We start from the raw sequence: 57,671 nt of genomic DNA, 5'->3' as shown, positions 1-57,671 counted from the left end.
ATTGCTCGATTACCGGTTTTGGGCAAGATGGCCCACGTGCAGAAGAACCCGGTTATGATTTTATTATTCAGGGTATGTCTGGTTTAATGAGCATTACTGGCGAGCCTGATGATGTGGCAGGTGGTGGTGCGCAAAAGGTTGGTGTGGCTGTGGTAGATATTCAAACTGGATTGTATTCCACCATTGCCATTCAAGCGGCACTGATTGCACGCTCACACACAGGACGCGGTCAGTATATTGATATGTCACTCCTTGATGTGCAGGTCGCGGCACTGGCAAATCAGGGAATGAATTATTTAGCTTCGGGTAAAGCCCCACAACGCATGGGTAATCAACACCCAAGTATTGTGCCGTATCAAACTTTTAAGGCTAAAGATAAAGAATTTATTATTGCTTGTGGCAACGACAAACAGTTTAAAGATTTGTGTATTGCGATTGGTTATCCAGAGTTGCTCGAAAATGAAAAGTTTGTGCGCAACCAAGACCGCGTAAAATATCGAAATGAACTGATTCCTTTATTGTCGGAACACTTTTTGCGAAAAACTGCTAAAGAATGGGTTGATATGATTCATGCCTTAAAAGTACCCGTAGGTGTTATCAATTCTATTGAAGATGCTTTGGCTGAACCACAAATTTTACATCGCAACTTGGTGGTAAATATTCCTCATCGTTTAAATGAAAACTTCCAAACCATTGGCTCACCCATCAAACTGTCTGATACTCCCGTTGAATATCGTCATGCACCGCCAGAGCTAGGTGAACATACTACTCAAATCTTATCGAGATTTAAAACAGCAGAGGAGCTGGCTACGTTAAAAGAGAAAGGCATTATTGATGGGAAGATTGCTTAATCAAAATCTCATCTATTCAATTGCAGCTCTAGGGCTGCAATTATAAATTTTGGTTAATATTAAATAATTGATTAATCGAATTTTTCATGTTTATCGCAAGTGTTTCATCGAAACCATCGACTAAAAAGCGGCTAATTAAGCCTTCAATCACCGTATAGATCAGCTCAGATAAAGCTTCACCATTAGGCATATTGCAGTTTGCGGCGATGAGTTCTTTAATCCATTGTTTATGGGCTTTTGAAATTGAAATAATGTCTTGATCATCTTGGTTAGATTCTGCGACTGCTCTTACAAATAAACAGCCTTTAAAAAAATCTTGTCTAAACCAGTTGGTGTGCCAATCCAGAATTTTATTGATGGCTTCTAACCCTGTTGCATCTCCAACATAACCTAAAAGACTTTGCTTAAACCGTTCATCACGCGCAACGAGCACAGACTTAACTAATTGATTTTTATTTTTATAGTACGTGTACATGGTGGTTTTAGAGCACCCAGATTCATCGCGAATCAGGTCAACGCCCACACCAACAAAACTATTTTCATTAAATAACTTCTCGGCTGTATCTAATATTTTTAAGGCAGATTTAGACATAAAACTTTTCCAAAAAATAAAATAGTACAGATCTGTACTATTTGGGATTTTATCTATATGCTTTTTAAAAAGCAACTTCTGTCTCAGGAATAAAAATCATGTTCTCGATCTTTTATGGCAAAGAAAAACTGGCTCCATCGCCCAATAAAATTGATATTTTAAGAAGCCTTGTTGGGGGGACGCTCAGTATTTTTATACTGTTGTGGTTGAGTAAGCTCACACACAATATCTTTATCATGGCGCCGTTTGGTGCAACCTGTGTATTGCTCTATACCGTGTCGCAGTCACCTTTGGCACAGCCCAGAAATATTATATTTGGGCATCTTATTTCGGCTTTTGTAGGTTTGTTTTTTCTAAAATTTGTCGGTGTTTCCATTTTTACAATTGCTTTTTCAGTGGGCTGTGCCATTGCGCTCATGCAAGTGTTTAAATGCGTTCATCCACCTGCTGGAGCCAATCCTTTGGTTATTTTACTCACCGCAAGCAGCATACATTACGAGTGGAGTTTCTTAATTTTCCCTGTTTTGGTCGGTGCAGTGTCTTTAGTTTTGGTAGCGATGCTCATTAATAATATTAAAGCGAGTACGAAGTGGCCGATGTATGGTTTAGGAATTTTAAATAGTAAAAAGTAGGCGATGTATGAAATATTTTGAGCTTAAAATAATGAAAGTATTCACTACGCCAAGATAGTGAATACTTTTGAATGAAATTATGGTTTCTTTGAAATACGCCCTTCAATGGCAAATTTGAGTAACGAAGCACTGCGGTAAAAACCGTGTGCGAACTTTCCAAAAGGCATGGTAATAAAGAATGTCATGACCGTAGCTAAATGGAAAATCAGTAAAAGTGCCATGTAAGGGGTATTACGAAATGCCATAAGTACTAACCCTGAAGCACTGACTAAAATTAAAAGGAAAATAAAGCCTCGATCTACAGGTTTTTGCTCACGGTCACCATGCAACGGATGACGTTTAAGATTTAAATAGAGCAGGCCAGCCGGTCCGACAACTAAGCCGATTCCACCCAAAGTACCCAAAATCACAGGCAAGCTAAAGATAGGGTAAGGCGCATGTAGGTCAAGAAAATAGTGATATAAAGTCGCTACACCTGTAGCTGCAAAGCAAAGCATAAAGCCATAAAAAGTCAGGTGATGGAACACACGGCGGATTTGTGTGTACCGGTCATCTTGCTCATTGCAGCCTTTGCCATGTCCACCATCTAAATATTTAAGTGTTAATACATTTTGGGTAGCTTGGAGCAGGTCGGGTTTTTCAACTTTGCCGTGAATAACTTTAGAGGTCTGTCTCCAAAATTTACTAATCCCAATGCCGAGCAAAACAATCGCAACTGTAAAGGTCGCTCCAAACAGTAACGCTAAAAAGTTATGCGGGAAAATCGCATAGAAATTGCCTTGATAGCCTGCAAACAGGTCGGTGCCTTTGTACCAGACCACAGCTAACATGCATAAAAAGAAAATAGCTGATAACGCCGAAACAAAAGGGATCCCAACAGACTTATAAAGTCGGCCTAAAGGCTGAGGTGTCGCAAACTCTTGGTAAGTTTCTAAACGTACTTGCGCCATCGCTTTTGGAATGTTTACACCAAACTCGTGCGGCGGGGCATATTGGCAAGCGTGTAAACATGCACCACAGTTATGGCACAGGTTTGCGAGGTAATGAATATCGGCTTGATTAAACTCAAGACGCTTGGTCATCGCCGCAAAAACAGCACAAAATGACTCACAGTAGCGACAAGCATTACAAATCTGTAGCGCTCTTTGAACTTCCTGCTCATGGTCAGAGAGCTGAACAACTGGAATTAGGGCTTTGGTACTAGCATTCATGTTCAACTCCTTGTGAAAGTGCATAGTGGGCTGCATTTTTTCCGGCAATGCGTCCAAAGGTCGTGCCAATCGACATACCCACGCCCGCGGTATAACCCTGACCGAGTACATTACCTGCCATCATTTCACCTGCGACAAACAGGTTACGGCTTGGTTTATTGTTAAAACGTACCGCAGCATCGTCTTCGACTTTTAAGCCTAAATAGGTAAAGGTAATGCCGGGTTTAAGCGCATAGGCATAGAAGGGTGGTTGGTCGAGAGGAACGGCCCAATGAGTTTTGTTGGGAACAATATTTTGGGTAGTGCAGTCATCTAAAACGGTATGGTTAAAGGTGCCTTGCACACAGGCTTGATTAAATTCTTCTACGGTATGGCATAAGGTTTTTGCATCCAGCCCGATTTTTTCGGCCAGTTCTTGAATGCTATTTGCTTTTACACCCGCAAATACAGGTGGCATAAAGCGACCAATGGCTTTTGAATCGATAATCGAATAGGCAATTTGCTGTGGCTGTTTGGCAACAAGACGGCCCCAAATCGCATAACGTTTTGGCCAGAAGTCTTCGCCTTCATCGTAAAAACGTTCGGCTTTGTTATTGACTACAATCCCCAAAGAAACGCAGTCAATACGAGTACAAATACCACCGTCATATAAGGGTGCGCGTGCATCTACAGCGACGCAATGTGATTGTGATGGGTCACCAATAATATCGGCGCCTTGATCTATCATAAATTTGAGTAAGTTGCCCTGATTAAAGCGGGTTCCACGAATAATAAAATTATCGGCAGGCCATTCGCCGTTTTCATTTTGTCCCCATGCTTCTCTTAACCATTCAAGATTTGACTCAAAACCACCTGCGGCCAATACACAGCTTTTGGCTTTAAACACACGGCCATCTTCCGCAATTGCGGCTTCAAAGTGTCCTTGGTTTAACTTTAGATCTTTAATTTTTGTGTTGTATAAAATTTCGATGCCAAGCTCTTGAGCACTTCGGTAATACGCATTAATGAGGGCTTTACCGCCACCCATAAAAAAGGCATTGGTACGTGCAACATGTAAGGCACCTGAGAGCGGCGGCTGAAAATTCACCCCATGTTTACGCATCCAGTCACGGCAGGTCGCCGTGCTACGAATGACGAGACGAGCTAAATGTTCATTGGTTTTGCCCGCAGTGACTTTAAGTAGGTCTTGCCAATATTCTTCTTCGGGATAGGCATCGACCAATACATCTTGAGGAGCATCATGCATGCAGCGAAGGTTACGAGTGTGTTGTGAGTTACCACCACGCCACTCTTTGGGCGCTGCCTCTATTACCAGTACAGAAGCACCACTTTCTTTTGCTGTGAGCGCGGCACACAGTGCGGCATTCCCACCACCAATCACAATTACATCATGCATGGATTTCTCCCTTTCTCAGCTAGGGCTAATGTAGCTTCAAAAGGGAAGATGAAGTGAGAGGCTAGGCTTGAATGGGTGTTTAGTAAAAATAAACACTAATGGCTTAAGTGTTTATGAGTTCCGCACCGGGCCAGCGCTTTTCATTAATCAAGTTTGCTACACAGGCACGAATCACTACTTTCGTGGCTAAGGTGGCAGGTGAGAGCTCTTCTTCAGAGAGACTAATTAAATAATTAATACGTTCAATGGCAGGTTCTACAACGCGTAGCAAACATAAGTCTTGCCTTGAGTTTAATGATGCACCCGCAGGTTGAATGGTTGCCATTTCGAGTTGGCTAATACTTTCCATTAACAAATGTAACCCATCAATTTCATAGGCCACTTTAAGTTGATGAATTTTCTGTTCAAGCAACAAGCGCAGTCCATGTCGTTGGCTCGGTAAAATCAGGGGAAGTTCTTTAAGCTCTGAATGAGTAATGGTTTGAGTGTCGATACAGCTTTCAAGATGGTACTGACTCAGCACTTCTTTAGGCGAGATTAAAAACATCTGTTCTTTGACTAAAGGCTGTATGGCCCACTGTGGGTCGACATCGTCACTAAATATGATCGCGACATCGAGCTGCCTTGCATTAACTAATGCCTTGAGGTCACCCGATAAGCCTTCGATTAAACGGACCTTAATGTCCGGATAACGGTTTCTCATGAGTTTTAAAAAATGCGTGCCTATAACAGCCGCAACACTCGGTGAAAAACCGACGGTGACGTGACCACTTAAACGTGAGGAGTGCGCAGAGTCTACGGCATGGTCTAGGTGTCTAAGTGCCAGTTGAACCTGTTGAAAAAAAGCTAAACCCGCAGGGGTGGGAACCGTACCCAAAGCAGTACGTTGTAAAAGGCGAATAGAAAGCTCGCTTTCTAATTTTGAGATTTGCTGACTTAATGCAGACGTTCCAATATCGAGATTTTTTGCAGCTTTACCCAAGCTTCCTGACTCGATCACTGCAATAAAATATTTTAATTGTTTAAGTTCCACGGCAAATTCTACTTTGACCTTTGTTAATTATTCTACACTGGTTTATTGCTCTACATTTTGTTCTATTGCTTTGAGTAAACCATTCAAAGAGGAAAGGCAACATCCTCTCAAAATGCTGCCTTTTAGAGCTTTTATTGTTTAACCTGCTCAAGACCCTGTTCTTCAATAATTTGTGTCGCTTGAGGTGATTTCACAAATTGAATAAGTTCTTTTGCGACTTTTGCATGTTCCGAGTTTTTACCAATGCCCGCTGCAAACACGGTAACCTTTTGGTAAGGCGCAGGGATTGGACCAACTAACTCAACTTGACCATATTTGCCGGTAAAAGGTTTGATTTCACTAATTTGCTGGAAACCAATATCAAACTGGCCTTCGGCAATACGTTTTGCAACGCGGTCGCCTACCACTTTTTCTGCTTTACTCGAAATTACTTTGTATTCGACAGGTGGAAAGCTTGGGAAAACATCTTTTTCAAGATGCGTACCACTCGCACTTGCAGAATAGCCTATGTGCTTGGCATTTAATAAAACTTTTTCAAATTTTGCCGCAGAGCTAATGTCTGGCTTTGGTGCACCTTTAGGCACAGCCATGCCAATGCTTGAATTCACCAAAGCACTTTGTGAGTTTGGGTCAACATAACCTTTTTCTGCGAGTTTGCTTAGTTCAGGAGCAGCCAACACAACAATGTCAAAACGTTCACCACGATTGAGTCGATTTGGAATTGCAGTCGGTGATTCACCCATAGACGAACCAGATGAGAGGTGAACCGTGTGACCAGTTTGCTTTTCAAATATTGGAATGAGTTTTTCCATAGATGAATAGAAACCGCCTGAGCTAATTACTTCGAGCGTATCTGCATTGGCAAATGTAGATCCTAAGCCTGCACCAGCTAGGCAAATGGTTATGAAGATAGGGGACTTTTTCATGGTGCCTCACTTGAATTGCAAGAAAGCACAGTACGGAGATTTAAGGTCTGCCGTACTGTTTATTAAAATTTCAGGTTAAGGAATGAGTTGTTTTAAGCGCTAACCTTTGCAGGTTCAGCAATTGCGTCAGGATCTTTCTGTTTAGAACCACGACATAAATACAAGCTTGAGATGAGACTACATACCGCAGCGAGCATGAGCCAGAATGCTGGTGTGCTGGCATTACCTGTATTTTCGACAAGGAAGGTACAAGCCATTGGGGTCATACCACCAAAAATCGCGGCTGCAAGACTAAATGCTAAAGAGAAGCCAACGGTACGTACACGTTTTGGCATCACTTCGGCAAGCGTTGCGACCATAGTGCCGTTGTACATACCAAAGAAGAACGAGAAGTAAGCAAGGGTAATAAGTAGGTTTGAGAAGCTAATGTCGCTCACCAACCAGCTTAAAACCGGATAGCTGGTAAAGATCGCAAGAGTCGTAATACCCACTAATACTGGACGGCGACCAATTTTGTCTGAAAGCAAACCACCCATTGGCAACCAGAAGAAATTCGACAAACCTACAAACACGGTTGCTAAAAGGCTATCTGTTACCGACATTTCTAAAGTACGTTTCGCATACACCGTGGTGTAAACCGTAATAAAGTAGAAAGTTGTCGTAGTCATCGCACTCATCATCATGCCGGCAAGTACAATGCGCCAGTTGCTTACAAGTGTGCTGAAAATTTCTTTTGAAGATGGATGAGTTTTTTGCGCTTTAAAGTCTTCAGTTTCCTCTAAAGTACGACGGAACAAGAAGATTAAAGGAATAATTAAACAGCCAATTAAGAACGGAATACGCCAGCCCCATTCACCTACTTGAGCATGAGTTAAAATGGTGTTGAGCCAGTAACCAAGTAAGGCCGCAAATACAACCGCAATTTGTTGGCTACCAGACTGCCAGCTAGTAATAAAGCCACGGTTTTTATCGGTTGCAATTTCAGCTAGATAAATTGAAACACCGCCAGATTCAACGCCTGCCGAGAAGCCTTGTAATAGACGCCCAATGACCACCAAAATTGGCGCGATAATACCAATGGTTTCATAACCCGGCACAAAGGTAATTAAGATGGTGCCAATTGCCATAAGACTTAAAGTCACAATTAAACCTTTACGGCGACCGACTTTGTCGACATAGGCACCCAAGAAAATAGCGCCGAGAGGACGCATAAGAAAACCCGCAGCAAACACGGTAAATGTCATCATTAAAGAGACATATTCATTATCAGAATGGAAAAACTTTGCTGCGATATAGGTGGCATAGAAACCAAAAAGAAAAAAATCGTACTGTTCTAAAAAGTTGCCACTCGTTACATTTAATATTTTTTTAAAAGTAGCCCTACGGTTATTAACGACATCCATTGGAGACCTCCTTGGCCTAACAAAATGGAAACATTCACGATCTTCAAGGTTTGGACGTAAACTGATTCAATCAATAAACCTAAATAGGAAATGGGTTAGAGATGAGATTTAAAGGTGTCCTTCGTAGAAAATGTGATGCCTTGTTTCCAGTTCAAACTACACATCTATGTTTCGATAAACAGAAAACCACTTATCATTCGAAGGAAAATGTAATCTTAAAAAGCAGGAGGGAGTGAGAGGAGAAAATTAATTAGGTATTTAGAAAAATTAATGACCCTTTATAAAATAATTTCAGAACATGGCCAAATCTGGTTTTGAATCAATTCTTTCACACATGCCTTAATGGCTGACTTGGCAGCAAGTGCGGCAGGTGATAATTCTTCTTCGGCAAGGCTCACCAAATAGTTAATTCGTTCAACTTCCGGGTCGACGACCTTAAGCAATTGCAGCTTGTGTTTATACTCTTGTAAGCAAGCACTACCGGGCCTCACACTTGCAAGGTCAAGATGAATCAGACTGTCCATAAGCAAATGCAAGCCATCAATTTCATAGACGACATTGAGCTGTCCAATCTTGTGCTCAAGCAGTTTCCTTAAGCTATGGCGTTGACGTGGCAACACTAAAGGAATATCGCCAATTTGCTGCGACTGAATAATTCCACTTTTAATACATTCGCTAAGTCCGTATTTTTCGAGCACTTCTTTGCGTGCCATTAAATACATTTGCTCGCGTACCAAGGGTTGAATTGACCACTGTTTATCAATTTCATTGGTAAAAATAATGGCGATATCAAGCTGACGCGAATTAATCGACTGAATCAGGTTCCCCGACAGTGTTTCTACAATCTCTAAACGAATGTCTGGATAACGTTCAGACATTAGTTTCATTAAAGGGATGCCAATTAAAGCGGTAATGGTCGGTGGAAAGCCAAGGCTGACATGACCTGAAAGCCGTGCTGAATGTGCAGCATCTATGGCGAAGTTCACTTGACGCAAAATAAGTTGAGAGTGCTTTAAAAAGGCAAGGCCAGCAGGGGTTGGGGTCACACCAAAAGCATTACGCTGTAATAAGCGAATGCTTAACTCTTGCTCGAGCTTACTAATTTGCTGACTAATTGCCGAAGCACCCACATCGAGTTTTTGGGCAGCTTTTCCAATACTGCCTGATTCAACGACCGTCAAAAAATACTTTATTTGCTTGATTTCCATAATAAATGTATTCGCTCATCATCCTTGATTTATAGAGATATGAAGGATTGGGAAATCTATCATGCGTTTTAATATTAACAGCAATATATAAAAAAGTTTCTTAAAAATTAAGCGGCTCTACTGAAACTTAGTAAAAAGCAAAATCACCCCTAATACACATAAGATTGAACCAATCACCCTATTAATCTGTACTTGCTTGGCTAACATTTTTTGTCTTAGTAGCATGGATGAGAACAGTACAGCCACAAATGAAAACCATACAAAATGGGCAAATGACATAAAAAAGCCATAAGCCAAAAGAATGGCTTTAGGCGTAGTTAAACTCACGATTTGCGTATAGGTACTAATCACAAATAGCGTGGTTTTAGGGTTGAGGGCGTTGGTAAAAAAGCCGTATTTTATGGCTTGCAAAGTACCTATAGAATTTAAAGCAGCAGTGTCTAAAACTGGTTTTTGAGTAAAAGTTTTATAGCCAATATAGATCAGATAAAGCGCGCCAATATACTTAACAATATTCAAAATTTGTGGTGTATAAGTCATCACAAAGGCAACGGCGACTAGCGTATAGGTCACCTGCACCAACACGCCAAGCGATATTCCCAGTGAAGTGAACACACCTATTTTTCTGCCGTACAGATAACTATTTTTAGTCACAATCGCGAAGTCAGCGCCGGGGCTAACCACCGCCAAAATCGTGATGAGAATAACCGCAATAAACTCTGCCATTATCTTGCCCCCTCACTGAAAACGAGGCGATTAATCTGTACTTTTTGGAATGTATTTGAGAGGAGAACTGTTTTGCTTAAAGCAGTTATTTTTTCCACGTAATAAGCTGTATCTATACGCCTGTGAAAATAGATATAGATATTCAATATATTTTTCATCATCTAAAATAGGTTTTAATAAAGATGATTTTTATTTTGAACAGAAATCTAAAAATAAAAATCGATAAAAACGACTACACATTTATGAGTTTTTGGAATGATTGAAAGAATATCGCTGAATTCATTAAAATTTTTCTATTTCGTGGCGAAGTATGGCAGCGTGACTTTAGCTGCAAAGAAATTATTTGTGACGCAAAGTGCGGTCAGTAAACAGATTTATAACTTAGAAGAAGCCTTAAATACGGCTTTGTTCGACCGAAAAAATAAAACACTTGTGATGACTGAGCAGGGTGAGATTTTATTGAGTTGTTGCCATCAAGTTTTTGGTCAACTCGATGAATGTTTAATACAACTCAGCCAACCCAAAACCGAAAACAAGCAACTGGTTTTGTCCTGTGAACCGACTCTTTCTATGAAATGGCTCATACCGCGGCTATCAAAATTTAAAAAGCTCGGTCATGATTTTGAGGTTGTGCTACTCACAGCAGGCGGCGTGGTCGATTTTGAAAAAGATAATATTGATATTGCGATTCGTAGAAATGACTTCGATTGGGGAGAGCATATCTATAGCGAAAAAATTGCCGATGAATATATCGCTCTAGTTCAATCAACCAAGCCATCGGAAACCAACGACGTACTCATTTCGACCTCTAGACCAAATTTTTTCAAAAGTATTAACCGCATTGCTGAGTTAAAGCAGAGCTTAAAAGGCTACACCAAAGTTGAACTCGAGCATTTTTATTTATGTTTAGAAGGCTGTTTGGCAGGACTTGGCGCAACAGTCATCTCAATTTATATGATTGAAAAAGAGCTTGAGTGGAACTTACTGAAAAAAATTTCACCAGTCGTTCAAGATGGTTCAGCCTATTTTCTACTTTCTCATAGTACTTTTGAGGAGGATCCACGCAAAACCCTATTTTTAGAATGGCTAAAAGCAGAGATGAATGAGAGTCAACATAAATTGCTCTAGGCTTATCTGTTTTATTCAAAGAAAAATGATTTAATTAATTGAAAATAATCATAAATTATAAAATTTAAGGTACTACAACGCGAGTGCTGTATATTGAATTTCTGCTGTCTAAAATTCCCGAAGATGAAAAATATTTAACTTCCTACTTATTTATAAAACCCTAAACATGAATTTCACTCAGTTTTGAATGAGACTAAATCATTTTTATTCATGTTGTGATTGCGGTATAAATCTATCCATGCTCTGAAGCGCTCCAGTAATTCACTTTTGATAAGACCACAAGGCACAAAACTGACAAGGCTGGAAAGTTCAAAAAGAGCAAAAAGATTTTTTAGGTTTATCTCAGAAATTAGGGTACTGATCACAATGAGTAAAGAATTTACATTTACGATTAAGAGTATTTGTTTCGATGAGAACTATCGTCCAGCAGACAATACGCGTATTACAACCAACTTTGCTAACTTGGCGAGAGGGATGAGCCGCGAAGAAAATTTGCGCAACACATTACGGATGATCGACAATCGTTTCAATGCCTTAGCTCATTGGGACAACCCTAAGGGCGACCGCTATGGCGTTGAACTTGAAATCATTTCAGTTGAAATGAATATTGATGCCGAAAACCGTACTAGCGGGCTTCCTCTCATCGAAATATTGAAAACCAATATTGTTGATAAAAAGACCAATGAACGCATCGAAGGCATTGTAGGTAACAACTTCTCGTCTTATGTACGTGACTATGACTTTAGTGTGCTGTTGTTAGATCACAACAAAAACAAGTCTACGTTTAGCACGCCAGAAAAGTTTGGTGAATTGCACGGCAACTTGTTTAAGAGCTTTATTAACTCAGAGACTTATAAAGCTAACTTTAAAAAGGCACCAGTCATTTGCTTAAGCGTTTCAACAAGTAAGGTGTATCACCGTACTGAAAACGAACATCCTGTTTTAGGTGTTGAATACAAGCAAGAAGACTATTCATTAACTGATGAATATTTCCAAAAAATGGGCTTGAAAGTTCGCTATTTCATGCCGCCGCATAGCGTTGCGCCGTTAGCGTTCTACTTTACTGGCGATTTGTTGAGTGATTACACCAACCTTGAGTTGATTAGTACCATTAGTACGATGGAAACCTTCCAAAAGATTTACCGTCCTGAAATTTACAATGCAAATTCAGTGGCTGGAAAGTCTTATCAACCAAGCTTGAAGCACCAAGATTATTCACTTACTCGAATTGTGTATGACCGTGAAGAACGTAGCCGTTTGGCTATAGAGCAGGGGAAGTTTGTTGAAGAGCAATTTATCAAACCATACCAAGCGATTCTTGAGCAGTGGTCTGCGAATTACGCTCCTAATTAATCAACATATAGGTCATTTATTATGAAAAAGTTATTACCGACTTCAACTGCTGGCAGCTTACCAAAACCGTCTTGGCTTGCAGAACCTGAAAAACTTTGGTCGCCGTGGAAACTCGAAAACGAAGGCTTAGTCGAAGGTAAAAAAGACGCGTTACGTTTAGCACTTCACGAACAAAAACTTGCAGGCATTGATATTGTCAGCGATGGCGAACAAACCCGCCAACACTTTGTGACTACGTTTATTGAGCACTTAAATGGTGTAGATTTTGAGAAGCGCGAAACAGTTCGTATTCGTGACCGTTATGACGCAAGTGTACCGTCTGTGGTAGGTGCAGTGTCTCGTCAAAAGCCTGTGTTTGTTGAAGATGCAAAGTTTTTACGTCAGCAAACTGATCAGCCAATTAAATGGGCATTACCTGGCCCAATGACTATGATTGATACGCTTTATGATGGTCACTACAAGAGCCGTGAAAAGCTTGCTTGGGAATTTGCCAAAATCTTGAACCAAGAAGCGAAAGAGTTAGAAGCTGCTGGTGTAGATATCATTCAGTTTGACGAGCCTGCATTTAACGTCTTCTTTGACGAAGTAAATGACTGGGGTATTGCGACTTTAGAGCGTGCAATTGAAGGCCTAAAATGTGAAACTGCGGTGCACATTTGCTATGGTTACGGTATTAAAGCCAATACTGACTGGAAAAAGACACTCGGTTCAGAATGGCGCCAGTACGAAGAAGCTTTCCCGAAACTTCAAACTTCTAACATTGATATCATCTCGTTAGAATGTCACAACTCGCGTGTGCCAATCGACTTACTCGAACTTATTCGTGGTAAAAAAGTCATGGTCGGTGCGATTGATGTTGCAACAAACCAGATTGAGACACCGGAAGAAGTTGCCAACACACTTCGTAAAGCGCTTCAGTTTGTAGATTCAGACAAGCTTTACCCGTGCACAAACTGCGGTATGGCGCCTCTTTCTCGTGAAGTGGCACGCGGCAAGCTAAATGCCTTAAGTGCAGGTGCAGAAATCGTTCGCCGAGAACTTACGGGTTTTGATCTTACTGCTTAATATTTACCAATAAGTGGTATAAAGGGTTACTTTTTTGATGGTGGTTGATAATCAAACAAGTAACCCTCATTTTACTTACTACATGTCGCTCTAATCAGATCGCATGTCGATAGTACCTTCCTGATGGAGTTGGGCGGTATAGCAAACACACAGGAAAAGGTACGGTTCAATTTAGGAATAATGTCATGGTTCAAGCAACAGACTTTAGAAATGCAATGTCTTTACTCACAAGTGCGGTTAGTGTTGTGACCACGGCAGGCATGTCTGGCCGTTTTGGATTTACTGCCTCTGCTGTTTGTAGTGTGACTGACACACCGCCGACATTATTGGTCTGTATGAACCAAGCTGCGAGTTCACATGCACATTTCCTAGATAACAAAATCTTAACCGTAAATGTGTTAGGCGCGCACCACGAACATATTTCAAAAGCATTTTCATCTAAGCTCACACCAGAAGAACGCTTTAAACATGGCGAATGGATTGAGTTAGAAACAGGCGCACCTGTGTTGGAAGATGCTTTGGTGAGCTTCGATTGTGAGATTGAGCAAATTCAACAAGTCGGCACACACACGATTTTTATATGTCCGATTGTGGCGATTAAACAAAGCCAACATGACCAAAGTTTGGTTTACTTTAACCGTGCTTATCACCAAGTGGGGCAGACAGAGACTGTCTAATCCTACTTATCATTTCGCTGTTTCATAATAAAAGACTCATTAAGAAATCAATAAGCACGGATCGCTTCTGTTTAATTTTGAAAATACAATTAAATATAATATCTTAAATAATAATTTAGTTAATCTAATGAAAAACAATAAGAAATTTAATCACTTGTCATAAAAGCGACATTGACACATCCAAACTCTCAGATTATGCTTTGCGTGCTGGCCACATTGCCAGCCGGTTTTAGCAGACCGATCTTTGAGAACATTGAAAAAACACGTTTTTTTGATGTAGACCCACTCGTCTCCCTTTTTGTAGCGGTAGGACGGAAGGGGGACACCTTCGGGTGTGCTGGGTTCTCGAAGCCAGTCTGCTAACCCTCTTTCGTTCTGCCACCATAATTCCAAATGAATGCTTTGGCAGAACTCCAATAATCAGGAGTTGGCTATGCACATCCATCATTTCTTGGCCTTGAGCGCCAAAAGCTATAACGACACCACTTAATTCATCTTTAAACAGTTTGAAGGCATAACCGCTTTTCAGACTTTAAGTCATTACGGCTAAAAACTTATATCAACAATAAAACTTGAGATGTGCCAAGCACAGTCTTACGGCTTTGCTGTGCTTTTTTTTCTCCCAAAAGGGCACAGGCTTTTTATCTCATTTAGAAACAACAAGAATTTATCACGGTAAAACTATGCCAACTTTAGAAATATCTTCCAAAAAATTACAGGTTGTTCAAACCGCCATACAACTCTTTACCACGCATGGATTTCATAATGCAGGGGTAGACCTCATTATCAAAGAAGCCAAAATACCGAAAGCCACGTTTTACAACTACTTCCACTCCAAAGAACGCCTGATTGAAATGTGCATCGCCTTTCAAAAAAGCCTACTCAAAGAAGAAGTGCTCTCGATTATTTACTCAAGCCGTTACTACACCCAAAAAGATAAAATTAAAGAAATTATTGTCTTACATACCAATTTAAACAGTCTGTACCATTTGCTGCTTAAAGCAGTTTTTGAAATAAAACTACTGTACCCGCAGGCCTACCGTATGGCAGTTGAATACCGAAAATGGTTACATCGGGAACTTTTTGACCTGATTTTTAGCTGTGAGACTCGTGCTTTTAAATTTGATGCAGACATGGTTTTAAACTTAATTGATGGCTTGATGCTACAGGTTTTAAGCTCTAACAGTTTGGATGAACGGGAGGTGGTGTTGGAGAGGTTTTGGGGGAGGGGGAACATAAGTTTTTATTAAAGTTTTTGGGTGGTAAATAAGAAAATATACTTTTTTTCTTATTTAAATTCTCAATAGCTAATTTCTATGGACTCTATCACCTAGATAATATAAACCTAAAAAGGTCAGCAATAATAACTGGAACATAAAGAAGCAGATAATAAAAAGACAAAATACATATCCAAGCTCATACCAAAATTGAGAGGTACTAAATATATCTAAACTATAGAAATATTTAAAAGTAAGAACGAAAAAATAAAGAATTAAACTTATAAATGCTAAATATGAAAATAGACGAGACAAAAACATTCGTCGAGAGAGAGGAATTTCTACTTCTCTATCAGGATTAGTTTCAAGTATTTTTTCGGTAGGGGCTACACCAGACATTGGCCGATCCATAACTTCACTAGTCAATGTGGCTATAGCAGCAAGAGCTGCAATATAAAAACCAGGAATAGTTTGTAAAAAGCCGGTTAACAATACTGCAAAATCATTTTTGAAAATATTAGGTTCAATTTCCTTCAATGGATTATAGGCATATATATCTATTCCTAACAAAATAACGCTAGTTATTAAAGCCAATATAGCCGGGATGAAGAAATCAAATTTTTTCTTTGAAATGGCACCTTTAACTTCCCACTTAATGGCAAGGTAATTCAAAGGCTTAAATATATTTTCAAGCATTTAATCACCTCATACTATTTCATAATTTAGACTGTATTCTATCACATAGGTTATGGTTAATTTGGATATCCGCCGTCATAGGTTGTCGTAAAGAAGCAGGAATTCTTTCTTTCTTCACTAGTACAAACTCATCAAGATCGGGATTATATTGAGCAAGCCGTTCACTACCTTTACCGTCTTCAAATTTTATTTTAAACAAAACTCCTTGAAGGTTTGTATGTTGTTGAATTAGATTATGGAAAATACGTTTTACAAAACCTGCTTTCTGTTCTTTTGTTCGTATACTACTAGGAATAATAACCGCACTAGCACTTAAGCTAACTTTCACTTCATTTTGTCTAAAAATACCTTGATTATCCCAATTTTGTTGAAATTGTGGAGCTTGAGTAAACTCAACATTTTTTACTCTGCCATGAATAAATGCATCAATAATTTCATCACTTAAAATAGATTCATATTTAAAGTTGAGTTTAAAACCAAGTTCTTTTGGTAAATCTTTTTTAGGGCCTCGTTCATATCTTTCAGTTGGATGCTCACCAATAAAGTAACTCTTTGAATCTATATTTTCACGGCGTGCATGTTTAGCAAGATAGTTTAGGGTACTAACAAAAATACGCATAGTAACTCCACTTTCATGCTCAATACCCACATCTGCAAGAAAAGGCGCCGATCTATCAACTTTTAAAACAATATGTACACGTTTATCTGCTGCTTCACCTGGACGGCGTTGTAATAGACGTGTTTGGTTAGTATCGAGATCTCGAGCACATTGAGGATCAGCTTCTACGTCAGCAACAACAAAAACTAAACGAATAATAAAATTTATAGGATCAATATCAATTTTTCCTAACAATCCACAAAAACGATCATTTGAATAAGGATATTTAAAACCTTCATAATTCCATTGTTTAAGTTTTTCAAAAAACTCAATTAGATTGAAATTTATATTAGGTTTAGGACTCGCAGGTGATAATGATAATACTTGTGTATTAAGCTTGTGGAAAGTAACGAGTAAATTATCCGACATCAATTATCGCCCTTTTTAAGTAAAGTATTATGTATTTAATGATATTACAATATTAGTTTGTAGTGCTACTTAAAATTACTGTTTAGGAGGATTTTTTAAAAAGGTTATATTGCACATATGTATTTTATTAAAAATGTATATGAAGAACTGAATGCATAATTTATTTATCATAATTTTAAATTTAAGTAATATTCAAGACTCACCTTCAATGATTATCTTATAGAAAATATCTAATTTCTGATTAGTCTATGAAATGGCATAACTTATATCATTTCATAGACTAATTTAGATTCTAAAGATATTTAACTTATTAGTTTTTTTTCTTCAAAGTCAATTCAATAAGTTCTATTTGATATTTGTAGCGTTGGATTTGATAGTTGATAACCATTGAACCTAAAGCAATGCCTGTGAGAAAAGCTGTGCCATACAACAGTAAGGTTTGGACTATGTCTCCATTACTTAATGAAAATGAAATAGATGGCACCTTTGACAATTCTTTCCATACAGACCAACCTAAGCCTATTAATGAAAACACAGCATATTTATCCGAGTTTCCAATAAATGTTGAAATTCTACTGCTGAGTCGAGAGCATTTTAACTGGAGCCAATCCTGTGCCTCTAATAGAGTTTCTTTTTTGTACTTGATTAATGATTCTATGGCTTTTTTATCGTGATCAATTTCAAGTATTAACCAATCAAAACTTCGCGATTTGAATTTGAATATAGATACTAAACCAATGCCTATATCGATAATGATATAAATCGCTGGTATAAATATAGTTAACAGGGCAAACCATTTAGCAATTTCTCTTCCTTGATCTGTAAAAGGTGATACCTTATGCCATATTGCTAGTATAACTAATATTAAAAATAATACGCCTGTAATAGCGATCATATATTTATACCCTCGTCGGGTAAGGCTTTCTAAATACGTTTCTCTGTTCTTTGCTGGTAAAGGTTCCAGTTGATTTAACTGTTCTAAAAGTGATTTTATTTCTTGCATAATTTTCCTCAAATAGAGAGTTTTTTTAAAATTAAGTGAGTCAACTCCTTGTCATTTAATTTAAGCAATTACTTTTATTTATGGGATAGGAAAAAATTACAGATATGACATTTTATGTTTAGAAGAATTTCCATACTCCACATACCCATCTTCAATTGCTGGAATAATTTCGACAAATTCAAAGTAGGGTACTGTACAAAATTCAGAGTCTCGAATCGCATCAATCACAAAATAATAATCTTGCAGAGATGTTGTCTCAAACACAGCAATATCACTCGCTTTAGTGCTAAACGCTTCAACGTCATACCACCGAACTTTTACAGTCGGGTACTTCTCAAAAATAGGTTCAAGCTTTTGTGTACTAAACTCAGCCCGCTTTTCACGTGGTAAAGCCAACCAAGCAGGCAAAGCTCTTAAATGAATAAAAAAAGTATAGGTTCTAGACATAACCACTCCATGACTGGGCGAGTTGTAGTTCAACTGAAAAAGACAGCATTTGCTTGTCATATCAACATGACTTAGTCAGTATATGAGTGATTACTCACATTAAATACTCGCATTTCGGGCCATGTCAAAAACACTCCCAGATCCACGCAAACGCCCGCGTCAAGCACGTTCAGTGGCTACTTTTGAAGCAATTTTAGAAGCGGCTGCTCGCATTTTAGAGTCTTTAGGCTTTGCTGGATTTAACACAAATGCCGTGGCTGAACTTGCTGGTGTAAGTATTGGTAGCCTATATCAGTACTTTCCATCTAAAGATGCTTTAATTGTCGAGTTAATTCGACGTGAACGCGCCAAGCTTTCAACTCATATCGTTGAAGCCATAAAACAACATGAAGCCGCTGACTTAAAAGAAAAATTAAAACTCATCATACAAGCCGCTGTGCAGCATCAATTGAGCCGTCCGCAGTTGGCACGAACCTTAGAATTTGCTTCTGAACTCATTGGAAAAGATATTGAAGAAAGTGAGCTTCAACACGAGCTTGAAACCATAATTTCTAATCTGTTTATATGTTCTGGTATTTCACATCCGCAGACAGCCGCACAAGATGTGATGGCTTTGAGTAAAGGAATGATTAATGCGGCGGGTATAGCAGGTGAAAGTGATTTAAATGATTTACAGCAGCGAGTTGAAAAGGCTGTATTTGGTTATTTAGATCTGGATTAATAATCTATAAGCATGAGCGTATTACTGTCAAAAGCTCTTTAATAAAAAACACCTTCCAAACTCAAGATTTGAAAGGTGCTTTTATAGGGGTTATATCTTTACGAAAACATTAGACAGTCGGTAAAGCATGTAAAAGTTGGTCAGTTAACTGATTTACTGTGTTAAGTGAAATCGTATGAATCAAACTACCCCCCGTTGGATCAGGCTCACCAACAGCAATACCTTGATTTGAACCTACCGAGCCGAGGATATTTCCTAAAATATCTTCTACATCTACAGAATTACTATTGTCTGAGTCGCCATAGTTAATGCTAATTAAGCCATCTAGGCCACCCAGTAAACCACCGTCGCCGCTGTCAACACCACCAATAATCGTGGTGATTGAACCCAAGAGGCCACCTTTTTCAGTGACTAGGTCATCACCTACAATATGCTGAATAATGGTAGATGCCGTTGAACCATTGGTAATAAGGGTATCAATTACACCAGTAATCGAGCCACTTGCACCCTCAAGGTCAGCCCCTGCAAGGTCAGAAATAGCCTCAAGCGTACCGTTAACACTATCGCGTGAAGTCTCGAAAAGTAGTTTTCCAAGGTCTGCAAAATCGCCGACAGGGTGCTCTGCATCAGGGAACACACCAATAATTGTTCCGGCAATCGTATCAATACCTGTATTAATCAAACCTGTTTTTAGACTTTCTAAATTTTGTAGAACGTCAATACCGCTTTGAATAATACCTGTGAGTGGGTTATCGCCCAGATCCCCACCGATGCCGCCAATGCCACCGATAATGCCAGTAATCGGGCTTAGGATGCCTCCATCATCACCAATACCACCGATGATTCCAGTAATTGGACTTAGGATATCTCCATCACCGCCAATACCACCAATAACGCCAGTAATCGGACCTAAGATATCGCCTGTACCTTCACCACCAATAAATGAGAAAGAGTTGCCTAATACATTAAGTGGTGTCGTGATAGGGGCAACAACGTCAACATCATCGCCATTACCGTTGCCAATGCCATAATTATGTTCACCGTTACCTGATGAGATGCCATTTAATAAGCCATCACCAGAGCCGTTGCCTGAGTCGCCAGAACCAATCACACCACCTGAAGTGTTGCCGTTGTTGGTAGTGTCATTGTCATTGACTGTGTTTGAAGTAGTTGTTGGTGAAATATTAATAGAGTCGGTGGAAGAGCCGCCGATACCAGATAAAGCATTGCCCAAAATATTTAAGCCGCCAGTAAATGGAAGCGTAAAGTCTGCATCATCACCGTTTCCGTTACCAATGCCATAATTATGTTCACCGTTACCTGATGAGATGCCATTTAATAAGCCATCACCAGAGCCGTTGCCTGAGTCGCCAGAACCAATCACACCACCTGAAGTGTTGCCGTTGTTGGTAGTGTCATTGTCATTGACTGTGTTTGAAGTAGTTGTCGGTGAAATATTAATAGAGTCGGTCGAAGAACCACCTATACCAGATAAAGCGTTGCCCAAAATATTTAAGCCGCCAGTAAATGGAAGCGTAAAGTCTGCATCGTCACCGTTTCCGTTACCAATGCCATAGTTATGCTCGCCATTGCCAGACGCTGCACCATTTAAAACTCCATCGCCAGAGCCATTTCCAGAACTTCCACCAAGAAGTCCGCCTCCATCATTTCCATTATCAGTCACGTCATTGTCATTAACTGTATTGGTCGTTGTAGTTGGGGCAGTATTAATTGAACTAGAAGATGAATTGCCAATGAGTGAGAAAGAGTTACCAGAGAAATTAAAAACACCTGTAATTGGTGCGGTAATATCTACATCATCACCATTTCCGTTGCCAATGCCGTAGTTATGCTCGCCATTGCCAGAAGCAGCGCCATTAAGTAAACCATCACCAGAACCATTGCCTGAACCACTACCTGTGCCGCCGCTATTACCATTATCAATGGTGTCATTGTCGTTCACCGTATTTGATGTGGTTGTTGGTGCGGTATTAACTGAACTTGATGAAGAATTACCAATGAGAGTAAATGAGTTCCCTGAAATGTTTAGAACGCCGGTAATCGGAGCAGTAATATCAACATCGTCGCCGTTACCATTGCCAATACCATAGTTATGTTCACCATTGCCAGAAGCGATACCATTACCTGCGCCATCACCTGAACCATTGCCAGAACCGCCCAGAGCGCTCACGCCGCTATCACCAGTGCCATTGCCGTTATAGGTGGTGTCGTTGTCATTCACAGTATTTGACGTTGTAGTTGGCGAGGAATTAACAGAACTTGCAGATGAATTGCCAATTAGAGTAATTGAGTTCCCAGACAAGTTAATAGGAAGCGTAATTGGGGCTGTAATACTTGCGTCATCCGCAATCCCATTTCCGATACCGTAGTTTTGCTCGCCATTGCCAGAGCCAATTCCATTTAACAAGCCATCGCCCGAACCATTACCAGCTCCTGAGCCATTGCCGTTATAGGTGGTGTCGTTGTCATTCACGGTATTTGATGTATTGGTTGCAGAGTTGTTGACCGAACTAGAAGATGAGTCACCAATTAGGGTAATAGAGTTACCCGCAAGGTTAATTGGAATTGAAAGTGGGGCAGTAATGCTTGCGTCATCGGCAATACCATTACCGATTCCATAGTTGTGTTCACCATTACCAGAAGCGGCGCCATTTAAAAGCCCGTCACCAGAGCCATTGCCTGTACCGCTACCAATGGTAGAGCCGTTACCATTATTTGTTACATCGTTGTCATTAACGTTATTTGAAGTGGTGGTTGGAGAGCTATTCACCGAACTTGAAGATGAATTGCCTATGAGAGTAATTGAGTTACCAGAGAGGTTGAGGGGAATGGTAATTGGGGCGGTAATGCTTGCGTCATCGGCAATACCATTGCCAATACCATAGTTGTGTTCACCATTTCCGGAAGATATTCCATTAAGTAGGCCGTCACCAGAGCCGTTACCTAAATTACTGCTTGTGTTACTATTTTCAGGAAGTGGGATAATACTAGTAATCGAAGATAAAATACTTTTAATAAACATAATCTATTTCCATGTGATTTGTTTGAGATGTTGTTATTACTATTTATTGATTATGTGTTTCAGAGCACATAATTGAGAAAGAGTATTTAATTTTTTACTATTTGGTGTCAAGTTGTGTAATTTGTCACGGCTGGTACAGCGGGTTTGTAAATATATTCAAAATCAACAAAATAAAAAATACGATTATTTTTAATAACATTTTTAAACATAAAAATGGGCTGAGTTAATAAAAAAAATTTTAAGACTAAAATAATATATGTATTTAAAAAATGATTTATCTTTTTGAAATAAAATAATTTTTATTTAAAATTAAAATAGCTGTGTTTATAACATTTTGTTTTTAAAATAAATTTAATTTATTTATAGGGTTTAAAGCTATGGCTTTAAATAAAGAGAGTGACAAAAATAATATAGATAGATTTTGTGATATTTTTACTTGAGTATTTATTCGGATTTGTAAAATAATCGTAGGGATATAAGTTTTTGTAATAATAATTTGGTATATCTACGCCGTCGGCTGAGTTTTCGTTCGTTTAAAAGCCAGAGTGGGTCAGCCGACACCTTATTTTATTTATTTGCTAAAATTCTTTTTAAAACAATAATTTTTATTTTGGTATTTTAAATTGTTTTTATAAATTATTTAGATTTTTATATTATTTATTTTTAAATTAAAAGAATATAACTTATATAGGATTAAGTTCAGAACAGCCTTATATAAATTATTAAATATTTATTGAATAAAGAATAAATAAATGAGGCTTGAGCTGAGCCTAAATAATTCTGGTAATAAAAAAGCCACTCTAGATGAGCGGCTTTTTGGGAAAGCAGTAAAACTTACCAGCTTAACGCACCACCAGTTTGGTAGTCAGTTACGCGAGTTTCAAAGAAGTTCTTCTCTTTACGTAAGTCCATCATCTCCGACATCCACGCAAATGGGTTAGTTACACCAGCAAATTGCTCTGGTAAACCTAACTGAGATAAACGACGGTTACAGATGAATTTCAAATATTCTTCCATCATGCTTGCATTCATACCCAATACACCACGTGGCATTGTGTCACGTGCATATTCGATTTCAAGCATTGTACCTTCAAGAATCATTTGAATTACTTCTTGTTGGAACTCGGCAGTCCAAAGGTGAGGGTTCTCAATCTTGATTTGGTTAATCATGTCGATACCAAAGTTCAAGTGCATAGACTCATCACGCAAAATGTATTGGAACTGCTCAGCAACACCATTCATCTTGTTACGGCGACCCATACTCAAAATTTGAGTAAAGCCACAGTAGAAGAAGATCCCTTCAAGAACACAGTAGAACGCGATCAAGTTACGAAGTAAACGTTGGTCGTTTTCAGGCGTACCTGTGTGGAAAGTAGGGTCACTTAACGATTGAGTGTACTTCAAGCCCCAAGCTGCTTTACGCGCAACCGATGGAATCTCGCGGTACATGTTGAAGACTTCGCCTTCGTCCATACCTAAAGATTCGATACAGTATTGGTAAGCGTGAGTGTGAATTGCTTCTTCAAATGCTTGACGCAAAATGTACTGACGGCATTCAGGGTTCGTGATGTGACGGTAAATTGCCAATACGAGGTTGTTCGCAACCAAAGAGTCTGCAGTCGAGAAGAAACCTAAAGAACGCATAACGATCGTACGCTCATCTTCAGTTAAGCCATTTTCAGACTTCCAAAGTGCGATATCGTGGTTCATGTTCACTTCTTGAGGCATCCAGTGGTTTGCACAACCATCTAGATATTTTTGCCAAGCCCACTCATATTTAAATGGAACAAGCTGGTTCAAGTCGGCGCGACAGTTAATCATGGCTTTGTCGTCAACCTGAACGCGTTGCGCGCCCATTTCTAACTCTTCAAGGCCAGGAGCAACATCCAAATGTTCTAAGGCTTCAGATGCTCGAGCCATTGAATCGGTTGGATTTGTTGATCGCACGGAATGGGTTCCAGTGGATTGTGGAGCTGCCACGCTCTGCGATGATGGCTGCGCAGCAGATACATTCTGCGAATCAGGCGTTTTTTCCGGGTTGACGGGCGCAGACTTGTGTTCAGGTGCAGCCGGTTTTTGCGAATCATCTTCAAAATCGTCCCAACTAAGGATAGACATTGTTGTTCTCTCTTCGTTGTATATATCTATGTTCGACATCTCAAAACGAAGATGTCACTACTATACGCTCATAATGTGTAAACAAAATTAAGTTTTATTGATGTATGACCAAATTTTGGGCCTTTGGTCCATTATCCCTACAACTTATTTTGCTTACGCTGTTGTTTACGGATTTTAAAAAAGGCGTAAACCATAGGCGTATAAAAGAAAATAAAGGCAAAGATTAAGATTCCAACACCAAGCATATAGTTATGGCTGAGATGAAAAAACATAATCTTTACCTCGTTTAAAGTTGCTCTTTTGTGTTAAAGAGCAACTTTATTGAATGTTATTGGCAAGCTTCGCAATCTGGGTTATCGATTGAACAAGCCATAGGAACCGGAGCTGCTTGAGTGAAGCCGTCTTCTTCAACTGCTTCAGGCTTCTTCGCCTCTACGACTGGAGCTGCCGCAGGTACTGCTTCTACAGTTGCAGGTTTAACCGCGTTTAACGCACCTGTATTAATTGTAGATTTTTCAGCAGATGTTGCGCCTAACGCACGGAGGTAATAAGTCGTCTTAAGACCACGTAACCATGCCATCTTATAAGTGATGTCAAGTTTCTTACCGTTTGCACCAGAGATGTAAAGGTTAAGAGATTGTGCTTGATCAATCCATTTTTGACGGCGTGATGCAGCATCAACAATCCAGCGTGGCTCAACTTCAAACGCAGTTGCAAAGATTGCTTTTAATTCTTCAGGAATACGAGCAATTTTTTGTACTGAACCTTCAAAGTGTTTGAGGTCATTAACCATCACTGTGTCCCAAAGACCACGTTCTTTTAATGCGCGAACAAGGTAAGGGTTAATTACAGTGAACTCACCAGACAAGTTAGATTTCACATATAAGTTTTGGAATGTTGGCTCAATAGACTGAGAAACACCGCAAATGTTCGAAATGGTTGCAGTTGGAGCAATCGCCATTACGTTTGAGTTACGCATACCGTCTTTTTGAACTTTGGCACGTAAACTGTCCCAATCTAAACGTTGAGTACGGTCAACTTCAAACATACGTTCTGGACGAGATTTCGCAACAATTTCTAAAGAGTCGATTGGAAGGATGCCTTGATCCCACAATGAACCCTTAAATGTTGAGTAAGCACCACGTTCAACAGCCAAGTCACTTGAAGTTTGGATTGCATAATAGCTAATCACTTCCATTGACTCGTCAGCAAAGTTCACAGCTTCATCAGAACCGTAAGCCATACCCATTTCGTAAAGCGCATCTTGGAAGCCCATGATACCCATACCAACAGGGCGGTGTTTCAAGTTAGAGTTCTTCGCTTGTGGTACAGCGTAGTAGTTAATGTCGATAACGTTATCGAGCATACGAACTGCTGTTTTAACAGTGCGCGCTAACTTCTCACGGTCTAATACGCCGCCTTTAACGTGTTGAACAAGGTTGATCGAACCTAAGTTACATACCGCAATTTCGTCTTGGTTGGTGTTTAACGTAATTTCAGTACATAGGTTAGATGAGTGAACTACGCCAACATGTTGTTGTGGTGAACGTAAGTTACAAACATCTTTAAACGTGATCCAAGGGTGACCAGTTTCGAACAACATAGAAAGCATTTTGCGCCATAAGTCTTTCGCACGTACTTTCTTGTGCAACATGTTCTGTTCTTTTGCAACAGACTCATAGTATGCATAGCGTTCAGCAAACTCAGCACCAGTTAAATCGTGTAGGTCTGGAGTTTCAGATGGAGTGAATAGTGTCCATTCGCCATCTTCAAACACACGTTGCATAAATAGGTCAGGAACCCAGTTTGCAGTGTTCATGTCGTGAGTACGACGACGGTCATCACCCGTGTTTTTACGAAGTTCTAAGAATTCTTCGATGTCTAAGTGCCAAGTTTCTAAGTACGCACATACCGCACCTTTACGCTTACCACCTTGGTTTACCGCAACGGCTGTATCGTTCGCAACTTTAAGGAACGGAACAACACCCTGAGATTTACCGTTTGTACCTTTAATATAAGAGTTCAAGGCACGTACAGGTGTCCAGTCATTACCTAAACCACCTGCCCATTTAGAGAGCATCGCGTTGTCACGCATTGCACCATAAATATCATAAAGGTCATCGCCAATCGTTGTTAAGTAACAGCTTGAAAGCTGTGGACGTAATGTACCTGAGTTAAACAGAGTAGGCGTAGAGGCCATGTAGTCAAAGCTAGACAACAAGTTATAGAACTCGATTGCACGCTCTTCTTTGTCTTGCTCATTAAGTGCAAGACCCATTGACACACGCATGAAGAATAATTGTGGTAATTCGAAGCGAACGCCATTTGAATGGATGAAGTAACGGTCAAATAGAGTCTGTAAACCTAAATAGGTAAACTGGTTAGAACGTTCCGGTTGAATCGCTGCTGCTAGTTTTTCTAGATCGAACTTAAGCAAGTCCGGTGAAAGCAAATCAAGCTCTACACCTTTTTTCAAGAATGCTTCAAGTGCATTGTTTTCAGCTGTATCGGCTGGTAAACCTAAGAATGCTAAGCCAGTGCTTACCAACTCATCACGAAGCAAACGTGCAGTTACGTATGTATAGTTAGGTTCTTGTTCAATACGTGTACGTGTTGCCATCATCATGGTGGTAGCAATATCACTTTCTTTTACGCCGTTATATAAGTTTTTAACGGTTTCATCGATAATTGCTTGAACATCAATACCTTCTAAGCCTTCAGCAGCTCGATTTACAGTTGCTTGCAGTGCACTTAAATCAAGTGGTTGAAGCTGACCGTTTGCATCGGTAACTTGCAAGGTAGGGTGATGATTAGAATTTGTGTCTTTACGGGCACTTGCGCGTTGATCGCGATAGATAACGTAAGCACGAGCGACTTTGTGCTCCCCAGTACGCATCAGTGCAAGTTCAACTTGATCTTGAATCTCTTCAATATGAATGGTACCGCCAGAAGGTAAACGGCGAGTGAAAGTGTTCAGTACCATTTCCGTCAGTTGGGTAATACGGTCGTGAATACGGCTCGAATCCGCACTTTGTTGACCTTCCACAGCAAGAAAAGCTTTACCAATCGCAACAGAAATTTTCTCTGCATCAAATGCAGCAACATCTCCGGTGCGTTTAATCACCTGAATTTGACCGGGAGTCGAAGTAATTACGCTCATGCCAGCATAGCTCCATTGTCACTTTTGTTATGTTCATAGACCGTTTGAACCGAGCAAAAAACATGCCACGATATTTGAGGGATAAACACAAGACTTAGTAGTTAAAGTTTATTTTCAACACAAGATACGGGATTTTTTACGGTAGATCAATCTTGACTTTTTAGTAATTTTTTATCTGTATGATTTGTCGGGAGATAGCATACCAAAGCTGTGAAAAAACACTTATAGATAACTTTGTGGATAACTCAAAAAACAAACACTTGAGTGAATTTAAATTTAGTGAAGAAATAATTTGTTTAATATTCATACATAGGAAATATGAATAGATTATGACATTTAAGAACAATAAACAGATAATAAAAATACCTGAAAATTCAAAGATTAATAAAATGCAACAAAACATGGTTGTCATGTATCAGTTTGGTGAACGCCTACTTGTTTACAATGTAAACGTGTGTATATTGCAAATGATAAACGAATGTATCTGCAAGATTTTTAAGATACATGTAATGAGATTTATAGGGGCAATGATATGAGCCAAGAAGAAAAGTTACCAAAGATTCTGATCGTTGAAGACGACGAGCGTTTAGCGCGATTAACTCAAGAATATTTAATCCGTAACGGTTTGGAAGTTGGTGTAGAAACCGATGGTAACCGTGCAATTCGTCGTATTATTAGTGAGCAACCGGATCTTGTGGTCTTGGATGTCATGTTGCCGGGTGCAGATGGTTTAACCGTTTGTCGTGAAGTTCGCCCACACTATCATCAACCAATCTTAATGTTGACTGCACGTACTGAAGATATGGATCAGGTACTTGGTCTGGAAATGGGTGCAGACGATTATGTCGCGAAACCAGTTCAACCACGTGTATTATTAGCGCGTATTCGTGCTTTGTTACGCCGTACAGATAAAACTGTTGAAGATGAAGTTGCTCAACGTATTGAGTTTGACGACCTTGTCATCGACAATGGTGGCCGTTCGGTAACGTTGAACGGTGAGCTTGTTGACTTTACAAGTGCTGAATATGACTTGTTATGGTTGCTTGCATCAAACGCTGGCCGTATTTTATCGCGTGAAGATATCTTCGAACGTTTACGTGGTATCGAATACGATGGTCAAGACCGTTCAATTGACGTACGTATTTCACGTATTCGTCCAAAAATTGGCGATGATCCTGAAAATCCAAAACGTATTAAAACTGTACGTAGTAAAGGTTACTTGTTTGTTAAAGAAACCAATGGATTGTAAAATCTGATTAAACTTCCTATAAGGTTGGTCGAGTGTTTAAACACAGTATATTCCTGCGAATATATGCGGGGCTGGTAATTCTTGTTGTTTTGGTGGCTGTTTTTGGGTATTTACTGGTACAAATTATCAACTACCAACGCGCACAAGAATACCGAGAATCTTTAACTGATGGTATTTCTTATGTCATTAGTGAAGGAGTCGCTCGACAACCTGGGAAGCAGCAAAAAATAGATTGGATTTCTGACGCATCTGATTTGCTCGAACTTCCAATTTATTATACCGATGCAAGTAAGGTTGAGCTGTCTCGTACCGAGAAAAAGCGGATTGAAGCACAAAAATCTGTAGTTCGTTACGATGCAAGCAATAGCATTGCATATGTCATTATTGGCTTACGTGACGACCCACAACATTACCTATCTATAAAAGTCGACAAAATCACTGAACGCCAAATGAAGGCTCTTCCTATTTTTGTGCTCGACTATTTAATGTTTTATCCGGGGCAGGAACAAGAATATCTTGCCAAGATTCAAAAGCATTTCTCATATCCGATCAATATTCAAAACATTCAAGATGTAAATCTGGACTCTGAACAGATTGGACGTTTGCGCCAAGACCAAAGTGTTATGTTGTACAAAGATAGCGCAACAGTGCGCGGTACAACCATTTCGATTGTGTCTCCAATACCGAATCATCCTGCGCAGGTGTTAGTGCTGGGTCCGGTTCCAATGTTTAACTGGATGCCTTTACAGCTTTCGGCGGGTATTACTTTATTTAGCTTATTCTTATTAAGTCTAGGTGTTTACGGTTTGATTTTGCCGTTAGAGCGCAAAATCCGACAGGTGCGTTATGCATTAAACCGTATGAAATCGGGTGATTTGTCACTGCGTGTTCCTATTGAAGGAAGCGATGAAATGGCAAACTTGGCTTCAAGTTATAACAATATGTCTGACCATATTCAGCGTTTGATTGAGGCTCAACGTGAGTTAATGAGAGCGGTATCTCATGAGCTGAGAACGCCTGTGGCACGTATTCGCTTTGGTACAGAAATGTTAGCCGAAGAAGATGATTACAATCATCGTATGCATCAGGTCGACATGATTGATAAAGATATTGAAGCACTCAATACCTTAATTGATGAAATTATGACTTATGCAAAACTAGAGCAGGGTACACCTTCATTAGACTTTGCAGAAATTGTACTTTTTGAAGTGTTGGATCAGGTTGCAGTTGAAACTGAGGCTTTAAAAACACAGAAAGAAATTGAACTTATTCCACCGCCTTTATATGTGAAAGTAGATGCAGAGCGTCGTTACCTTCACCGTGTTGTACAAAATCTGGTAGGTAATGCTGTTCGTTATTGTGATAACAAAGTTCGGATTACGGGCGGTATTCATAGTGATGGCATGGCTTTTGTCTGTGTCGAAGACGACGGACCGGGTATTCCTGAGCAAGACCGCAAACGTGTATTCGAAGCCTTTGCCCGTTTAGATGACAGTCGTACACGCGCATCTGGCGGTTATGGTTTGGGTCTCTCTATCGTAAGTCGTATTGCTTACTGGTTTGGTGGGGAAATTAAGGTAGATGAAAGTCCAAGTTTGGGAGGCGCACGCTTTATTATGACTTGGCCAGCACATCGCTTTAAACAACCGCCATTAAAGACCAATAAAAAAGCACCTGCATAAGGTGCTTTTTTTATTGGTTCATTTATAACTGAGTTGCATCAGGTTCCAAAATAGGTTTGCCGCTTCTCAGGCTATTAAGTGCATCTGTATTAAAGTCAATCAAGAGCGAATTATTTTTAGCATCAATTTGATATTTTTGAATAAGAGGCTGATCCCCATCCAAAGTCTCAACTCTATATGAGTCTGCAATATGTAAAATGCCTTCTAGGTTTGTTGTAGTTGATGCGAAATCTTGCCTAAAAATTTCATAGACATCTCGCAAGTCAAAAATGGCATTATCTGCATCTGGGTGTTTATGAATATAGCTTTCTATATGTCGCACCAGTAATTGTGCAAACAAGTAATAGTCTGGTTTATGCGTATATTCTAGATTCATGCATTTTTCTCCTTATTATCTGTTATTAGCATACATGGCAAAACAGAAGATATTGTATAAAATTCATTACACTAGATGATGACTTGGAAATATTACAAAGAAATAAAAACTCTATTACGCCCTTGGCGCTTTGCTTGATAGAGTGCATCGTCTGCTTCTTTAAACAAACTTTCAATAGGGCGGTGATAGCTTGGAGAATATAAGCTAATACCAATACTTACCTGCACAAAGATGGGTAATTTGCCATATACATAAATCGGTTGCTGACTAATTTGAATGCGTATTCTTTCCGCGAGTTCAAAGGCAGCCTCTCTGGTGGTATCCGGAATAAAAATTGCGAATTCTTCTCCACCAAAACGTCCTAGTAAGTCATGAGGATGTAAAATATTTTGTATGGTCGTTACACAGGTCTGTAAGGCTCTATCCCCAATTAAGTGGCCATAACTATCATTCACTTTTTTAAAATGATCGACGTCCAACATAAAAAATGCAGAGGTCTTATTTTCCTTTTGTACTTTTTCTTGGAGTAGGCGGACTGACTGTAAAAATTGGCGTCGAGTTAAACTTGAGGTGAGTTCATCATGGGCAATTGCATGTTGTAACTTCTGAATTAATTCAGAATGGAGTGCGCTAATACTGGAAACGGTAAGTGGCGCAACCGTCATCATGATCAGCCCTATACGTATAGAAATGGTATTGCCTAAATAGTCTTGCGGATACAGTAATAAATAATGCCCTGAGACATGATAAATAATATATGCACTGGTAAAGGATGTAATGAGAGCAACAATAATGGGTTTATAGCGGATAGCGCACCAGATTAATGCGGCGATGGGGTAGAGTAGGGAACCTGGACCCGAGTCGTAATAACTCACTCCTATCGAAATTAAAACAGCGAATAAAGGCAAAAAATCAATCGCTTTGATATATATATGATTACCCTTAAGGTGGTTTTTTATTTTAAGGTAAGGGGGGATGTTTAAAATAATGGGCAACAACAATAAGGCATTTTGAAGCTCTGATGTAACCCAATAACCAAATTCGGCCCAAAAACTACCAATCATAAATTTGGTGTTAAACATAGGCACAAAAGTTGCTGCAAACAAAGCACCGGTTATGCTGCCAATCCCGCATAGTGCGAATAAGAGTAAATAAGAATAGCCTTGATAAGCTGCTTTTATATGGCGATTAAACAATATTGCGAGTGCTAAAGTCGTTACTACATACAGGTAGTTGGATATCGTTAAAATAAGGGTGAGAAAAAGAGGTGTGCCATTAACTAAATCGGCAATCATGTAACCGGTAAAAGCACCAGCAAAACTACCTATTTGGCGAGTTTGTGGAAAACGAAGCAATAGGCCTAGAAATACCGAATTAGCAGGCCAGAAAAAAGCAAGAAAACTAAGAGGGCGAGATGCAATTCCAATAAAGCAACATAGCGTAATAATGATGGTAAATAAGAGAAAAAATTTCAGGGAGGTAGAAAATGAAAATTCACGAAGTGAGTATGGCATCAGCTGCCCTTAATGATAAACACTCTTATCCAAGAGTAATAAAATATTAATGCATGATTAAACATTCATCATAATTCAGAGGGGAAGATGAATACAATAAAAAACCGATTAATATTATAAAAAAGTAAGGTGTTTAATTTGACCGATTGAGCAATTGTGCAAATAATATTAAAAATCAGAAAATGAAAAAAATCATTACAAGTGCGAAAACTATCAAATAAACCGATTATAAGCGGTGAAACCCCCTCTACAAGACATAGATGATTACTTTTGATTGGAAAATCATCCAAAAGACTAAGACGCTTCAACTAGCAAGGGAAATTAGAAATCAGGTACAATTGGCGGGATTAATTTTGTGTTTGGTGTATTTGAAGGCCAATACATACATTCTTTGTTAAATAATAGGCCTGCCAGGAGTTATCCCCGCATGAGTGCCATTACTCCATACGACTGGGCGATTATCGCCTTCGTGATCGGCGTTACATTTCTTTGCGTCTTTATGCTCACAGTTCCCTTACTCCTCGGGGGGAAATCGTGGGGACGTGCTAAGCAAGAGCAGTTTGAATCAGGTGTCGTGAGTGCTGGTGGCGCTCGCATTCGCCTGTCTGCAAAGTTCTATCTAGTTGCAATTTTCTTCGTTGTTTTCGACTTAGAGGCACTTTACCTCTATGCATGGTCTACTTCGGTGCGTGAAGTAGGATGGTTGGGTTATACCACTGTCGTAATCTTTGTCGTTGACCTATTAATTGCGCTTGTTTATGCCTTCTCTGTAGGTGCTTTAAGTTGGGCACCGGCAGATCGCCGTAAATTAGCAGGTGAGAAGATTAAAGTCGGTTCACCAACAATGAACATTGCTGAAATTACACGCTTTAACTCTATTGAAGAGCTCGTAACTGACCCTACAGGCCAGATTCCAGCCCAATCATCAGGTCGTGTTAAGTCAAAAACTACACCTGCATTGTCATCTGAAAAGGAGTAAGTCGGGATGAAATATACTCTGACCCGCGCGAATCCGGATGCTGATCAATATCCATTGCAAGATCGTCAAATTGTGACTGATCCACTTGAAGAGGAAGTGAATAAAAACGTATTCATGACTCGTTTAGAGGATGTCTTGCATACAGCAGTAAACTGGGGACGTAAAAACTCTTTGTGGCCATTTAACTTTGGTACATCATGTTGTTACGTTGAATATGCAACGACCTTAACAGGCGTGCATGACTTGTCCCGTTTCGGTGCAGAGGTTATTCGTGCTTCACCTCGTCAGGCTGACTTGATGATTGTTGCAGGTACCTGCTTTGTAAAAATGGCTCCGGTTATCCAACGTTTGTATGAACAAATGTTAGAACCTAAATGGGTTATTTCAATGGGTGCTTGTGCAAACTCTGGAGGTATGTACGACATCTATTCAGTAGTACAAGGTGTAGACAAAATTATTCCTGTTGACGTGTACGTCCCAGGTTGTCCGCCTCGTCCTGAAGCATTAATCCAAGCATTAATGCTTTTACAAGACCAGATTCAATTAGAGCGACGCCCGCTTTCTGCCGTGATTGGTGATGATCTTCAGCCAGTGTATAAGCCAAAGATGATGCCAGAACGTGATCGTAAGAATGCGCAGCGTATTGCCGTTAAAAACTTACGCTCTATGGATGAGATTAAATAATTTTTTGACGGTGTTTTGACATATCTAACCGATATGTTCATCGAGAAAATTGACAGAATTTGTATTAAATAGGAAGCCAAGCCAATGGCTGAAACTGACATTGCTATGCCAGAATCAACACCAGTTGATTCACGCCCAGCATTTGCAATCGTAGAAGAGCTCAAAACCAAATTTGGTGAGAACTTTTATGTGCAGGCGACTTTTGAAGAGTTTCCAACAGTCTGGGTTGAGCGCGCACGCGTGCAAGAAGTCCTCATGTTCCTGCGTAAAGTGGAACGTCCTTATGTAATGCTGTTTGACTTATCAGCGATGGATGAGCGTTTACGTCAACATCGTGATGGTTTGCCAGCATCTGACTTCACTGTGTTCTATCATTTATTATCGCTTGAGCGTAATAGTGACATTCGTATCAAGGTTGCCTTGAACGAAAACGATCTTAACCTCCCGACAGCGACAAATATCTGGCCAAATGCCAACTGGTATGAACGTGAAGCTTACGATATGTTCGGTATCAATTTCGAAGGGCATCCAATGCTTCGTCGTATCTTGTTACCAACTTATTGGGAAGGGCACCCGCTTCGTAAAGAATATTCAGCACGTGCGACAGAATATACGCCGTACATGCAAGACAAAGCGAAGCAAGATTTCGAACAGGAACACTTACGCTTTGTACCAGAAGACTGGGGTCTTAAGCGTGGTAACGCTGACGAAGACTTCATGTTCTTGAACTTGGGTCCTAACCATCCATCTGCGCACGGTGCATTCCGTATTGTATTGCAGTTAGACGGTGAAGAAGTGAAGGACTGTGTTCCTGATATCGGTTATCACCACCGCGGTGTGGAAAAGATGGCTGAGCGTCAAACATGGCACTCTTTCATTCCTTATACTGACCGTGTTGACTACTTGGGTGGTTGTGCGCAAAACATGCCATATGTCATGGCTGTTGAACAGCTTGCTGGAATCAAAGTTCCTGAGCGTGCACAAGTGATTCGTGTCATGTTGAACGAATTGTTCCGTATTAATAACCATTTACTTTACTGTGGTACGGCAATTCAGGATGCCGGTGGTATGACACCAGTATTCTATATGTTCGCAGACCGTCAAAAAGTATACGACATCGTTGAAGCAATTACGGGTTACCGTATGCACCCGGCATGGTTCCGTATTGGTGGTACAGCACATGACCTTCCAAACAACTGGCAAAAACTTGTTAAAGAGTTGCTAGATTGGATGCCAAAACGTTTGAATGAATACTACACAGCTGCATTTAAAAACTCTGTGTTTATTGGTCGTACACGTAATGTTGCTCAATACGATGCCAAATCTGCACTTGCATGGGGTGTAACCGGTACTGGTTTACGTGCAACAGGTATTGATTTCGACGTTCGTAAATATCGTCCATACAGTGGCTATGAAAACTTCGACTTCGAAGTTCCGGTTGAGTATGAAGGCGATGCGTACGCTCGTGTACTTGTTCACTTCCGTGAAATTGAACAGTCACTCAAAATTATCAAACAGTGTTTGGATAACATGCCTTCTGGTCCATATAAAGCGGATCACCCATTGGCTGTTCCACCACCAAAAGATAAGACGTTACAAGATATTGAAACTTTGATTACGCACTTCTTGAGCGTGTCATGGGGTCCTGTCATGCCTGCTGGTGAAGCGTCATTCATGACTGAAGTTGTGAAAGGTGCAAGTACTTATTACTTGACTTCGGATAAGGCAACGATGAGTTATCGTACTCGTATCCGTACACCGACGTTTACTCACTTACAGCAAATTCCTTCAGTGATTAACGGCAGTTTAGTATCTGACTTAATCATTTATCTGGCGACCATTGACGTGGTTATGGCTGACGTGGATCGCTAAGAGGTAACGCAAAATGATGATTCTGACTGATAAAAAACCACGTGTGAATGTTGAAGGGATTTTGACTGCTGAAGAAATCCACGAAATTGAACATCACATTGGTCACTATCCATACCCACGAGCAGCTTCTTTAGATGCATTAAAGTGCGTACAGCGCCGTAATGGCTGGGTAGATGATGCTCAAATGAACGCCATCGCACAATTATTGACGATTAGTGTTGCAGATTTGGAAGGTGTAGCAACGTTCTACAACCGTATCTATCGCCAACCTGTAGGTCGCCACGTAATTTTGCTTTGTGACTCAATTGCTTGCTTCTTGATGGGTGCTGAAACACTTGCTGAAGCATTCCAGCGCGAATTAGGTATTCAGTTTGGTCAAACGACACAAGATGGTCGTTTTACGCTGCTTCCAATTTGCTGTCTAGGCAACTGTGACAAAGGCCCAACGTTAATGATTGATGAAGATACTCACGGTTTAGTAGAAGTGACATCAATCAAACAGTTATTGGAGAAGTATGTATGAATACTGAACCAAAACCAATTTATGGCGACGGTAATCCGGAAACTCATCCACTGACTTGGCGTTTAAGCAAACAAGAATCGGTACGTAGTGCTGACGATTACGAAGCACTTGAAGGTTATGCCGGCTTTAAAAAAGCATTAGGTATGAAACCTGCTGAAGTGCTTGAAGTCATTAAAGCTGCAACTGTAAAAGGTCGTGGTGGTGCAGGCTTCCCTGCAGGGATCAAATGGTCTCTTATGGCGCCAAATGATGGTGGTCCACGTTACTTGATCTGTAACGCCGATGAGATGGAACCAGGTACCTTTAAAGACCGTTTGTTGATGGAAAAACTTCCTCACCAATTGATCGAAGGTATGTTGATTGCAGGTTATACCCTAGAAGCAACTCAGGGTTATATCTTTATTCGTGGTGAATATATTGAGGCTGCACAATACCTAAATGAAGCGCTTGAGCAAATCCGCGCTAAAGGTTACTTAGGTGACAACATTTTAGGTTCTGGCTGGAACTTTGAGTTACACGTGCACACTGGTGCAGGTCGTTATATTTGTGGTGAAGAAACTGCATTGATTAACTCACTTGAAGGTCGCCGTGCTAACCCACGTACTAAACCACCGTTCCCGCAAGTTGCCGGTGCATGGGGTCGCCCAACGATTGTGAACAACGTTGAGACTTATAACAACTTGCCAGCAATCATGCTTCGTGGTCCAGAATGGTATATCGGTTTATCAGCAGGTAAATCAAAAGATCCGGGCACAAAGATTTATGGTGCATCAGGTAAAGTAAAATTCCCTGGTCTTTGGGAACTACCATTTGGTACGACTGCACGTGAAGTAATCGAAGAACATGCTGGTGGTATGCGTGATGGCTTGAAGCTTAAAGCATGGTTACCAGGCGGTGCGTCTACTGACTTTTTACCGGCGGATACCATTGATTTACCAATGGATGCTGAAACCATTATGAAAGCAGGTTCTCGTTTAGGAACATGTTTATTAATGGTGGTAGACGAGACCCAATGTATGGTGTCGTTGACCCGTAATCTGGAAGAATTCTTTGCGCGTGAATCATGTGGCTGGTGTACACCTTGCCGTGATGGTTTGCCATGGGCTGTTAAAGCGCTTAAAGCACTTGAGACAGGTGAAGGTAAGAAAGAAGATATCGACCACTTACAAGAACTTACTCGTAAATTGTGGATTGGTAAAACTTTCTGTGCTCACGCACCAGGTGCGATGGAGCCGCTTATGGGCGCACTCAAACATTTCCGTAGCGAGTTTGAAGCGAAAGTGACTGATCGTCCTGTCGTGCAAACTAGCAACGTAGAACAAGCTTAAGGGATTCGACTATGGCTACAATTCATGTCGATGGAAAATCGTACGAAGTCAATGGATCAGAAAACTTGCTACAAGCATGTTTATCCCTTGGCATTGATATTCCGTATTTTTGTTGGCACCCATCCTTAGGTTCTGTTGGTTCATGTCGTCAATGTGCCGTAACTCAGTATGCAAATCCTGAAGATACGCGCGGACGTCTTGTGATGTCATGTATGACACCAGCATCTGACAATACCTATATTTCGATTGAAGACAAAGAAGCAGTAGATTTCCGTGAATCTATTGTTGAGTTCTTAATGACCAATCACCCACACGACTGTCCAGTGTGTGAAGAGGGTGGTCACTGTCATTTACAAGATATGACTGTAATGACAGGTCACGACCGTCGTCGCTATCGTTTTACTAAGCGTACACATTACAACCAAGAACTAGGCTCATTCATTGCACATGAAATGAACCGTTGTATTGCTTGTTATCGTTGTGTTCGTTACTACAAAGATTATGCAGGCGGTACAGACTTTGGTGTATATGCCAATGCATCACGTGTTTACTTTGGTCGTCCAGAATCAGGTACTTTAGAGTCTGAATTCTCTGGTAACTTGACTGAAGTATGTCCAACTGGTGTATTTACCGATAAGACTCATTCAGAGCGCTATAACCGTAAATGGGATATGCAATATGCACCAAGCGTGTGTCATGGCTGTTCTTCAGGTTGTAACATCTCTCCGGGTGAGCGTTATGGCGAAATCCGTCGTGTAGAAAACCGTTTCAATGGTTCGGTTAACCAATACTTCCTTTGTGACAAAGGCCGTTTTGGCACAGGTTATGTAAACCGTGCAGATCGTCCACGTCAACCTCAGTTCCGTAATGGCGAAACAGTAGCTACTGTTTCTGTTGACCAAGCGTTGGACCAAACAATTGCGAAACTTGAAGGTAAAAAAGTTCTAGGTATCGGTTCGCCACGTGCAAGCTTAGAATCAAATTACGCATTGCGTGAACTAGTGGGCCAAGCAAACTACTCAACAGGTGTTGCACAAAAAGAGCAAAGCCTCGTTGAACTTGCTGCTTCAATCATGCAAACAGAGGGTATTTACAACCCGAACATGCGTGAAATTGAAAGCTACGATGCAGTACTAATTTTGGGTGAAGATTTAACTCAAACTGCTCCACGTATGGCATTGTCAGTTCGTCAAGCTGCAAAAAACAAAGCTCGCGAAATGGCTGCAAAAACACGTACACCGGACTGGTTGGCTGAGCCTGTACAACGTATTGGTCAGGAAGCGAAATCTCCGATCTATATCTTGGCTGCAACTCAAACTCGTCTTGCAGATGTTGCGACAGGTGAAGTTGTTGCATCTCCAAATGATATTGCGCGTTTAGGTTTTGCAGTTGCTGCGGCAGTTAAAGGTGAAACAGTTAATGGTTTAGATGAAGATGCAAAAGCATTTGCTCAAACTATTGCCGACACTTTAAAAGCAGCAAACAAACCGTTAATTATTGCGGGTACGAGCTTGCAAGATGCTTCAATTATGGAAGCGGCAGCAGAGTTAACGCAAAACCTTGGCTCAAAAGCTGGTTTAAGCCTTGTTGTTCCTGAAGTGAACTCTATGGGCTTGGCATTATTTGGTGGCTTAAGCCTTGAACAAGCATTTGCTCAAGACTACGACACACTTGTTATTGTTGAAAATGACTTATTCCGTCGTTTACCGGCCGCTCAAGTTAAAGCAGCACTTGATAAAGCTGAAACAGTAATCGTGCTTGACCACAGTGAAACTGAAACTGTGAAACAGGCTGATATTGTACTTTCAGCAGCAAGCTTTGCCGAAGGTGATGGCACTGTCGTAAGCCAAGAAGGACGTGCACAACGCTTCTACCAAGTTTACGATCCAAGCTACTACAAACCTGAATACGCGATTAAAGAATCTTGGCGTTGGTTGCATGCCATTGAAACTGGCCTTAAAGGCAAGCCAATTGATTGGACAGTACTTGACGACGTAATCGAAACAATCGTGAAGAACGTTCCGGTACTTGAAGCAATTCAAGACGTTGCGCCAGACGCTGGCTACCGTGTACATGGTTTGAAAATTGCTCGTGAACCACGTCGTTATTCTGGTCGTACAGCAATGCGTGCGCCTTTATCGGTTCATGAACCTAAACAACCGACAGATCCAGACTCAGCATTAACATTCTCTATGGAAGGTTATGTAGGTCCGCAAAAAGCTTCTTCTCTTGTACCATTTGCGTGGGTGCCAGGTTGGAACTCTCCACAATCTTGGAACAAATACCAAGATGAAGTGGGTGGTCACTTAAAAGGTGGTGATTCAGGCGTTCGTTTATTCGACCGTTTAGCAAAACGTCCAGCACGTAGCTATGTTGCTCCAACAGCTGTAGTTGCAAATCCTGAAAGCTTCCGTCTTGTACCAATGCACCATATCTTTGGTTCTGGTGAATTCACAATTAAAACACCTGCAATGGAAACTCGTATTCCTGAAGCTGTGTTTGCTGTGGGCGAACAAGACGCAACACGTTTGAATCTACAAGAAGGCCAACGTATTACAGTAAAAGCAGGCGAAACAACTGTGAGCTTACCTGTACAAGTAATCGAATATTTACCTACAGGTTATATTGGTTACCCAGTTGGTTTAGCTCCGACAGTATCTTTAGCTGAACCTGTTTCAGTGGCATTAGGAGTGTAATTCATGAATCAAGAAATTATACGTCAAACGCCACTTTGGGCTGAGAACTGGCCAATTGCTTACGCTGTTGTTCAAGCAGTTGTGATTTTGCTTGTTGTTGTTCTTGTTGCAGCGTTGATGTCTTTCATTGAGCGTCGTTTGCTTGCTTGGTGGCAAGACCGTTATGGTCCAAACCGTGTTGGTCCTGGTGGTATGTTCCAGATCGTTGCCGACATGCTTAAGATCATGTTCAAAGAAGACTGGACACCAAAATTTGCTGATAAATTAACTTTCCGTTTAGCTCCGGCAGTTGCGATGGCAACTGCGGTGCTTTCGTTCATGGTTATTCCTGTAAGCCCTGCATTGGGTGTTGCGGACATGAGCATCGGTTTGTTGTTCTTTATGGCAATGGCTGGTATTGCGGTTTATGCAGTGTTATTCGGTGGTTGGTCATCAAATAACAAATATTCATTACTCGGTGGTTTGCGTTCAGCTGCTCAAACAATTTCTTATGAAGTGTTCTTGGGTATCTCGCTAATGGGTGTGGTTGCAATCGCTGGTTCATTTAACCTTCGTGAAATTGTTGAAGCTCAACGTGATGTTTGGTTCATCATTCCACAGTTCTTAGGTTTCTTGATTTTCGTTGTTGCAGGTGTTGCGGTAACTCACCGTCACCCATTTGACCAACCTGAAGCAGAACAAGAATTGGCCGAAGGTTACCATGTTGAATATGGCGGTATGAAATGGGGTATGTTCTTCGTTGCTGAATATGTAAACGTTGTACTTATCTCTGCATTGATCGTGACTTTATTCTTTGGTGGCTGGTTAGCTCCATTCAATTTAGAAATTCCATTTGTTCCACCAGTGTTCTGGTTTGTGATTAAAACAGCATTCTTCGTAATGATGTTTGTATTGGCACGTGGTTCTTTAATGCGTCCACGTTACGACCAAGTCATGAACTTCGGTTGGAAAATTTGTTTGCCGCTGGCGTTGGTTAACCTATTGGTAACTGGTGCTGTGATTCTGATGAATCAGGCCTAAGACAGCAGGGAGTACAAAATGTATAAAATTCTAGCTGGAGTTGGGTCAATCGTTCGGACGTTATTCATGGTATTTACCCATGGTTTCCGTAAACGTGACACAATTCTTTATCCAGAAGTACCAGCAGAGGAAATTGTACCACCTCGCTATCGTGGTCGTATTATCTTGACACGTGACCCAGATGGGGAAGAGCGTTGTGTGGCATGTAACCTTTGTGCGGTTGCATGTCCGGTTGGCTGTATTTCACTGCAAAAAGCTGAAAAAGAAGACGGACGTTGGTATCCGGAATTTTTCCGTATCAACTTCTCTCGTTGTATCTTCTGCGGTATGTGCGAAGAAGCATGTCCAACTACAGCGATTCAGCTAACTCCAGATTTCGAGTTGGGCGAATACGTACGTCAAGACCTCGTATATGAGAAAGAAAACTTGCTCATTTCAGGTCCAGGTAAATACCCAGACTACAACTTCTACCGTGTAACTGGTATGGCAATTAACGGTAAAGAGAAAGGTCAAGCACAAAAAGAAAGTGCACCAATCGATGTACGGAGTCTATTACCATGATGTGGCCGTTTTATTTGATGGCGCTCGTGGCCATCGTTTCTACGGTTCGTGTAGTGACTAACACGAACCCTGTACATGCATTGCTTAGTCTGATTGTTTCATTGCTTGCTGTTGCTGGTATTTTCATGATCGTAGGTGCGCCGTTTGCCGGCGCCCTCGAAATCATTGTTTATGCTGGTGCGATTATGGTCTTGTTCGTATTCGTTGTGATGATGCTTAACTTAGGGCAACACACAGTTGAACAAGAGCGTAAATGGCTTTCTTCAGATGCTTGGGCATATCCAGCACTCATGAGCTTTTTACTTGGCTTACTTTTAGTTTGGATGCTCGGTGGTGAATATACAACCATCTCTGCACCACTTGGAGCACAAGTAATTGGACCAAAAGTTGTTGGTCAAGCGCTCTTTACACACTATTTATTGTTGGTTGAAGTTGCCGCCATGTTATTGCTAGCAGCCCTTGTTGCAGCATACCACTTAGGTAAACGTGAACCAGGTGCAGAAGAGGAAAAAGAATAATGGGCCAGATCCCTTTAGAACATGGTTTGATTGTTGCAACCATTCTTTTTGCACTCGGTTTTTACGGTGTAATGGTGCGACGCAACCTTTTATTTATGTTAATGAGCCTTGAGATCATGATGAATGCTGCAGCGTTAGCATTCGTTCTTGCGGGTAGCGTATGGGCACAACCAGATGGACAAGTCATGTTTATTCTGATTTTAACCCTTGCTGCTGCAGAGGCGTGTATCGGTCTTGCGATTGTCCTTCAGTTCTATCATCGCTTCCATCATTTGGATGTGGATGCTGCTAGTGAGATGCGCGGATGAGTTATTTATATCTAACAGTATTATTTCCGCTAATCGGTTTTATTTTATTGGCGGCTGGGCGTGATAAGCTCTCTGAAAATGTTGCAGCAATTATTGGTGTAGGTTCTGTAGGTTTATCTGCATTATTTGCATTGATTGCTGGTATGGCATTTACCAGTAGCGGCCAGCAAGTTTTTGTTCAAAATCTTTGGACATGGTTCAATGTTGGTGGTTTCGCGCCTGGCATTAGCTTACATTTAGATGGCTTATCTTTACTCATGATGAGCATGATCACGGGTGTTGGTTTCCTAATCCACATCTTTGCATCATGGTATATGCGTGGTGAAGAAGGGTATGCGCGCTTCTTCTCTTATTTCAACCTGTTCGTTGCAAGCATGCTTTTGCTTGTGTTGGGTGACAACTTAGCGTTGTTATTCTTAGGTTGGGAAGGCGTAGGTCTATGCTCTTACTTGCTGATTGGTTTCTATTATGCAAATCCTGCAAATGGTTGGGCAGCGATCAAAGCATTTACAGTTACCCGTGTAGGTGACGTATTCTTACTTATCGCTTTATTCTTGCTTTACCAACAATTTGGTACGCTTAATACTCAGTATATCGTTGAACACGCAGCAGAAGTAATGACGAAGAGTTCGTCACTTACCATCTGGACTGCATTAATGTTGTTCTTGGGTGCTGCTGGTAAATCTGCACAAATTCCATTGCAAACATGGTTAGCAGATGCGATGGCAGGTCCTACACCTGTTTCTGCATTAATCCACGCAGCAACAATGGTAACAGCTGGTGTGTACTTGTGCTGCCGTCTATTCAGCGTATTTGAACTTGCGCCTGAAGTGATGCAATTCATTTCGGTAACAGGTGCTGTAACTTTATTAGTTGCAGGCTTTGCTGCTCTCGTACAAACAGACATCAAACGTATTTTAGCTTACTCAACTATGAGTCAGCTTGGTTATATGTTTATGGCTGTAGGTGCTGAAGCGTATCAAGCTGGCTTGTTCCACATGTTGGCTCACGCATTCTTCAAAGCATTATTATTCTTGTCTTCTGGTGCAGTTATTCTTGCTTACCATCACGAACAAAATATTTTCAAAATGGGTGGTTTGTTCTACAAAAACAAATTCCTATTTGCATGTTTTGCGATTGGTGGCGGTGCATTAGCGGCTATCCCATTCTTAACTATCGGCTTCTTCTCTAAAGACGCGATTCTCGGTGAGGTTTGGGTACAAGGTCAATCGATTGCTTTATATAACAGCTTATATTGGGCTGGTGTAGCAGGTGCATTCCTGACTTCAATCTATACCTTCCGTTTAATCTGGGTTGTATTCTTCGGTAAAGAAAATACACATTACCATGAGATTAAAGGTGCTACTTACTGGGCTCCATTAGGTATTTTAGCTGTATTGTCTACTTTTGTTGGTGCTGCATTAAAAGCTCCGGTGGCAAATATTTTGAATACGGCAAAAATTCCTGAATTCCATGTTGCTGAACAATTTGTTGAAGGCATGCATGGGGCAGAGCATTTAGCAGTAGGTATCGCGCTTGTTGGTTTAGCTGTTGGTATTGGTCTATTTGCATTTGCTTACGGTGCAGTGAAGTCGTTTGCAAAAACAAGTCTTGGTGCTGGCTTAGCTCATATTTGTCGTACTGCATTTGGTTTCGATGCGTTGTATGACATCGTTTTTGTTAAACCTTATTTATTCTTCGCCAAACTATTTGGTCGTGATCCGATTGACAGCTTATGGCTTGTTCTTCCTGCGCTTGTTAAAGGCGGAAACAGTTTCACAAGCTCACGTCAAACAGGTTCATTGCGTGAATACGCATCAAGCATGTCACTCGGTGTAGTGGTGTTATTGATGATCTTGATCGTTATTCAGGTAGTGGGGAAATAAAATGGAAAACAATTTAATTTTACCCGCGCTGATCCTTGTTCCGTTCATTGCAGGTTTTACTTGTTGGTTAGTCGATAAACTCGACAAAACTTTGCCACGCTGGATCGCCTTAATTGGTATGCTCATCACGTTGGGCTTAGGTCTTGCACTTTGGCAAAGTGGTACTTATAGCTACGAGTTAGGCTCAAAAGTCCCAACTTGGACAGCTGAGTTTTACTTACCGTGGATTCAATCTCTCGGTATTGGCATTCACCTAGCAGTGGATGGCTTGTCTTTACTCATGGTGTTATTAACAGCTTTACTTGGTGTACTTGCTGTTGGTTGTTCATGGGGTGAGATCCAAAAGAATGTTGGTTTCTTCCACTTAAACTTGTTATGGAGTTTAGGGGGCGTTATCGGCGTGTTCTTGGCAATTGATTTGTTCCTATTCTTCTTCTTCTGGGAGATGATGCTTGTACCAATCTACTTCTTGATTGCGTTATGGGGTCATAAGGGTTCAAACGGTCGTTCACGTGTTTACGCTGCAACCAAGTTCTTCTTATATACGCAAATCGCTGGTTTAGTAATGTTAATCGGTATCCTTGGCCTTGTGGTTTATGGTTACATGATGACTGGTATGATCGGTTTTGATTACAACTATTTATTAGCTGTAGCGAATCGTTTACCTGCTGGCTTCGCGTATGGTTTCATGATCTGCTTCTTTATTGGTTTTGCAGTGAAGTTACCAGTTTTCCCATTGCATGGCTGGTTACCGGATGCCCATGCTCAAGCACCTACAGCGGGTTCTGTAGACTTGGCTGGTATCTTGATTAAAACAGCAGCGTACGGTTTGCTTCGTTTTGTAATTCCATTCTTCCCGGCAGCTTCTGCACAGTTTGCAGATATTGCAATTATTTTCGGTTTGATTGGTATTTTCTACGGCGCATGGTGTGCTTACCAGCAAACTGATATGAAACGTTTACTTGCGTATACGTCGATTTCACATATGGGCTTCGTTTTACTTGCTATTTATGCAGGTAATATTTTGACCTTCCAAGGCCTAATGATCATGATGTTGGCACATGGTTTGTCATCAGCTGCATTGTTCATTATGTCTGGTCAAATCTACGAGCGCTTACATACACGTGATTTACGTTTGATGGGTGGTCTTCGTGGTCAGCTCCAGTATTTACCGTTCTTCTTAATGTTCTTCGTCGCAGCTCTTGTTGGTGTGCCAGGTTTAGGTAACTTTATTGGTGAATTCCTGATTTTGATGGGTTCATTTAATAAATATCCTGTATTCACGATCATTGCTTCTATCAGCCTTGTATTTGCAGGTTTGTATGGTTTGATCTTGATTCACCGTGCTTTGTTTGGTGAACCAAACTCTGAACAAAAGCAACACTACACTAGTCCATTAAAAGACTTATCTGCTCGTGAAGTTAGTATTTTGATGATTTGTGCGATTGGTCTCGTTTGGCTTGGTATCTATCCACAAACATTCTTGGATGTATCTCATTCAAGCATGCAGTGGTTGGTCAATAGTTATGTACCAGTACAAGAAGTCGTTGAAACTGTTCAGCAAACAGCTACTCAACTTGACCATGTGGAGATCCAATAATCATGAACTTCACAGTATCATTTTCTACGCTTATGCCTTTAGCACCGGTGATGATTGTTGCTTTGACAGCAGTCGTCGTCATGCTGTTAATTTCAATTAAGCGTAACCATAATTTAATCGCAACAACCTCTGTTGTCGGTTTAAACCTTGCTGCACTTTATATCTTGTTAGAATTATTTGGCGGTAAATTTGTGCCGGCAAATGTGATGGGCATGTTTATGGTTGATCCATTTACTATGTTCTATCAATTCATGATTTTAGTTGCATCATTGGCTTGCTGTACTTTGTCTCATGCATATATTGAGACTTATAAAGACAACCGCGAAGAACTCTATCTTCTGTTACTTGCTTCTGTAGCAGGTGCAATGTTGATGGTTGCAAGTTCACACTATGCATCATTCTTCATTAGCCTTGAGTTAATGTCGATTCCTGTATACGGCTTACTTGCTTATACATATCAACGTAGTCAGTCGCTTGAAGCAGGGATTAAGTATCTTGTGCTTTCTGCAACAGCTTCTGCAATGCTGTTGATGGGTATGGCGTATATCTACGCTTACACTGGTTCACTTTCATTCTATGATTCTGTACAAGCTTTATTTGGCGCAATCAAACAGCCAATGGTGTTATTAGGTTTAGCACTCATTATTTTTGCTGTTGCATTCAAATTGTCGCTTGCACCGTTCCATAAATGGACACCAGATGTATATGCAGGTGCACCAGCTCCAATGTCAACGTTCTTGGCGACTGCTGCTAAAGTTGCAACAATTGGTTTGTTCGTACGTTATTTGCTTGCTTCTGGCGCAATCATGGTGAACTCGCTAGTGACTGTTTTGACAATCATTGCCGTATTGTCAATTTTAGTCGGTAACTTGCTTGCTGTTCGTCAGGTCAACTTAAAGCGTATTTTGGGTTATTCATCTATTGCTCACTTTGGTTATTTGTTAATTGCTTTAATCAGCATGACATATGCAAGCTTGGGCAGCGTAACTGTGTATGTGGTGACTTATGTATTAACGACTATTGGTGCTTTTGGTGCAGTAGCGTTAATGTCTAGCCCATATAACAACGTAGATGAAGCGCAAAGCCTTGCAGACTACCGTGGTTTGTTCTGGCGCCGTCCAGTACTTACAGCAACATTAACAGTCATGATGTTATCTTTGGCTGGTATTCCATTAACAGCAGGCTTCATTGGTAAGTTCTTGGTTGTTATGGCTGCTGTAACAACTCAACACTGGTTCTTAGCTGCAATGATTATTGTGGGTAGTGGTATTGGTTTGTATTACTACTTACGTGTGATGGTTGTTATGTATATGACTCCACCTGAAACTCCTCGTATTGATGCTGATGCACATTGGGGACAAAAAGTGGGTGGTTTAATGGTATTGGCTGCTGCTGCATTAGTTATTATTTTGGGTGTTTATCCAGATCCAATGATTAATTTGGCATTAAAAGCAGAAATTTTATCTCCATTACATTTCATGCTTTCTCAGCAACAATAATTCTTGTGTACAAAAAAGCCTCCAAATATGGAGGCTTTTTTTTATTGATAGTTAAAAAAAGATTATAATAAATACGTTTTTATATTTTTAGGTAACATCTGTGGCCATTCAAGAAATTCGTCACCCACTTATTCGTCATAAATTAGGTTTATTACGTCGTGCTGACATCAGTACCAAGAATTTCCGTGAGCTTGCTCAGGAAGTGACTATGTTATTGACATATGAAGCGACGAAAGACTTACCAGTTGTGGATTGTGAGATTGAAGGTTGGGCTGGCAATGTTACTACTCAGCGTATCGCGGGTAAAAAAATAACGATTGTACCGATTTTGCGTGCAGGTATCGGTATGCTTGATGGTGTGCTTAACCTAATTCCAAGTGCAAAAGTAAGTGTGTTAGGGCTTGAGCGTGATGAAGCAACTCTAGAAGTACGTACTTACTATAAAAAGTTAGTTCCTGATGTCGCTAACCGTATTGCCATGATTATTGATCCAATGTTGGCAACAGGTAATTCTTTAGTTGCTGCTATTGATGTATTAAAGGCAAGTGGATGTAAAGATATCCGTGTTATGGTGTTAGTTGCAGCACCTGAAGGAATCGCGAAAGTAGAGGCAGCACATCCTGATATTCAGCTTTATACTGCATCTATTGACAATGGCTTAAATGAACATGGTTATATTGTTCCAGGTTTAGGCGATGCTGGTGACAAAATTTTTGGTAGTGTTCAAAAAGACTAATTTTTGAAATAACAATAAAAAGAGACTTCATTAAGCCGTATAAATTTTAAGAGCGGAAATGAAAGTCTCTTTTTATTTACTACAGTAATTGCATTGGGAAAGTAGGGTGAAAAATCATGAAGCAAGAGTTTTATACTGGAAGGGTAAAACAATATAACGCCGATAAAGGATTTGGTTTTATTTCGACGACTGAAGGAGATATTTTCTTTCATATTTCTGATTTCCCTGCATCCGAAGGTGAACCGAAAAGAAATGAAAAAGTGAGATTTCTTGCTGCAGATAATCGAGGAAAATTTAAAGCAATTAAAATTGAGCGTATTGACCCTAACCCTGCGAAGACTAAGAAAACTAAAATTGCTGATCACAATAAAGCGATCACAAGTGAGTTATTGTCTAATTTCCGCCGCTAATGAATGTGAAGATCAAGCTTTAAGCCTGATCTTCATCGCAAAATTTTAAAAATGCTTTAAGGCCCGGACCTTGATATTTTTGGCGGTGCACTAGCATATAAAGAGGGCGGGTAAGTTGCCAAAATGGAGTATCTAAAATAACAAGTTGACCTTTTTCACTTAAAGGTTCAATCGCTAACTTTGAAATACACGACATTCCTAAACCGCCAGCCACTATTTTTAAGATCGCTTCGTTATGTCCAAGCGTCAAACGGATGTTTGCATCTGGTAAATCTTGCAAAATTGCATTATCAAAGACTTCACGAGTACCTGAACCTTCTTCACGTAAGATCCATTCTACGTCATGAAAATCTTGAGGGGTAAGTGGGCGATTTAAACGTGTTAACGGATGGTCAGGTGAGCAGCACACTGCTAGCTCATCGTCACGCCAGTGAATACATTGGAGTTGAGGTAAGTGACAAGACCCTTCAATTAAAGCTAAATCAAGCTGAAACTGATTTACAGCTTCAATCATTTGGCGTGTGTTACCAACTTGAAGTTGTAAATGCGCTTGTGGATGACGTTGTAAGAAGTTAGCCATTAAATCTGGCATTAGATAATCACTGATGGTTAAAGTAGCCCCGATACGAAGGTCAATACTCTGTAACTCACCCTTGGCTGCTTGTTCAAAGGCTTCACAGCGGCCTAAAATTTCTAATGCTTGGGGAAGCAGAAAACGTCCAAGATCATTTAGCTGCAAGCGCTTACCTAAACGATCAAATAAAGGAGCACCTAAGCCGTCTTCTAAATCGGCTAAAGCCATACTTGCTGCACTTTGCGTCAGTCTGACCGCATCACTGGCTTTAGTAACGGTTCCTTCTTGGGCGACTGCTACAAAAACAGCCAACTGGCGTAATGTCATCCGCATGTTTAAAAAGCCTTAACGTTTAAAAGTATTCATTATTTCGGCTGTCATGCTAACATGAGCGCACTATTTCATGCCACGTTGAAATCATGTCAATTGAAAAATTTAGCGTAGAAAAAGTTTTATCTGTTCATCGTTGGACCCCAACACTTTTCAGTTTTACCATGACGCGTCCTTCGCATTTTAAATTTACGGCGGGGCAATTTGCGCGTATTGGTTTAAAGGTAGGAGATGAGCTGGTTGTCCGTGCGTATTCGGTGGTGTCTTCTCCGTTTGATGAAACGCTAGAGTTTTTCTCAATTGTAGTACCAGACGGTGCCTTCACTTCGAATCTACAGCATTTGAAAGTCGGTGATGAGCTTTATTTGGAAAAAATTCCATATGGTTACCTGACGTTGGCACGCTATCAACAGCCTTTACCGCATGATCTGTGGTTACTGGCAACAGGTACAGGCTTGGCTCCATTTTTGTCGATGCTACAAGACTTTGAAACTTGGTCTAATTACCAGAAAATAAACTTGGTCTACAGTGTTCGTACTGCGGCTGAGCTGGCTTATGTTGACCGTATTCAAGAGATTGCTGAAACGTTTGGGGAAGGGCATAGCGGTTTTAAATTTATTCCTATCATTACCCGAGATCCATCTGCGCCGTTGCATGAGCGCTTACCTGTATTAATCGAAAATGGTGAGCTAGAAAAAGTAGCAGGCTTAGAACTCAGCCCAGCATCAAGTCATGTCATGCTTTGTGGAAACCCACAAATGGTTGATGATACGAAAGAGGCTCTAAAACGCCGTGGTCTCACAATGAATCGTCGTGGTGAAGGAAATATTGCGGTAGAAAATTACTGGTAGAAACAGGAAGTAAAATATTTTAAGAAAATTTTTTATGGATATGTTTATTAATGGACAAACATATCCATAAACTCACGGATCTCTGCAATCGCACTGTCGACATCTGTTGAAAGCCATGTTGGTTCAAATAATCCCGCATAGTGTTCAAGGCGGTCTTGAGGAACAACTAGGCGAACAGGACAATCTTCTTCGAGTAAACGCCACGGTAAAATTGGAACTTCATTGTCCAGAAATACATTGATATTACGAATATCAACAATCATCGCATTAATGCATTCAGGAAATGGCATGACCGAGAACTCTTCGGTGCGGCGACGGAAATATTCAAGATCACCCCATTTGAGTTCATAACTTGGTTTATTAAATTCAATAATACCAATGAGATGGTCATCTCTTGTCTGATGCAAATAACATTGATGTGTGACGTCAGTGTCGAGATCAAGAGTTACGCTTTGCTGACGATACATCATAAAATTGAGTAGCTTTAAAACAAGGGGGCTTATTATAGCCTATTTTATAAAAAGTAAGGGCTAAAACATATTGTATTACAAATCGGACTTTAGCGAAGATTCTGAATATCGAGAAGTTAGATTCTAAAACGTTATAATTAAAGTGGCTAAATTTTATACTAAATTAATATTTTTAAAAGTAGAGTTTTGCAACCGTAGACACCTTCTCATAATGCTTTTTCACACAATGCAACAAATCAAATTGTTATGATGAATATAAAGTTAATGATAATAGAAGAGGGGAAAGAAGATGCATGATTTTTCAAAACCGCCTCATGTGACGAGTCCGGAAGAGACTGCAAAAAAAAGAAGATTGCCAGTTTATATTTTAATTATTGTTGGGCTTTTTCTTCTCGCACTTGTGGTTTATATGGTTGCTGATCACAGCAAAACGCCAAAAGAGGAAGCCGCTTTTCAACATGAGACCATACCACAAGTCATTAGTGGTACTTCTGATTTGAAGACCTATGAAGGGTAATAAGCTAACCAGTATATCGTGATAAAAAGCCTTTAGGATGTGACCTGAAGGCTTTTTTTGCAATCTTTTGCATCAATTTGTTGTATTTATGCAGAAGGTTGTTGATTGAAAAATATTCAAAACATAAGGTGACATAGACCGCATTTATCGTCATTTTTTACAACGAACTGGTGTTTTTCATTTAGTGATAACACTAAAAAGAACATAACAATTGAGGACATAACAATATGAATGAATTTTTTAATGGGCCTCGCGGCGCTCAGTTTGATGCGATGTATTACTGGGATCAGTTCCATCCTATTTTAGCTGCAATTGTCATCTTACTGGTAGGCTGGATCATCGCTTTATTGGTTGCGGCAGGTGTAAAAAAACTTCTGCAAAAAGTAAATACTAATGCGAAATTATCTTCAGCGACTGGACGTACACCCAATATAGAAGGTCTGATCTCCAAAGTCGTATTCTGGTTTATTCTGATTCTCGCCGTTGTTGCTGCTTTAAATGTGCTCAACATTAGTGGAGTGAGCGGTCCATTTAGCAACATGGTTAATCAGGTACTCGTCTATATACCAAATATCATTGCTGCTGTAGTGGTGGGCTTTATTGGCTGGATCGTTGCTCGACTGGTGCGGGCGGGGGTGACCAATGTTTTATCCCGAACTCAACTTGATGATAAGTTAAGCAGCGAAGTGGGTGTAGGGGGAATTAGCCAGAATATTGGTGAAATTCTTTATTGGCTTGTATTGTTACTTTTCCTTCCGATTGTTCTTTCAATCTTAGGATTAACAGGCTTACTGATTCCAGTTCAAAATATGGTAAATGATGCTGTAGCATTCTTACCAAATATCTTTATTGCTGGCGTTATCGTTTTTGTTGGTTATATCTTGGCAAAAATTGTACGCGGTATTGTTGAAGGATTAATTAATAGCTTAGGTGTGCAATCTCAAGCGGAAAAAATTGGTCTTTTCAAAAATTCAAATGTAGGCAAATTCTTAGGTTCATTTGTTTTTGCCATCATCATTATTACGACATTGATTGTAGCATTTGAAGCTTTAGGTATTGAGACTATTTCTCAGCCAGCAACAGCAATGCTCAATGAAATTTTACAAGCTATTCCAAACATTATTGCTGCTGGTTTAATTTTACTGGTTGCTTATATTGTTTCACGTTTTGTTGGTCGCTTGGTTGCCGAGTTAATTGCAGGAACTGGTGTTGATGAAATTCCTGCAAAATTAGATGTACAACGCTTTTTAGGTCAAACTAAAGTTTCTAATGCCGTTGGTTGGCTAATCGTGTTCTTTACCATGTTGTTTGCAGTTTCTGAAGCTGCTGACCGTCTTGGTTTCGATCAGATTAGTGGTCTAATCGCAATGTTTATCCATTTCGGTGCAAACATTCTATTGGGCGCTGTAATCTTGGTGATTGGTTTCTGGCTTGCAAATGTTGTGGCGAACGTTGTTCAACGCGGTGAATATAATAGTTCGCGTTGGTTAGGTAGTTTGGTTCGTGTCTTGATTATTGGTTTAGTCCTTGCACTTGGTTTAAGAGCGATGGGTATTGCCGATTCGATCGTAAACCTTGCGTTCGGCTTAACGCTAGGCGCAGTTGCAGTTGCTTTTGCTCTTGCATTTGGTTTGGGTGGTCGTCAACCAGCAGAAAGACTTTTATCTGATTTACTGGATAAAGCTAAGAAAGAGGCAAATCAACCAAATCCTTTATATCAACCGCCTACTACTAATAATACAACAGGTAGTTCGTCTACGGCTTCAACTCCGTCAACGACTACAACTGCACCATCAACAACAGTTTCATCTGATGCAAAACCAGCTGATTCTGCACAAGTAAATCCATCACAACCACCAGTAAATAAACCGTTTGGTTCTACTGGCGAAAATGATGAAATTTAGTAGGTGTAACTAATTTTCAGCTAAACAGTACAAAAAATCTTTGATTTTTGTGATAAGTTCGACCACTCTATATTGAGTGGTCGTTCTGTCTTTGACAGCTATAAAAACAAATAAGTGAGGAAAATACGATGAAAAAACCTGGTCGTTTTTTAGCACCTGTTGTAATTGCTGGGATTACCGTTGGTTTTTTAGCAAGTGCTTATAAATTTGTATTTAGTAAATCCGAATCATCAAAACAGACAACAAGCCATAAGCATGATTCTGAAAATTCATCCAATGATTCGAAAGCATCAAATTAGCTTATTCATCATTTAAACATATTGTGCAGCTGCATAAGCCGAAGACCAAGCCCATTGGAAGTTATAGCCTCCTAAGTGGCCAGTCACGTCAAGTACTTCTCCAATAAAGAATAGTCCTTTCTGCTTTTTGCTTTCGAGTGTTTTAGATGAAACTTCAGTTGTATCAATTCCACCTAAGGTAACTTCAGCAGTACGATATCCTTCTGTGCCTGATGGTTTAACAGTAAAACCATGTAGCTGCTCGGCAATATGATCTAGCTGTGCATCACTGATATTACCAATTGGTGTCTCGCTTTGCTCTGGCCATATAAGCTGTTGTAACTCTTGTACAATACTTTTTGCCGTAAATTCGTTCAGAAGAGTACGCAGTAAAACTTTAGGTTGGGCTTTCTTTTTATCTTTTAAATAAGTTGCTAAATCTTGGCTCGGGAAAAAGTCGATTTTAAAACTTTCACCTGTATTCCAATAGTTTGAAAGCTGTAAAGAACTTGGGCCACTCAAACCACGATGCGTAAATAATAATGCTTCAGTAAAGCTATTCTTCGAGTTAGTTAGAGTCACATCTAAAGCATTACCACTTAAGCGTGTAGTGACTTCTTTAATATGATCCGAAAAAGTAAATGGTACTAAACCAGCACGGGTTGGGAAAACTGTATGTCCAAATTTTTGTGCCAATTCATAGCCAAAACCAGAGCCACCTAAAGTTGGGATGGATAATCCACCTGTAGCAACCACTAATGATTCACAGCTAAAACGGCCCTGATTTGTGTGTACTGAAAAACCACCTTGTTCTAATGGATCGACTTGTCCAACCTCACAATGGGTCTGGATTTCGACATTGTTTGTTTTATTACACTCACTTACCAACATCTCTAAAATTTCTTTAGCGCCGTTTAGCGTAAATAATTGCCCGTGTTTACGTTCTTCATAGGCAATTCCATAATCACAGACCAGACCAATAAAGTCCCAGTTGCTATAGCGTGATAGGGCAGAAATAACAAAGTGCGGATTATGAGAAATATAGTTTTCAGGTTCTACATAGAGGTTGGTAAAGTTACATTTCCCACCGCCTGACATTAAAATCTTTTTACCAATTTTATTGGCTTTTTCTAAAATTAAGACCGAAAGTCCCCGTTTAGCAGCATGTGCAGCCAACATGAGTCCAGAAGCACCTGCACCTAAGACAATGACATCGACATGACTGTTAGACATAAGAAGTTCTCGATTAGTCGTGAAAATTAAAAAGGGGCATATACTATCATGCCAGCACTTACTCATGCTAAGGACATTTATACAGGTAAGGGATAAGGCCTTCTAAAAGCGGGTGAGTTATGCGTGAGGTTTATTTCTAATATCAGCTTGTAAACCACCGGAATGAATTGCCAAAATACGAGTATTCTCTGGAAAATAATTGTTTTTTATAAGTTCAAACAGACCAAATATCATTTTTCCGGTATAGATCGGTTCAAGGGGGACCGTATATTGCTCTTCAAAATTTTCAATAAATGCGAATAGTTCAGGTGAGGTTTTCGCATAACCGCCCCAGCAGTATACATCTGTCAAAGACCAATTTTGTTTTTTAGTCCATTGCCTAATCTCTTGTTGTAAGAAATCACCTTTTAAAGCCGAAAATCCTAAGACTTTCTGATGTGCTGCACTTCTTTCAATCAGACCTGAAATCGTTCCGCCAGTTCCGACTGCACAGCAAATCACATCATATTGCTCTAAGTCATATTGGCTCAGGATTTCCTGACAACCTTGAACTGCCAGTTCATTAGTTCCACCTTCGGGAATGATATAGGTCTGCGGAAATTGTTGCTGTAATTGTTGAAGATAATTTGCATCATCCCGTAAGCGATATTCATGGCGAGAGACAAAATGTAGCTGCATTCCTAAACTTTGAGCTTTTGCCAAGGTGGGATTAAGTGGTTTACCAGCTAACTCTTCACCACGAATAATTCCTATACTTTTTAAACCAAAAAGATGAGCTGCATAAGCTGTTGCAGCAATATGATTTGAGTAAGCTCCACCAAAAGTCAAAATGCTTGATAAACCTTGTTCTTTTGCAGCAAGCAAATTGTATTTTAATTTGAAAAACTTATTACCCGAAATTTGAGGATGAACTAAATCTAAACGTTTAATGTCGAGATGAACAGGAAAGGATAGTTCAATATGCTGATAGGAGATAGGTTGGGCAATGTGATCAAACATTAGAAATTGAGAAAAATAATGATTGATCACATTGTAGCTTTTTAAAGAGGTTTTTAAAAAGCTATTAAGAGCTTGTGTCGACAGAAGTAATCACTGACATACCAGGGCGTAAGTGTTCCATTCCTTCCTGATTTGGGTCAATGGTAATGCGCACGGCAATTCGTTGAACGACTTTGGTAAAGTTTCCTGTTGCATTATCCGGTTTTAGTACACTGAATTCGGAACCTGCGGCCGGAGAGATTTGTTCAACATGACCTGTAAATTTTTTATGTTTCATTGCATCGACTGTAAACCACGCTTTTTGTCCAATTCGCATATTGGCAATTTGGGTTTCTTTAAAGTTGGCAATCACCCAAGTTTGCTGTGGAATCAGATAGAGTAACTGTGATCCTGCGGCCACATATTGCCCAACGCGAGGGTTTACTTCACCAAGTTGTCCATCCATTGGAGCAACAATAACACTATAGTCTTTGGTGGTTTGTGCTTGATCTAACTGTGCTTTAGCACTGGAAACTTGTGCTTCTAAGCCAGCTTCTGCGACTTGAGCTGTTTTAAGTGCTTCTTTGGCAACTAGAACATTGGCCTCTGCCTGTTTAAGGGCTGCAAGATTATTTTCGGCATCAGCAGCGGCTTTATCTTGCTCAGATTTAGAAGCTGCTCCACTATTCCCTAGCTGTTGATAGCGTCTAAGCTGTGCTAAAGAGAGTTCATATTGAGCCCTAACTTGTTCTACTTTAGCCTGCGCAGCCACAATATCTGCTTGTTTTTGAGCAATTGACTGAGTTTGATTGGCTAAAGTATTTTTGGCCTGTTCTACTCCCGAAGCCGCTTGTGCTACTTTTTGGTCATAAGTGGTGGCATCAATATGCATTAATACTTGACCCTTTTTAACATGATCAAAGTCTTTTACCAATACATCTTTAACATAGCCATTAATTTGCGAGGATAAAATGGTAGTTTTACCTTTAACATAACTATTGTCAGTTTGCTGCACACTTGTGGCAAAAGGCCCAATTCTCCATGCCCACAAAATCACTAAAATACCGATAATAAGCACACCCAACATCCATAATAGGGTTGAGCGTTTTGTCGGAATCAGTTTACTTGCAGGTGCAGGTGCAGGTGCAGGTGCAGGTGCAGGTGCAGGTGCAGGCTCATTATTAGATGTTTGAGCAGGTGTTTGTTCCGGTTTATTTTGATCATCTGACATATATCAATCTCAATTTCTATTTCATTAATAACATAAGCCGTTAAGGGCGGCTAATTCCTCTGCGCTGTAGGTATTTACTACGTGCAATATTAAATCCGCCCCATAAGAGTAAGGCGACGGCAAAAATACCGTTTAATGCAATCACATCATTGTAGGCACGGACCTGAGCTTCACGAGTAACCACTTGATTAAGTGAGCGCATAGACTGAGTTGTTTGTAATGCGGGGTCAT

The 57,671-nt window shown here is 40.3% G+C and carries 54 protein-coding genes (2 of these 54 only partly in view); 30 read left to right on the top strand and 24 right to left on the bottom strand.

The genetic code is table 11. The annotated features are described in order from the left end of the window. Window positions 1-851, top strand: partial view of a CaiB/BaiF CoA transferase family protein gene (locus G9371_RS11305; RefSeq protein WP_000501137.1) — the 3' portion only. 379 nt of this gene lie to the left of the window's left edge; only the last 851 of its 1,230 coding nucleotides appear in the window; the start codon falls outside the window, past its left edge; it ends in the stop codon at window positions 849-851. A gap of 40 nt (window positions 852-891) precedes the next feature. Here G9371_RS11305 and G9371_RS11300 read toward each other — a convergent pair whose 3' ends face one another. Further along, complete coding sequence (locus G9371_RS11300; RefSeq protein WP_002061576.1) at window positions 892-1,443, bottom strand: TetR/AcrR family transcriptional regulator; 552 nt, start codon at window positions 1,441-1,443, stop codon at window positions 892-894. Between the two features lie 98 nt (window positions 1,444-1,541). Here G9371_RS11300 and G9371_RS11295 point away from each other — a divergent pair, with 98 nt between their 5' ends. Next, window positions 1,542-2,075 (top strand): HPP family protein, encoded by a 534-nt coding sequence (locus G9371_RS11295; RefSeq protein ID WP_029423911.1) that lies wholly within the window; start codon window positions 1,542-1,544, stop codon window positions 2,073-2,075. Between the two features lie 77 nt (window positions 2,076-2,152). Here the strand turns inward: G9371_RS11295 and tcuB are convergent, their stop codons facing one another. From tcuB to G9371_RS11260, 7 genes are all read right to left on the bottom strand, one after another. After that, a complete protein-coding gene (tcuB, locus tag G9371_RS11290; RefSeq protein ID WP_029423910.1) occupies window positions 2,153-3,286 on the bottom strand; it encodes a tricarballylate utilization 4Fe-4S protein TcuB in 1,134 nt (377 codons plus the stop codon). Then, the gene (gene tcuA, locus G9371_RS11285) at window positions 3,276-4,682 is read right to left on the bottom strand and encodes an FAD-dependent tricarballylate dehydrogenase TcuA (protein WP_029423909.1); all 1,407 of its coding nucleotides are present in this window, start codon (window positions 4,680-4,682) and stop codon (window positions 3,276-3,278) included. The genes tcuB and tcuA overlap by 11 nt, the downstream gene beginning before the upstream one ends. 103 nt (window positions 4,683-4,785) lie before the next feature. Further along, on the bottom strand, window positions 4,786-5,715 hold the full coding sequence (locus G9371_RS11280) for a LysR family transcriptional regulator (protein ID WP_029423908.1): 930 nt from the start codon (window positions 5,713-5,715) through the stop codon (window positions 4,786-4,788). Window positions 5,716-5,846: 131 nt separating this feature from the next. Beyond that, complete coding sequence (locus G9371_RS11275) at window positions 5,847-6,641, bottom strand: substrate-binding domain-containing protein (RefSeq protein WP_000749505.1); 795 nt, start codon at window positions 6,639-6,641, stop codon at window positions 5,847-5,849. 92 nt (window positions 6,642-6,733) lie between these two features. Continuing rightward, entirely contained in the window at window positions 6,734-8,044 is a 1,311-nt protein-coding gene (locus G9371_RS11270; RefSeq protein WP_000383636.1) for an MFS transporter, read from the bottom strand. A 278-nt stretch (window positions 8,045-8,322) separates the two neighbouring features. Then, entirely contained in the window at window positions 8,323-9,252 is a 930-nt protein-coding gene (locus G9371_RS11265) for a LysR family transcriptional regulator (protein ID WP_000403826.1), read from the bottom strand. A 117-nt stretch (window positions 9,253-9,369) separates the two neighbouring features. Next, window positions 9,370-9,978: a LysE family translocator gene (locus G9371_RS11260; RefSeq protein WP_029423907.1), complete on the bottom strand. Its 609-nt coding sequence runs from the start codon at window positions 9,976-9,978 to the stop codon at window positions 9,370-9,372. 255 nt (window positions 9,979-10,233) lie between these two features. Here G9371_RS11260 and G9371_RS11255 point away from each other — a divergent pair, with 255 nt between their 5' ends. The 5 genes from G9371_RS11255 (at window position 10,234) to G9371_RS11235 (ending at window position 15,451) form a co-directional block, all read left to right on the top strand. Continuing rightward, the gene (locus G9371_RS11255) at window positions 10,234-11,106 is read left to right on the top strand and encodes a LysR family transcriptional regulator (RefSeq protein WP_029423906.1); all 873 of its coding nucleotides are present in this window, start codon (window positions 10,234-10,236) and stop codon (window positions 11,104-11,106) included. 366 nt (window positions 11,107-11,472) lie between these two features. Then, window positions 11,473-12,459, top strand: a complete 987-nt coding sequence (locus G9371_RS11250; protein ID WP_000031355.1) for a DUF1852 domain-containing protein — start codon at window positions 11,473-11,475, stop codon at window positions 12,457-12,459. A 21-nt stretch (window positions 12,460-12,480) separates the two neighbouring features. Continuing rightward, entirely contained in the window at window positions 12,481-13,524 is a 1,044-nt protein-coding gene (locus tag G9371_RS11245) for a methionine synthase (protein WP_000735355.1), read from the top strand. Between the two features lie 185 nt (window positions 13,525-13,709). Next, complete coding sequence (locus G9371_RS11240; protein ID WP_000249482.1) at window positions 13,710-14,201, top strand: flavin reductase; 492 nt, start codon at window positions 13,710-13,712, stop codon at window positions 14,199-14,201. A 683-nt stretch (window positions 14,202-14,884) separates the two neighbouring features. Further along, on the top strand, window positions 14,885-15,451 hold the full coding sequence (locus tag G9371_RS11235; protein ID WP_029423905.1) for a TetR/AcrR family transcriptional regulator: 567 nt from the start codon (window positions 14,885-14,887) through the stop codon (window positions 15,449-15,451). Between the two features lie 57 nt (window positions 15,452-15,508). Here the strand turns inward: G9371_RS11235 and G9371_RS11230 are convergent, their stop codons facing one another. The 4 genes from G9371_RS11230 to G9371_RS11215 form a co-directional block, all read right to left on the bottom strand. Further along, a complete protein-coding gene (locus G9371_RS11230) occupies window positions 15,509-16,114 on the bottom strand; it encodes a hypothetical protein (protein ID WP_000892293.1) in 606 nt (201 codons plus the stop codon). A gap of 19 nt (window positions 16,115-16,133) precedes the next feature. After that, the gene (locus tag G9371_RS11225) at window positions 16,134-17,141 is read right to left on the bottom strand and encodes a hypothetical protein (RefSeq protein ID WP_001282654.1); all 1,008 of its coding nucleotides are present in this window, start codon (window positions 17,139-17,141) and stop codon (window positions 16,134-16,136) included. A gap of 310 nt (window positions 17,142-17,451) precedes the next feature. After that, complete coding sequence (locus tag G9371_RS11220; RefSeq protein ID WP_001156089.1) at window positions 17,452-18,144, bottom strand: hypothetical protein; 693 nt, start codon at window positions 18,142-18,144, stop codon at window positions 17,452-17,454. Between the two features lie 96 nt (window positions 18,145-18,240). Beyond that, complete coding sequence (locus G9371_RS11215; RefSeq protein WP_029423903.1) at window positions 18,241-18,591, bottom strand: darcynin family protein; 351 nt, start codon at window positions 18,589-18,591, stop codon at window positions 18,241-18,243. 121 nt (window positions 18,592-18,712) lie between these two features. Here G9371_RS11215 and G9371_RS11210 point away from each other — a divergent pair, with 121 nt between their 5' ends. Next, window positions 18,713-19,312 carry a TetR/AcrR family transcriptional regulator gene (locus G9371_RS11210; protein WP_029423902.1) on the top strand — a complete coding sequence of 200 codons (600 nt, stop codon included), beginning with the start codon at window positions 18,713-18,715 and terminating at the stop codon, window positions 19,310-19,312. A gap of 109 nt (window positions 19,313-19,421) precedes the next feature. Here G9371_RS11210 and G9371_RS11205 read toward each other — a convergent pair whose 3' ends face one another. From G9371_RS11205 to G9371_RS11190, 4 genes are all read right to left on the bottom strand, one after another. Continuing rightward, window positions 19,422-22,355, bottom strand: coding sequence for a beta strand repeat-containing protein (locus G9371_RS11205; protein WP_029423901.1), 2,934 nt, complete (start codon window positions 22,353-22,355; stop codon window positions 19,422-19,424). Window positions 22,356-23,189: 834 nt separating this feature from the next. After that, on the bottom strand, window positions 23,190-24,473 hold the full coding sequence (locus tag G9371_RS11200; RefSeq protein WP_000025827.1) for a ribonucleotide-diphosphate reductase subunit beta: 1,284 nt from the start codon (window positions 24,471-24,473) through the stop codon (window positions 23,190-23,192). Between the two features lie 137 nt (window positions 24,474-24,610). Then, window positions 24,611-24,745 carry a hypothetical protein gene (locus tag G9371_RS11195; protein ID WP_000465010.1) on the bottom strand — a complete coding sequence of 45 codons (135 nt, stop codon included), beginning with the start codon at window positions 24,743-24,745 and terminating at the stop codon, window positions 24,611-24,613. Window positions 24,746-24,801: 56 nt separating this feature from the next. Beyond that, window positions 24,802-27,633 (bottom strand): ribonucleoside-diphosphate reductase subunit alpha, encoded by a 2,832-nt coding sequence (locus G9371_RS11190; protein ID WP_029423900.1) that lies wholly within the window; start codon window positions 27,631-27,633, stop codon window positions 24,802-24,804. 329 nt (window positions 27,634-27,962) lie between these two features. On the opposite strand from G9371_RS11190, the gene G9371_RS11185 reads away from it, so the two are divergent. Genes G9371_RS11185 through bfmS form a run of 3 tightly spaced genes read left to right on the top strand, consistent with a single transcriptional unit; the run spans window position 27,963 to window position 30,564 of the window. Beyond that, entirely contained in the window at window positions 27,963-28,169 is a 207-nt protein-coding gene (locus G9371_RS11185) for a hypothetical protein (protein WP_000143214.1), read from the top strand. Then, window positions 28,166-28,882 (top strand): response regulator transcription factor BfmR, encoded by a 717-nt coding sequence (bfmR, locus tag G9371_RS11180; protein WP_000076440.1) that lies wholly within the window; start codon window positions 28,166-28,168, stop codon window positions 28,880-28,882. The genes G9371_RS11185 and bfmR overlap by 4 nt, the downstream gene beginning before the upstream one ends. Before the next feature lie 32 nt (window positions 28,883-28,914). Beyond that, window positions 28,915-30,564 carry a sensor histidine kinase BfmS gene (bfmS, locus tag G9371_RS11175; protein WP_000472466.1) on the top strand — a complete coding sequence of 550 codons (1,650 nt, stop codon included), beginning with the start codon at window positions 28,915-28,917 and terminating at the stop codon, window positions 30,562-30,564. Between the two features lie 22 nt (window positions 30,565-30,586). Here bfmS and G9371_RS11170 read toward each other — a convergent pair whose 3' ends face one another. After that, a complete protein-coding gene (locus G9371_RS11170; RefSeq protein WP_001047853.1) occupies window positions 30,587-30,940 on the bottom strand; it encodes a hypothetical protein in 354 nt (117 codons plus the stop codon). Between the two features lie 92 nt (window positions 30,941-31,032). Next, window positions 31,033-32,454, bottom strand: a complete 1,422-nt coding sequence (locus tag G9371_RS11165; RefSeq protein WP_032050017.1) for a sensor domain-containing diguanylate cyclase — start codon at window positions 32,452-32,454, stop codon at window positions 31,033-31,035. 427 nt (window positions 32,455-32,881) lie between these two features. Between G9371_RS11165 and ndhC the strand changes: the two genes are divergently transcribed. The 15 genes from ndhC (at window position 32,882) to G9371_RS11090 (ending at window position 49,074) form a co-directional block, all read left to right on the top strand. Next, entirely contained in the window at window positions 32,882-33,433 is a 552-nt protein-coding gene (ndhC, locus tag G9371_RS11160) for an NADH-quinone oxidoreductase subunit A (RefSeq protein ID WP_001274550.1), read from the top strand. Window positions 33,434-33,439: 6 nt separating this feature from the next. Beyond that, window positions 33,440-34,117: a NuoB/complex I 20 kDa subunit family protein gene (locus G9371_RS11155; RefSeq protein WP_000878003.1), complete on the top strand. Its 678-nt coding sequence runs from the start codon at window positions 33,440-33,442 to the stop codon at window positions 34,115-34,117. Between the two features lie 84 nt (window positions 34,118-34,201). Further along, the gene (nuoC, locus tag G9371_RS11150) at window positions 34,202-35,989 is read left to right on the top strand and encodes an NADH-quinone oxidoreductase subunit C/D (protein WP_000852150.1); all 1,788 of its coding nucleotides are present in this window, start codon (window positions 34,202-34,204) and stop codon (window positions 35,987-35,989) included. Between the two features lie 13 nt (window positions 35,990-36,002). Beyond that, window positions 36,003-36,512 (top strand): NADH-quinone oxidoreductase subunit NuoE, encoded by a 510-nt coding sequence (gene nuoE / locus G9371_RS11145; protein WP_000973142.1) that lies wholly within the window; start codon window positions 36,003-36,005, stop codon window positions 36,510-36,512. Beyond that, a complete protein-coding gene (gene nuoF / locus G9371_RS11140) occupies window positions 36,509-37,840 on the top strand; it encodes an NADH-quinone oxidoreductase subunit NuoF (RefSeq protein WP_001091095.1) in 1,332 nt (443 codons plus the stop codon). Before nuoE ends, nuoF begins: the two co-directional genes overlap by 4 nt. 11 nt (window positions 37,841-37,851) lie before the next feature. Beyond that, window positions 37,852-40,536, top strand: a complete 2,685-nt coding sequence (gene nuoG, locus G9371_RS11135; RefSeq protein ID WP_029423898.1) for an NADH-quinone oxidoreductase subunit NuoG — start codon at window positions 37,852-37,854, stop codon at window positions 40,534-40,536. 3 nt (window positions 40,537-40,539) lie between these two features. Continuing rightward, window positions 40,540-41,556, top strand: a complete 1,017-nt coding sequence (gene nuoH, locus G9371_RS11130; RefSeq protein ID WP_001070989.1) for an NADH-quinone oxidoreductase subunit NuoH — start codon at window positions 40,540-40,542, stop codon at window positions 41,554-41,556. A gap of 18 nt (window positions 41,557-41,574) precedes the next feature. Beyond that, window positions 41,575-42,117: an NADH-quinone oxidoreductase subunit NuoI gene (gene nuoI / locus G9371_RS11125; RefSeq protein WP_000276693.1), complete on the top strand. Its 543-nt coding sequence runs from the start codon at window positions 41,575-41,577 to the stop codon at window positions 42,115-42,117. Next, the gene (gene nuoJ / locus G9371_RS11120) at window positions 42,117-42,635 is read left to right on the top strand and encodes an NADH-quinone oxidoreductase subunit J (protein WP_014205902.1); all 519 of its coding nucleotides are present in this window, start codon (window positions 42,117-42,119) and stop codon (window positions 42,633-42,635) included. Before nuoI ends, nuoJ begins: the two co-directional genes overlap by 1 nt. Further along, window positions 42,635-42,943, top strand: a complete 309-nt coding sequence (gene nuoK / locus G9371_RS11115) for an NADH-quinone oxidoreductase subunit NuoK (RefSeq protein ID WP_000529822.1) — start codon at window positions 42,635-42,637, stop codon at window positions 42,941-42,943. Before nuoJ ends, nuoK begins: the two co-directional genes overlap by 1 nt. Continuing rightward, window positions 42,940-44,829 (top strand): NADH-quinone oxidoreductase subunit L, encoded by a 1,890-nt coding sequence (gene nuoL / locus G9371_RS11110; protein WP_029423897.1) that lies wholly within the window; start codon window positions 42,940-42,942, stop codon window positions 44,827-44,829. The genes nuoK and nuoL overlap by 4 nt, the downstream gene beginning before the upstream one ends. A 1-nt stretch (window position 44,830) precedes the next feature. After that, window positions 44,831-46,429, top strand: coding sequence for an NADH-quinone oxidoreductase subunit M (nuoM, locus tag G9371_RS11105; protein WP_000429844.1), 1,599 nt, complete (start codon window positions 44,831-44,833; stop codon window positions 46,427-46,429). A gap of 2 nt (window positions 46,430-46,431) precedes the next feature. Then, window positions 46,432-47,928: an NADH-quinone oxidoreductase subunit NuoN gene (gene nuoN / locus G9371_RS11100; RefSeq protein WP_005133063.1), complete on the top strand. Its 1,497-nt coding sequence runs from the start codon at window positions 46,432-46,434 to the stop codon at window positions 47,926-47,928. Window positions 47,929-48,028: 100 nt separating this feature from the next. After that, window positions 48,029-48,664, top strand: a complete 636-nt coding sequence (gene upp / locus G9371_RS11095; RefSeq protein WP_001007343.1) for a uracil phosphoribosyltransferase — start codon at window positions 48,029-48,031, stop codon at window positions 48,662-48,664. Window positions 48,665-48,780: 116 nt separating this feature from the next. Continuing rightward, window positions 48,781-49,074: a cold shock domain-containing protein gene (locus G9371_RS11090; protein ID WP_000806837.1), complete on the top strand. Its 294-nt coding sequence runs from the start codon at window positions 48,781-48,783 to the stop codon at window positions 49,072-49,074. 19 nt (window positions 49,075-49,093) lie between these two features. Here the strand turns inward: G9371_RS11090 and gigC are convergent, their stop codons facing one another. Further along, on the bottom strand, window positions 49,094-49,981 hold the full coding sequence (gene gigC / locus G9371_RS11085; protein ID WP_001242992.1) for a LysR family transcriptional regulator GigC: 888 nt from the start codon (window positions 49,979-49,981) through the stop codon (window positions 49,094-49,096). A gap of 86 nt (window positions 49,982-50,067) precedes the next feature. Here gigC and G9371_RS11080 point away from each other — a divergent pair, with 86 nt between their 5' ends. Then, on the top strand, window positions 50,068-50,829 hold the full coding sequence (locus G9371_RS11080) for a ferredoxin--NADP reductase (protein WP_000021173.1): 762 nt from the start codon (window positions 50,068-50,070) through the stop codon (window positions 50,827-50,829). A 47-nt stretch (window positions 50,830-50,876) separates the two neighbouring features. Here the strand turns inward: G9371_RS11080 and G9371_RS11075 are convergent, their stop codons facing one another. Then, the gene (locus G9371_RS11075) at window positions 50,877-51,296 is read right to left on the bottom strand and encodes a hypothetical protein (RefSeq protein ID WP_002000170.1); all 420 of its coding nucleotides are present in this window, start codon (window positions 51,294-51,296) and stop codon (window positions 50,877-50,879) included. 292 nt (window positions 51,297-51,588) lie between these two features. Between G9371_RS11075 and G9371_RS11070 the strand changes: the two genes are divergently transcribed. The 3 genes from G9371_RS11070 to G9371_RS11060 all read left to right on the top strand — a co-directional run bounded on the left by G9371_RS11070 (window position 51,589) and on the right by G9371_RS11060 (window position 54,019). Continuing rightward, complete coding sequence (locus tag G9371_RS11070) at window positions 51,589-51,816, top strand: hypothetical protein (protein ID WP_000543705.1); 228 nt, start codon at window positions 51,589-51,591, stop codon at window positions 51,814-51,816. A 227-nt stretch (window positions 51,817-52,043) separates the two neighbouring features. Next, window positions 52,044-53,720: a mechanosensitive ion channel gene (locus tag G9371_RS11065; RefSeq protein ID WP_001001666.1), complete on the top strand. Its 1,677-nt coding sequence runs from the start codon at window positions 52,044-52,046 to the stop codon at window positions 53,718-53,720. A 128-nt stretch (window positions 53,721-53,848) separates the two neighbouring features. Next, window positions 53,849-54,019: a hypothetical protein gene (locus tag G9371_RS11060; protein WP_032009142.1), complete on the top strand. Its 171-nt coding sequence runs from the start codon at window positions 53,849-53,851 to the stop codon at window positions 54,017-54,019. Window positions 54,020-54,031: 12 nt separating this feature from the next. Here the strand turns inward: G9371_RS11060 and G9371_RS11055 are convergent, their stop codons facing one another. The 4 genes from G9371_RS11055 to G9371_RS11040 form a co-directional block, all read right to left on the bottom strand. Beyond that, on the bottom strand, window positions 54,032-55,231 hold the full coding sequence (locus G9371_RS11055) for an NAD(P)/FAD-dependent oxidoreductase (protein ID WP_029423896.1): 1,200 nt from the start codon (window positions 55,229-55,231) through the stop codon (window positions 54,032-54,034). 117 nt (window positions 55,232-55,348) lie between these two features. Beyond that, a complete protein-coding gene (locus G9371_RS11050) occupies window positions 55,349-56,230 on the bottom strand; it encodes a 1-aminocyclopropane-1-carboxylate deaminase/D-cysteine desulfhydrase (RefSeq protein ID WP_029423895.1) in 882 nt (293 codons plus the stop codon). Between the two features lie 64 nt (window positions 56,231-56,294). Then, entirely contained in the window at window positions 56,295-57,440 is a 1,146-nt protein-coding gene (locus tag G9371_RS11045) for an HlyD family secretion protein (protein ID WP_002055582.1), read from the bottom strand. 40 nt (window positions 57,441-57,480) lie between these two features. Further along, window positions 57,481-57,671: the end of an MFS transporter gene (locus G9371_RS11040; RefSeq protein ID WP_000047791.1), read on the bottom strand. The gene runs 1,453 nt beyond the window's last position; 191 of the gene's 1,644 nt are visible here — the last part of the coding sequence; the start codon falls outside the window, past its right edge; its stop codon occupies window positions 57,481-57,483.

The organism is Acinetobacter sp. EKM10A (assembly GCF_011075215.1).
Lineage (GTDB): Bacteria > Pseudomonadota > Gammaproteobacteria > Pseudomonadales > Moraxellaceae > Acinetobacter > Acinetobacter baumannii.
This window is presented reverse-complemented; position numbering and strand designations above follow the sequence as displayed.

What these genes read in the sequence shown, in the direction of transcription:
- G9371_RS11300 (WP_002061576.1), bottom strand. Translation starts at nt 1,443, where the DNA reads ATGTCTAAATCTGCCTTAAAAATATTAGATACAGCCGAGAAGTTATTT.
- G9371_RS11295 (WP_029423911.1), top strand. Translation starts at nt 1,542, where the DNA reads ATGTTCTCGATCTTTTATGGCAAAGAAAAACTGGCTCCATCGCCCAAT.
- tcuB (WP_029423910.1), bottom strand. Translation starts at nt 3,286, where the DNA reads ATGAATGCTAGTACCAAAGCCCTAATTCCAGTTGTTCAGCTCTCTGAC.
- tcuA (WP_029423909.1), bottom strand. Translation starts at nt 4,682, where the DNA reads ATGCATGATGTAATTGTGATTGGTGGTGGGAATGCCGCACTGTGTGCC.
- G9371_RS11275 (WP_000749505.1), bottom strand. Translation starts at nt 6,641, where the DNA reads ATGAAAAAGTCCCCTATCTTCATAACCATTTGCCTAGCTGGTGCAGGC.
- G9371_RS11270 (WP_000383636.1), bottom strand. Translation starts at nt 8,044, where the DNA reads ATGGATGTCGTTAATAACCGTAGGGCTACTTTTAAAAAAATATTAAAT.
- G9371_RS11265 (WP_000403826.1), bottom strand. Translation starts at nt 9,252, where the DNA reads ATGGAAATCAAGCAAATAAAGTATTTTTTGACGGTCGTTGAATCAGGC.
- G9371_RS11260 (WP_029423907.1), bottom strand. Translation starts at nt 9,978, where the DNA reads ATGGCAGAGTTTATTGCGGTTATTCTCATCACGATTTTGGCGGTGGTT.
- G9371_RS11255 (WP_029423906.1), top strand. Translation starts at nt 10,234, where the DNA reads ATGATTGAAAGAATATCGCTGAATTCATTAAAATTTTTCTATTTCGTG.
- G9371_RS11250 (WP_000031355.1), top strand. Translation starts at nt 11,473, where the DNA reads ATGAGTAAAGAATTTACATTTACGATTAAGAGTATTTGTTTCGATGAG.
- G9371_RS11245 (WP_000735355.1), top strand. Translation starts at nt 12,481, where the DNA reads ATGAAAAAGTTATTACCGACTTCAACTGCTGGCAGCTTACCAAAACCG.
- G9371_RS11240 (WP_000249482.1), top strand. Translation starts at nt 13,710, where the DNA reads ATGGTTCAAGCAACAGACTTTAGAAATGCAATGTCTTTACTCACAAGT.
- G9371_RS11235 (WP_029423905.1), top strand. Translation starts at nt 14,885, where the DNA reads ATGCCAACTTTAGAAATATCTTCCAAAAAATTACAGGTTGTTCAAACC.
- G9371_RS11230 (WP_000892293.1), bottom strand. Translation starts at nt 16,114, where the DNA reads ATGCTTGAAAATATATTTAAGCCTTTGAATTACCTTGCCATTAAGTGG.
- G9371_RS11225 (WP_001282654.1), bottom strand. Translation starts at nt 17,141, where the DNA reads ATGTCGGATAATTTACTCGTTACTTTCCACAAGCTTAATACACAAGTA.
- G9371_RS11220 (WP_001156089.1), bottom strand. Translation starts at nt 18,144, where the DNA reads ATGCAAGAAATAAAATCACTTTTAGAACAGTTAAATCAACTGGAACCT.
- G9371_RS11215 (WP_029423903.1), bottom strand. Translation starts at nt 18,591, where the DNA reads ATGTCTAGAACCTATACTTTTTTTATTCATTTAAGAGCTTTGCCTGCT.
- G9371_RS11210 (WP_029423902.1), top strand. Translation starts at nt 18,713, where the DNA reads ATGTCAAAAACACTCCCAGATCCACGCAAACGCCCGCGTCAAGCACGT.
- G9371_RS11205 (WP_029423901.1), bottom strand. Translation starts at nt 22,355, where the DNA reads ATGTTTATTAAAAGTATTTTATCTTCGATTACTAGTATTATCCCACTT.
- G9371_RS11200 (WP_000025827.1), bottom strand. Translation starts at nt 24,473, where the DNA reads ATGTCTATCCTTAGTTGGGACGATTTTGAAGATGATTCGCAAAAACCG.
- G9371_RS11195 (WP_000465010.1), bottom strand. Translation starts at nt 24,745, where the DNA reads ATGTTTTTTCATCTCAGCCATAACTATATGCTTGGTGTTGGAATCTTA.
- G9371_RS11190 (WP_029423900.1), bottom strand. Translation starts at nt 27,633, where the DNA reads ATGAGCGTAATTACTTCGACTCCCGGTCAAATTCAGGTGATTAAACGC.
- G9371_RS11185 (WP_000143214.1), top strand. Translation starts at nt 27,963, where the DNA reads ATGACATTTAAGAACAATAAACAGATAATAAAAATACCTGAAAATTCA.
- bfmR (WP_000076440.1), top strand. Translation starts at nt 28,166, where the DNA reads ATGAGCCAAGAAGAAAAGTTACCAAAGATTCTGATCGTTGAAGACGAC.
- G9371_RS11170 (WP_001047853.1), bottom strand. Translation starts at nt 30,940, where the DNA reads ATGAATCTAGAATATACGCATAAACCAGACTATTACTTGTTTGCACAA.
- G9371_RS11165 (WP_032050017.1), bottom strand. Translation starts at nt 32,454, where the DNA reads ATGCCATACTCACTTCGTGAATTTTCATTTTCTACCTCCCTGAAATTT.
- ndhC (WP_001274550.1), top strand. Translation starts at nt 32,882, where the DNA reads ATGAGTGCCATTACTCCATACGACTGGGCGATTATCGCCTTCGTGATC.
- G9371_RS11155 (WP_000878003.1), top strand. Translation starts at nt 33,440, where the DNA reads ATGAAATATACTCTGACCCGCGCGAATCCGGATGCTGATCAATATCCA.
- nuoC (WP_000852150.1), top strand. Translation starts at nt 34,202, where the DNA reads ATGGCTGAAACTGACATTGCTATGCCAGAATCAACACCAGTTGATTCA.
- nuoE (WP_000973142.1), top strand. Translation starts at nt 36,003, where the DNA reads ATGATGATTCTGACTGATAAAAAACCACGTGTGAATGTTGAAGGGATT.
- nuoF (WP_001091095.1), top strand. Translation starts at nt 36,509, where the DNA reads ATGAATACTGAACCAAAACCAATTTATGGCGACGGTAATCCGGAAACT.
- nuoG (WP_029423898.1), top strand. Translation starts at nt 37,852, where the DNA reads ATGGCTACAATTCATGTCGATGGAAAATCGTACGAAGTCAATGGATCA.
- nuoH (WP_001070989.1), top strand. Translation starts at nt 40,540, where the DNA reads ATGAATCAAGAAATTATACGTCAAACGCCACTTTGGGCTGAGAACTGG.
- nuoI (WP_000276693.1), top strand. Translation starts at nt 41,575, where the DNA reads ATGTATAAAATTCTAGCTGGAGTTGGGTCAATCGTTCGGACGTTATTC.
- nuoJ (WP_014205902.1), top strand. Translation starts at nt 42,117, where the DNA reads ATGTGGCCGTTTTATTTGATGGCGCTCGTGGCCATCGTTTCTACGGTT.
- nuoK (WP_000529822.1), top strand. Translation starts at nt 42,635, where the DNA reads ATGGGCCAGATCCCTTTAGAACATGGTTTGATTGTTGCAACCATTCTT.
- nuoL (WP_029423897.1), top strand. Translation starts at nt 42,940, where the DNA reads ATGAGTTATTTATATCTAACAGTATTATTTCCGCTAATCGGTTTTATT.
- nuoM (WP_000429844.1), top strand. Translation starts at nt 44,831, where the DNA reads ATGGAAAACAATTTAATTTTACCCGCGCTGATCCTTGTTCCGTTCATT.
- nuoN (WP_005133063.1), top strand. Translation starts at nt 46,432, where the DNA reads ATGAACTTCACAGTATCATTTTCTACGCTTATGCCTTTAGCACCGGTG.
- G9371_RS11090 (WP_000806837.1), top strand. Translation starts at nt 48,781, where the DNA reads ATGAAGCAAGAGTTTTATACTGGAAGGGTAAAACAATATAACGCCGAT.
- gigC (WP_001242992.1), bottom strand. Translation starts at nt 49,981, where the DNA reads ATGCGGATGACATTACGCCAGTTGGCTGTTTTTGTAGCAGTCGCCCAA.
- G9371_RS11080 (WP_000021173.1), top strand. Translation starts at nt 50,068, where the DNA reads ATGTCAATTGAAAAATTTAGCGTAGAAAAAGTTTTATCTGTTCATCGT.
- G9371_RS11075 (WP_002000170.1), bottom strand. Translation starts at nt 51,296, where the DNA reads ATGTATCGTCAGCAAAGCGTAACTCTTGATCTCGACACTGACGTCACA.
- G9371_RS11070 (WP_000543705.1), top strand. Translation starts at nt 51,589, where the DNA reads ATGCATGATTTTTCAAAACCGCCTCATGTGACGAGTCCGGAAGAGACT.
- G9371_RS11065 (WP_001001666.1), top strand. Translation starts at nt 52,044, where the DNA reads ATGAATGAATTTTTTAATGGGCCTCGCGGCGCTCAGTTTGATGCGATG.
- G9371_RS11060 (WP_032009142.1), top strand. Translation starts at nt 53,849, where the DNA reads ATGAAAAAACCTGGTCGTTTTTTAGCACCTGTTGTAATTGCTGGGATT.
- G9371_RS11055 (WP_029423896.1), bottom strand. Translation starts at nt 55,231, where the DNA reads ATGTCTAACAGTCATGTCGATGTCATTGTCTTAGGTGCAGGTGCTTCT.
- G9371_RS11050 (WP_029423895.1), bottom strand. Translation starts at nt 56,230, where the DNA reads ATGTTTGATCACATTGCCCAACCTATCTCCTATCAGCATATTGAACTA.
- G9371_RS11045 (WP_002055582.1), bottom strand. Translation starts at nt 57,440, where the DNA reads ATGTCAGATGATCAAAATAAACCGGAACAAACACCTGCTCAAACATCT.